The sequence below is a fragment of the Prochlorococcus marinus subsp. marinus str. CCMP1375 genome, assembly GCF_000007925.1.
In the GTDB taxonomy this organism is placed as follows: Bacteria; Cyanobacteriota; Cyanobacteriia; order PCC-6307; family Cyanobiaceae; genus Prochlorococcus_E; species Prochlorococcus_E marinus.
The window spans coordinates 964,777-1,022,447 of sequence record NC_005042.1; the positions used below are offsets into that span (position 1 = coordinate 964,777).

At 36.2% G+C, this 57,671-nt stretch carries 49 protein-coding genes (2 of these 49 only partly in view); 30 read left to right on the top strand and 19 right to left on the bottom strand.

Annotated features, from left to right (window positions below):
* The 3 genes in view from aroA to glmU are tightly spaced (at most 33 nt apart) and all read left to right on the top strand, a layout consistent with a single transcriptional unit that may run on beyond the window.
* Positions 1–595, top strand: partial view of a 3-phosphoshikimate 1-carboxyvinyltransferase gene (aroA, locus tag PRO_RS05160; RefSeq protein ID WP_011125200.1) — the 3' portion only. 740 nt of this gene lie to the left of the window's left edge; 595 of the gene's 1,335 nt are visible here — the last part of the coding sequence; its start codon lies off the left edge, out of view; its stop codon occupies positions 593–595.
* Positions 576–1,523 (top strand): MnmC family methyltransferase, encoded by a 948-nt coding sequence (locus PRO_RS05165; protein WP_011125201.1) that lies wholly within the window; start codon positions 576–578, stop codon positions 1,521–1,523. The genes aroA and PRO_RS05165 overlap by 20 nt, the downstream gene beginning before the upstream one ends.
* Positions 1,524–1,556: 33 nt before the next feature.
* On the top strand, positions 1,557–2,915 hold the full coding sequence (gene glmU, locus PRO_RS05170; protein WP_011125202.1) for a bifunctional UDP-N-acetylglucosamine diphosphorylase/glucosamine-1-phosphate N-acetyltransferase GlmU: 1,359 nt from the start codon (positions 1,557–1,559) through the stop codon (positions 2,913–2,915).
* Here the strand turns inward: glmU and PRO_RS05175 are convergent.
* From PRO_RS05175 to menD, 4 genes are read right to left on the bottom strand one after another with little or no spacing between them, the layout of a single operon-like run.
* Positions 2,912–4,312, bottom strand: coding sequence for a UDP-N-acetylmuramoyl-tripeptide--D-alanyl-D-alanine ligase (locus PRO_RS05175; RefSeq protein WP_011125203.1), 1,401 nt, complete (start codon positions 4,310–4,312; stop codon positions 2,912–2,914). The two genes, glmU and PRO_RS05175, sit on opposite strands and share 4 nt — an antisense overlap.
* Positions 4,313–4,356: 44 nt before the next feature.
* On the bottom strand, positions 4,357–5,862 hold the full coding sequence (gene glgA / locus PRO_RS05180) for a glycogen synthase GlgA (protein WP_011125204.1): 1,506 nt from the start codon (positions 5,860–5,862) through the stop codon (positions 4,357–4,359).
* Between the two features lie 48 nt (positions 5,863–5,910).
* On the bottom strand, positions 5,911–6,789 hold the full coding sequence (menB, locus tag PRO_RS05185; protein WP_011125205.1) for a 1,4-dihydroxy-2-naphthoyl-CoA synthase: 879 nt from the start codon (positions 6,787–6,789) through the stop codon (positions 5,911–5,913).
* A gap of 46 nt (positions 6,790–6,835) precedes the next feature.
* Positions 6,836–8,560 (bottom strand): 2-succinyl-5-enolpyruvyl-6-hydroxy-3-cyclohexene-1-carboxylic-acid synthase, encoded by a 1,725-nt coding sequence (gene menD, locus PRO_RS05190; protein ID WP_011125206.1) that lies wholly within the window; start codon positions 8,558–8,560, stop codon positions 6,836–6,838.
* A 111-nt stretch (positions 8,561–8,671) separates the two neighbouring features.
* On the opposite strand from menD, the gene lepB reads away from it, so the two are divergent.
* Positions 8,672–9,262: a signal peptidase I gene (lepB, locus tag PRO_RS05195; protein WP_011125207.1), complete on the top strand. Its 591-nt coding sequence runs from the start codon at positions 8,672–8,674 to the stop codon at positions 9,260–9,262.
* Between the two features lie 41 nt (positions 9,263–9,303).
* Positions 9,304–9,654, top strand: a complete 351-nt coding sequence (locus PRO_RS05200) for a DUF760 domain-containing protein (RefSeq protein WP_011125208.1) — start codon at positions 9,304–9,306, stop codon at positions 9,652–9,654.
* Here PRO_RS05200 and PRO_RS05205 read toward each other — a convergent pair.
* The 5 genes from PRO_RS05205 to PRO_RS05225 form a co-directional block, all read right to left on the bottom strand.
* A complete protein-coding gene (locus tag PRO_RS05205; RefSeq protein ID WP_011125209.1) occupies positions 9,644–10,840 on the bottom strand; it encodes a DUF4336 domain-containing protein in 1,197 nt (398 codons plus the stop codon). The two genes, PRO_RS05200 and PRO_RS05205, sit on opposite strands and share 11 nt — an antisense overlap.
* 2 nt (positions 10,841–10,842) lie before the next feature.
* Positions 10,843–11,718, bottom strand: coding sequence for a metal ABC transporter permease (locus tag PRO_RS05210; protein ID WP_011125210.1), 876 nt, complete (start codon positions 11,716–11,718; stop codon positions 10,843–10,845).
* Positions 11,715–12,500, bottom strand: coding sequence for a metal ABC transporter ATP-binding protein (locus tag PRO_RS05215; protein ID WP_011125211.1), 786 nt, complete (start codon positions 12,498–12,500; stop codon positions 11,715–11,717). Before PRO_RS05215 ends, PRO_RS05210 begins: the two co-directional genes overlap by 4 nt.
* Positions 12,501–12,512: 12 nt before the next feature.
* Positions 12,513–13,385, bottom strand: coding sequence for a metal ABC transporter substrate-binding protein (locus PRO_RS05220; RefSeq protein WP_011125212.1), 873 nt, complete (start codon positions 13,383–13,385; stop codon positions 12,513–12,515).
* Positions 13,386–13,519: 134 nt separating this feature from the next.
* A complete protein-coding gene (locus PRO_RS05225) occupies positions 13,520–14,866 on the bottom strand; it encodes a YcjF family protein (protein WP_011125213.1) in 1,347 nt (448 codons plus the stop codon).
* A gap of 248 nt (positions 14,867–15,114) precedes the next feature.
* On the opposite strand from PRO_RS05225, the gene PRO_RS05230 reads away from it, so the two are divergent.
* The 7 genes from PRO_RS05230 to PRO_RS05260 are packed head-to-tail and all read left to right on the top strand — an operon-like array spanning position 15,115 to position 24,434.
* Entirely contained in the window at positions 15,115–15,684 is a 570-nt protein-coding gene (locus tag PRO_RS05230; RefSeq protein WP_011125214.1) for a hypothetical protein, read from the top strand.
* 5 nt (positions 15,685–15,689) lie between these two features.
* On the top strand, positions 15,690–16,709 hold the full coding sequence (trpS, locus tag PRO_RS05235) for a tryptophan--tRNA ligase (RefSeq protein WP_011125215.1): 1,020 nt from the start codon (positions 15,690–15,692) through the stop codon (positions 16,707–16,709).
* Complete coding sequence (thrS, locus tag PRO_RS05240) at positions 16,709–18,640, top strand: threonine--tRNA ligase (RefSeq protein WP_011125216.1); 1,932 nt, start codon at positions 16,709–16,711, stop codon at positions 18,638–18,640. The genes trpS and thrS overlap by 1 nt, the downstream gene beginning before the upstream one ends.
* A gap of 21 nt (positions 18,641–18,661) precedes the next feature.
* Complete coding sequence (gene glk / locus PRO_RS05245) at positions 18,662–19,708, top strand: glucokinase (RefSeq protein WP_011125217.1); 1,047 nt, start codon at positions 18,662–18,664, stop codon at positions 19,706–19,708.
* 13 nt (positions 19,709–19,721) lie between these two features.
* Positions 19,722–20,669: a homoserine kinase gene (gene thrB / locus PRO_RS05250; RefSeq protein WP_011125218.1), complete on the top strand. Its 948-nt coding sequence runs from the start codon at positions 19,722–19,724 to the stop codon at positions 20,667–20,669.
* A gap of 57 nt (positions 20,670–20,726) precedes the next feature.
* Positions 20,727–22,298 (top strand): NAD(P)H-quinone oxidoreductase subunit 4, encoded by a 1,572-nt coding sequence (locus PRO_RS05255; RefSeq protein WP_011125219.1) that lies wholly within the window; start codon positions 20,727–20,729, stop codon positions 22,296–22,298.
* A 9-nt stretch (positions 22,299–22,307) separates the two neighbouring features.
* Entirely contained in the window at positions 22,308–24,434 is a 2,127-nt protein-coding gene (locus PRO_RS05260) for a M3 family metallopeptidase (RefSeq protein WP_011125220.1), read from the top strand.
* Here PRO_RS05260 and PRO_RS05265 read toward each other — a convergent pair.
* The 5 genes from PRO_RS05265 to PRO_RS05285 all read right to left on the bottom strand — a co-directional run bounded on the left by PRO_RS05265 (position 24,396) and on the right by PRO_RS05285 (position 31,200).
* A complete protein-coding gene (locus PRO_RS05265) occupies positions 24,396–25,019 on the bottom strand; it encodes an esterase/lipase family protein (protein WP_011125221.1) in 624 nt (207 codons plus the stop codon). The two genes, PRO_RS05260 and PRO_RS05265, sit on opposite strands and share 39 nt — an antisense overlap.
* 3 nt (positions 25,020–25,022) lie before the next feature.
* Positions 25,023–25,406, bottom strand: coding sequence for a dihydroneopterin aldolase (locus PRO_RS05270; RefSeq protein ID WP_011125222.1), 384 nt, complete (start codon positions 25,404–25,406; stop codon positions 25,023–25,025).
* Positions 25,407–25,411: 5 nt separating this feature from the next.
* On the bottom strand, positions 25,412–26,722 hold the full coding sequence (locus PRO_RS05275) for a glutamate-5-semialdehyde dehydrogenase (protein WP_011125223.1): 1,311 nt from the start codon (positions 26,720–26,722) through the stop codon (positions 25,412–25,414).
* A 75-nt stretch (positions 26,723–26,797) separates the two neighbouring features.
* Entirely contained in the window at positions 26,798–27,217 is a 420-nt protein-coding gene (locus tag PRO_RS05280; RefSeq protein WP_011125224.1) for an ROK family protein, read from the bottom strand.
* Positions 27,218–27,219: 2 nt separating this feature from the next.
* The gene (locus PRO_RS05285; RefSeq protein ID WP_036892267.1) at positions 27,220–31,200 is read right to left on the bottom strand and encodes a translocation/assembly module TamB; all 3,981 of its coding nucleotides are present in this window, start codon (positions 31,198–31,200) and stop codon (positions 27,220–27,222) included.
* Between the two features lie 71 nt (positions 31,201–31,271).
* Between PRO_RS05285 and PRO_RS05290 the strand changes: the two genes are divergently transcribed.
* The 9 genes from PRO_RS05290 to clpB all read left to right on the top strand — a co-directional run bounded on the left by PRO_RS05290 (position 31,272) and on the right by clpB (position 42,086).
* Positions 31,272–31,865: a Ycf51 family protein gene (locus PRO_RS05290; RefSeq protein ID WP_011125226.1), complete on the top strand. Its 594-nt coding sequence runs from the start codon at positions 31,272–31,274 to the stop codon at positions 31,863–31,865.
* On the top strand, positions 31,849–32,277 hold the full coding sequence (locus PRO_RS05295; RefSeq protein ID WP_052039722.1) for a DUF4332 domain-containing protein: 429 nt from the start codon (positions 31,849–31,851) through the stop codon (positions 32,275–32,277). Before PRO_RS05290 ends, PRO_RS05295 begins: the two co-directional genes overlap by 17 nt.
* Positions 32,278–32,341: 64 nt before the next feature.
* The gene (locus tag PRO_RS05300; RefSeq protein ID WP_011125228.1) at positions 32,342–32,608 is read left to right on the top strand and encodes a hypothetical protein; all 267 of its coding nucleotides are present in this window, start codon (positions 32,342–32,344) and stop codon (positions 32,606–32,608) included.
* 14 nt (positions 32,609–32,622) lie between these two features.
* Positions 32,623–34,230: a CocE/NonD family hydrolase gene (locus tag PRO_RS05305; RefSeq protein ID WP_011125229.1), complete on the top strand. Its 1,608-nt coding sequence runs from the start codon at positions 32,623–32,625 to the stop codon at positions 34,228–34,230.
* A 35-nt stretch (positions 34,231–34,265) separates the two neighbouring features.
* Positions 34,266–36,533, top strand: coding sequence for a 1,4-alpha-glucan branching protein GlgB (gene glgB, locus PRO_RS05310; RefSeq protein WP_011125230.1), 2,268 nt, complete (start codon positions 34,266–34,268; stop codon positions 36,531–36,533).
* A gap of 141 nt (positions 36,534–36,674) precedes the next feature.
* Positions 36,675–37,730, top strand: coding sequence for a uroporphyrinogen decarboxylase (hemE, locus tag PRO_RS05315; RefSeq protein WP_011125231.1), 1,056 nt, complete (start codon positions 36,675–36,677; stop codon positions 37,728–37,730).
* Entirely contained in the window at positions 37,727–38,749 is a 1,023-nt protein-coding gene (locus PRO_RS05320) for an NAD-dependent epimerase/dehydratase family protein (RefSeq protein WP_011125232.1), read from the top strand. Before hemE ends, PRO_RS05320 begins: the two co-directional genes overlap by 4 nt.
* A gap of 8 nt (positions 38,750–38,757) precedes the next feature.
* Positions 38,758–39,117 carry a plastocyanin gene (petE, locus tag PRO_RS05325; RefSeq protein ID WP_011125233.1) on the top strand — a complete coding sequence of 120 codons (360 nt, stop codon included), beginning with the start codon at positions 38,758–38,760 and terminating at the stop codon, positions 39,115–39,117.
* Between the two features lie 374 nt (positions 39,118–39,491).
* Positions 39,492–42,086 (top strand): ATP-dependent chaperone ClpB, encoded by a 2,595-nt coding sequence (gene clpB, locus PRO_RS05330; protein WP_011125234.1) that lies wholly within the window; start codon positions 39,492–39,494, stop codon positions 42,084–42,086.
* A 4-nt stretch (positions 42,087–42,090) separates the two neighbouring features.
* On the opposite strand, the gene PRO_RS05335 is transcribed toward clpB, so the two are convergent.
* The gene (locus PRO_RS05335; RefSeq protein WP_225866420.1) at positions 42,091–42,756 is read right to left on the bottom strand and encodes a response regulator transcription factor; all 666 of its coding nucleotides are present in this window, start codon (positions 42,754–42,756) and stop codon (positions 42,091–42,093) included.
* Between the two features lie 170 nt (positions 42,757–42,926).
* Here PRO_RS05335 and PRO_RS05340 point away from each other — a divergent pair, with 170 nt between their 5' ends.
* Positions 42,927–43,199 carry a DUF6761 family protein gene (locus tag PRO_RS05340; RefSeq protein ID WP_011125236.1) on the top strand — a complete coding sequence of 91 codons (273 nt, stop codon included), beginning with the start codon at positions 42,927–42,929 and terminating at the stop codon, positions 43,197–43,199.
* Between the two features lie 4 nt (positions 43,200–43,203).
* On the opposite strand, the gene grxD is transcribed toward PRO_RS05340, so the two are convergent.
* From grxD to PRO_RS05360, 4 genes are read right to left on the bottom strand one after another with little or no spacing between them, the layout of a single operon-like run.
* Positions 43,204–43,527, bottom strand: a complete 324-nt coding sequence (gene grxD, locus PRO_RS05345) for a Grx4 family monothiol glutaredoxin (protein ID WP_011125237.1) — start codon at positions 43,525–43,527, stop codon at positions 43,204–43,206.
* Positions 43,528–43,542: 15 nt separating this feature from the next.
* Positions 43,543–43,773, bottom strand: coding sequence for a BolA family protein (locus tag PRO_RS05350; RefSeq protein ID WP_011125238.1), 231 nt, complete (start codon positions 43,771–43,773; stop codon positions 43,543–43,545).
* A gap of 51 nt (positions 43,774–43,824) precedes the next feature.
* Positions 43,825–44,355: a hypothetical protein gene (locus tag PRO_RS05355; protein ID WP_011125239.1), complete on the bottom strand. Its 531-nt coding sequence runs from the start codon at positions 44,353–44,355 to the stop codon at positions 43,825–43,827.
* 36 nt (positions 44,356–44,391) lie between these two features.
* The gene (locus tag PRO_RS05360; RefSeq protein WP_011125240.1) at positions 44,392–45,075 is read right to left on the bottom strand and encodes a lysophospholipid acyltransferase family protein; all 684 of its coding nucleotides are present in this window, start codon (positions 45,073–45,075) and stop codon (positions 44,392–44,394) included.
* A gap of 153 nt (positions 45,076–45,228) precedes the next feature.
* Between PRO_RS05360 and PRO_RS05365 the strand changes: the two genes are divergently transcribed.
* The 8 genes from PRO_RS05365 to PRO_RS05400 form a co-directional block, all read left to right on the top strand.
* On the top strand, positions 45,229–45,969 hold the full coding sequence (locus tag PRO_RS05365; RefSeq protein ID WP_011125241.1) for a pyridoxine 5'-phosphate synthase: 741 nt from the start codon (positions 45,229–45,231) through the stop codon (positions 45,967–45,969).
* Between the two features lie 24 nt (positions 45,970–45,993).
* Positions 45,994–49,305, top strand: a complete 3,312-nt coding sequence (locus tag PRO_RS05370; RefSeq protein WP_011125242.1) for an exodeoxyribonuclease V subunit gamma — start codon at positions 45,994–45,996, stop codon at positions 49,303–49,305.
* Positions 49,306–49,316: 11 nt separating this feature from the next.
* The gene (locus tag PRO_RS05375; protein ID WP_036892272.1) at positions 49,317–49,838 is read left to right on the top strand and encodes a methyltransferase family protein; all 522 of its coding nucleotides are present in this window, start codon (positions 49,317–49,319) and stop codon (positions 49,836–49,838) included.
* Between the two features lie 43 nt (positions 49,839–49,881).
* Positions 49,882–53,652, top strand: coding sequence for a UvrD-helicase domain-containing protein (locus PRO_RS05380; RefSeq protein ID WP_011125244.1), 3,771 nt, complete (start codon positions 49,882–49,884; stop codon positions 53,650–53,652).
* A 2-nt stretch (positions 53,653–53,654) separates the two neighbouring features.
* Entirely contained in the window at positions 53,655–55,349 is a 1,695-nt protein-coding gene (locus PRO_RS05385; protein WP_011125245.1) for an AAA family ATPase, read from the top strand.
* Positions 55,350–55,507: 158 nt separating this feature from the next.
* Entirely contained in the window at positions 55,508–57,319 is a 1,812-nt protein-coding gene (locus PRO_RS05390; protein WP_011125246.1) for a DEAD/DEAH box helicase, read from the top strand.
* Between the two features lie 15 nt (positions 57,320–57,334).
* Positions 57,335–57,625: a hypothetical protein gene (locus tag PRO_RS05395; protein ID WP_052039723.1), complete on the top strand. Its 291-nt coding sequence runs from the start codon at positions 57,335–57,337 to the stop codon at positions 57,623–57,625.
* Between the two features lie 31 nt (positions 57,626–57,656).
* A protein-coding gene (locus PRO_RS05400) for an ABC transporter ATP-binding protein (protein WP_011125248.1) crosses the window boundary here: on the top strand, positions 57,657–57,671 show its 5' end (the start). It continues 1,767 nt past the right edge of the window; the window shows 15 of its 1,782 coding nt (coding positions 1–15); the start codon lies at positions 57,657–57,659; the stop codon falls past the right edge of the window.

Here is a 57,671-nt window from a genome sequence, read left to right on the forward strand (position 1 = left end):
AGATATCAGTTCCGCTGCTTTCTGGTTAATTGCAGGGTCAATAATACCTAAATCAGATATTACAATTGAGAACATTGGACTTAATCCAACTAGGACCGGAATACTTGAAGTGTTAGATAATATGGGTGCAAATATCCAGTTGTTAAACAAAAGAGAAGTTGCAGGCGAACCGGTTGGAGACATCAGAGTCACTTATTCTGAGCAACTTAAATCTTTTACTCTCGACAATGAAATCATGCCAAGACTAATTGATGAGGTGCCAATACTTATAGTTGCTGCATGTTTCTGCGATGGTATAAGCCAAATTACAGGTGCTAGTGAATTACGTATTAAAGAGACAGATCGTCTTCAAGTAATGACAAGGCAACTAAAAAAGATGGGGGCAAAAATTGAAGAAAAAGCAGATGGCTTGACAATTAATGGTAGCCAAAGCCTACATGGAGCCAACCTAGACAGTGAATCAGACCATCGGATTGCGATGAGTCTTGGAATAGCCTCTCTTTTAGCAGATAGTAATTCATCAATATTTCGAAGCGATGCTGCTTCAGTCTCATACCCAGAATTCTGGAGTGATCTTGAAAGACTTAGAAATTGAGTCAACAAACTTCTATGAAAAGTTGAATCACCTAGATATAATTAAAACGAAAGACGGAAGCATAAGTCTAAAAAGTTCCGAATTTAAAGAACCTTTTCATTGCTCATTGGGTGCCAAGAAAGAAGCTCTTGAAAAATTTATCTATCCATCTGACTTAAAAAACTATGAGAGAAGTAAAAATCTTTTTACTTTAGATGTTTGTTTTGGCATGGGGTATAACACAGCTTGTCTAATGGAAGAGTTACATAACCATAAAATATCACTAAATTGGTGGGGGCTAGAAAAAGATAAAAGTCCACTTACTATTGCTCTGAATAAAGATATATATACCTCTGGCTGGTCAAATGAAACTTTAAGCAATTTAAAAGCTATCCAATGCTTAAATCACTGGAAAACTAAATCAGGGGAAGGTCAGATGTTATGGGGAGATGCCCGACAGCAAATCCATTTAATTCCTCATGAAATAAAATTCGATCTAATATTCCTGGATCCATTTTCCCCTCAAAAATGTCCAGAGCTATGGACTGAAGAGTTTTTGAAAACCCTTTCAAGGAAGCTTTCTAAAAAAGGGCGGATAATCACTTATTGCACTGCAGCTGCTATAAGAGCAACTTTAAGAAGAACTGGATTGGAAATAAGATCAATTTTGCCCACTAACTTACATCTCAGAGATTGGAGCATAGGGACAATAGCCTCAAAAGATTTTGAGATAGAAAAGAACACAGCAAATAGTGTTAATTTATGGCAATCGCTCACTCAAATGGAGGAAGCACATTTAAAAACTAATGCTTCAATCCCCTATAGAGATCCACATGGGAAGTCGTCAAAAGAAGAAATCCTCAAAAGAAGAGCAATAGAACAGCAAAGCAGTAATTTTGAAGCTACTAGTTCCTGGAAAAAACGTTGGATAAATACAAAATCCAACTAAAGGAGTTAGATTCCTATTGAAAGAAAATTTCAAATGCTTGCTATTGCGATATTAGCTGCTGGTAAAGGCACAAGGATGCAAAGCACCCTCCCTAAAGTTCTGCAAGAACTATCAGGTTTGACTCTTTTAGAAAGAGTCCTAACAAGCTGCAAAGATTTAACCCCTGACAGGTCACTCATAATTGTGGGGCACGAATCTAACAAAGTAAAAGAAAGCGTCAATCACATTTCAGGGCTTGAATTTGTAAATCAACAACCTCAACGTGGAACTGGACATGCAGTACAACAATTAATACCAGTGCTAAAAGGATTCAAAGGAGATCTTCTGGTTCTAAATGGAGATGTCCCTTTATTGAAAGCAAAAACAATTAATGACCTTATTAATAAGCATCGTTCTTCTAAAGCAAATGTTTCGATACTATCTGCAAGACTTTCGAACCCAAGCGGCTATGGAAGGGTATTCAGTAATGAGCATGGACATATAGAAAAAATAATTGAAGACCGAGACTGTACAAAATTAGAAGCAAAAAACAATCTCACAAATGCAGGTATATACTGTTTTGATTGGGAGTCTCTAAGCAAGATACTTCCGTATATATCAAATAAAAACAACCAGAATGAACTTTATCTTACAGATACGATTCAAAAACTTCCTTTGGCGGTGCATTTAGAAATAGAAGATGCAGGTGAAGTAAGCGGAATCAACGATAAAAGGCAACTTGCAAAATGCGAGCAGTTACTTCAAGAACGACTACAAGACTTCTGGATGGAACAGGGAGTTACATTCATTAATCCCTCTAGTTGTACAATTAGTGAGCAATGCGAATTTGGGAAAGATGTAACTATTGAGCCAGAGACACATTTGAGAGGCAAGTGCATTATTGCTAACAACTGTCATTTAGGCCCTAATTGTTTTATTAGTAATGCAGTTATTGGTAAGAATTCATCTATTATCTATTCTGTTGTAAAGAATGCTCAAATAGGAGACAATGTAAAAGTTGGTCCTTTTGCAAACATAAGGCCAGATACAATGATTCAAAACAATTGCAAAATAGGTAATTTTGTAGAAATCAAAAAGAGCTATATCTCAGAGGATTCAAAAATAAATCACCTAAGCTACATAGGCGATTCAGAAATTGGTAAGGATGTCAATATTGGTGCAGGGACAATAACAGCTAACTATGACGGAACAAATAAACATAAAACAATTATAGGAGCACATAGCAAAACTGGTGCCAACTCTGTTCTAATTGCACCAATTGTAATTGGTGAAAATGTGACCATTGGAGCAGGCTCAGCAATATCCAAAGATGTATCAGACAATTCTCTTGCAATAGCTCGTTCCAAGCAGTCTATCAAAGACAACTGGTCTAAAAAGTTGAAAGGAACTTAATAAGCCTCTTTTAATAAAGGCAATATTCTTTCTAAGGAGACTTTCCTACTGGCTTTTAATAACAAATAATCTCCAGAGTTAAGCCAACTTTTTAGGATTAAAAATGCATCTTCAGGAGTAGAAACAACTTCTATATAACTTAAAGGTTGGCCTGCTAAGAGCATAGCCTCAGCTTCAGGTCCATTAACGCAGATAACCAAGCCAGTGAGTCCCGTCGCTATAGAATGTTGAACAATTTGTTCATGGTAATCAATGGTTTTTTCTCCTAATTCATACATGTTTCCCAACACAGCAAAATGTCTACCTGGTTTAGTTGCAAGTAAATCGAGTGATGCAATTACTGATTCAGGTGAAGCATTATAGGTTTCATCTAATACGTTAATATTCCCAAATGTCAATGAATGATTACGCCCAGGAGGAAGATTAACACTTAAGTTTCTAATCGAGTCCAGTGGAACATTTAGCTCATATGCTACTGCTAATGCAAACATGAAATTAATTGCGTTGTGCCTTCCTTGTAAAGGCATTTGAAAGATTATTCCGTCATATGTGATCTGCCAGTTATCAGAATCAAGAACTCCTAAGTAATCAACATTTTTCTTCGTTTGGTGTGAATCATATTCATTAGCGAAAAAGGGATTTGATTTGGATTCGATATCTACACGTACTATTCGTCCCTTCCAAACCTCTTGAAGAGTTTTCTCTAGCAACTGATCACCAGCTGGAATAATTACAAAACCATTCGGATTCATATGTGCCGCAATCTCACATTTTGCCGAAGCTATATTTTGTTTACTTCCAAGCAACCCAATATGAGAGCTACCAATATTAGTAATTACTGCAATATCAGGACAAGCACACTTAGACAACCTTTCAATTTGACCAAGACCACGCATTGCCATTTCCAATACAATTGCTGAATGGTTGACGTTTGCTTTAAGTAAAGTAAAAGGGACTCCTATATCATTGTTGTTATTATTAGATGTCGCTAAAACTTCACCTAAGGGCACTAAAGAAGAGTGTATCAGTTCCCTAGTTGTAGTCTTTCCTGCTGAACCAGTAACTGCGACAACGGGAATAGAAAATAACCTTCGATGAAGAAACGCTAATTTTTGATATGCCTCTTGAGTGTCATCAACTTGCCAATATAGAAGCTCTTCGGGAATTGCTAAATTACAATCCTTTGATATAAATGCTGCTTGTACTCCCTTCTCAAAAACTTCCTCAAGAAATAAGTGTCCATCAAATTTATTCCCAATTAAAGGAACAAAGAAATTGCCTTTTTTTATATTTCGACTATCTGTACAAACAGTTCCAAGAGGGGCATCAAGATTAACAAGCTTATTTTGATAAGGAGGGCCCCAAATATCATTGAGATTTAACAGGCGAAGCACCATAATATATATAGTGAATCAATTAACGCTTTATAGAGAAGATCAATTTAAATAAACCTCTCATTTTTCAAGGAAGAATCTTCATCTTGACCTACAGAAAGCTTCTCATTTTTCAAGGAAGGATCTGCATCTTGACCTACAGAAAATTTTTCAACTTCAATAGCATCTGGGGAAGGTTCCTTGTATCCACTAACTTCTTTATACATAGTTTCATATTCCATAGCAGAGCGCTCCCAACTGTACATCTGAGTCATAGCTCGTTTCTGTAACTCCTTCCAACTACGTCTATGACGAAATGCCTCCCAAGATCTAACCAAAGCTGTATAAAAGTCAATTGGTTCAAATCTATCAAAGCAAAAGCCTGTTCCTGATTTGTTAATAGGATCATGAGGAATAACAGTATCAACTAATCCACCTACATTTCTAACAATTGGTATGGAGCCATAGCGCATAGCAAGTAGCTGGCTAATACCACATGGCTCGAAACGACTAGGCATTAAGAAAGCATCACTCCCTGCATAAATTAAACGCGAAAGATAATCATCATAGGTAAGGAAAACTGCAAATCGACCAGGGTGATCAATAGCAAGCTCCCATAAAGCTGATTCGAGAATTTGATCTCCTGTACCAAGAACAACTATTTGAGAGTCAGTGTATGCCAAAAGTCTTCTAGAAACCTGAAGAAGTAAATCAACACCTTTCTGATCAACGAGTCTACCCACCATCCCAAGCAAGTATTTATCATTATTGACTTCAAGCCCCATTTGTCTCTGAAGGGCCTCTTTATTTTTCTTACGGGTAGACATCTTGCCAGAACTAAAATTTGCAGGCAAGGCCTTATCAGTAGCTGGATCCCATTCATCTAAATCGATTCCATTAAGTATGCCTCGTAGTTTCCCCGAAATATAATTTAAAAGACCTTCTAAACTTTCACCATATTCAGAAGTACGTATTTCCCTTGAATATGTTGGAGAAACTGCATTTACACGATCTGCAAAAAGCATTGCAGCCGCCATTGTGTGATCTCCACTCATGTACCACGGACACCATGTCATGCGTTCCAATTTCCACCGCCAAGGTCCTTGATACTTCAAATTATGGATGGTAAATACTGTACTAATTTCAGGGTCCTGATGCATCCAGACAGGGATCATTCCAGTGTGCCAATCATGGCAATGCAATACTTGTGGCTTCCATACATTCCAAGCAAATTCTGCTGTCGCACTTGCAAAAAAAGTAAATCGCCAATCTTCATCTTCACCTCCATAAATCCTCTCAGGATCAAAAACAGGATGTCCGACTAAATAAATAGGAAGATTAGAAGTTGGGTGCTTAGTTTCGTAAACGGAAAATTCTGCTCCCATTGTTTGGGCCGTATATATGGGATCCTTAGAAATATCAAGTAATCCCCAAAGTTTGCTATAGCCAGGAATTATCAAACGAACATCATGTCCAAGTTTTGCCAATGCTGATGGCAAAGAAGCTACAACATCTCCCATCCCACCGACCTTAACCATCGGTGCGCATTCAGCAGCAGCAAAAAGAACGCGCATTTAATCCTCTTTAAGTTTCTAAATTTATAGTTATCGAATCCTAGTAGGTCATGGCAACCAATCGAAGTCTGAAAAGTCTGGTTTCCTTTTTTGTAAAAAAGCATTTTTACCTTCTTTAGCTTCTGTTGTCCTGTAAAAAAGATGTGTTGCCTGACCTGCCAGTTCCTGAATTCCAGCCAGGCCATCCGTTTCTGCATTAAAAGCAGCCTTCATACATCGAATAGCTGTTGGACTATTTTCAAGAATTTCTTTTGCCCATTTAACCCCTTCAGCCTCTAATTGTTCAACAGGTGTAATTGAATTGATAAGGCCAAAATGCAAAGCTTCTTGTGCTCCATACTTTCTGCACAAAAACCAAATCTCTCTTGCTTTTCTTTGTCCAACAACTCTTGCTAAATACCCTGCCCCAAAACCTGCATCAAAACTACCTACTCTAGGTCCGGTTTGTCCAAATACAGCATTATCGGCAGCAAGACTTAAATCACATAAAAGATGTAAAACTTGGCCACCACCAATGGCATAGCCAGATACAAGTGCTATTACTACTTTAGGAATACTTCTTATAAGTCTTTGTAAGTCCAGAACATTTAGGCGAGGCAAGCCTTCTTCGTCTAAATAGCCCCCTTCACCTCTAACACTTTGATCCCCACCCGCACAAAAAGAAAAGACACCATCCTTTGCGGGTGAGACGCCTGTAAACAAAACAACTCCGATACTTGTGTCATCGCGAATCTTGATAAATGCGTCACAAAGTTCGGAAACTGTAAGTGGTCTAAATGCATTTCTTCTCTCAGGACGATTAATTGCCACACGAGCAATACCTTCTTCACTCCTATCAAGGAAAATATCTTCATATTTACCCCAGGTTTTCCAATTAACCGTAATGTCTCCTGGCAAAACTCTTCTTGATGATCTTATTGGGTCCAATTTATCTAAAATTGATTAGGCCATTTACTAAGCATCCTATAAAAAATTAATTAATATATTTCTTTAAACCATCAGTAATATTTTTTCGTAGCAATGTATCTTCTTCTGAATTCGTACAAGCTCTAATTATTACAGGTCCAGAAAGTTTCAGACTCCATTCTAAAGCTGAATTTAATTCATCAAAGCTTGAGATTGTCCTAAAGGGGATATTATGTGCTTTAGCCAGATCACCGATATTAATAGACTGGGGCATGGAAAATAGTTTGTCTACACTTCCTTTAAAAATAGGAGCAAGACTCAATTGCTTAAATATCCCACCTCCATTATTATCAATTAATAGGATAATTAATGGATACTTTTTAGGTTGGTTAAGTAAAAGAGCATTGCTGTCATGTAAGAATGCTAAATCTCCACATACAACCACAAGAGGTCCAAGAAAGATAGAAAGTCCAATAGCTAATGAAAGATTACCATCTATACCTGATGCTCCTCTAAAACTATAAAGTCTTCTTTTAAATGGTGAGAAACCAGAATAAGCTAAAAAATCCCTTACAGGACTACTTGCAGAAAGCATTATAGGTATATCTTCAGGTATTAAATCCAAAAGTTTTCTTGCTATAGAAGGTTCTGTTATTTTTGAGTCTTCCTTCAAATACTTATCCACCAAATCACCGACTAGTTGATTCTTATTTAGAAGATCTTCTAAAATATTTGTATCATCATTCACAAGATTATTGTTTAAATTAGGATAATTACTCTTGAAAATTTTAAGCCAAGATTGTAAGCCACCTGAATACTGCTTGGCAAGATGAAGCGGATCAAGGTATCGTTCTTCTCCTTCAGTTATCAGAACTTGTTTTTTATTTGTGTTTCGCAGAAATGATTCAAGAGCTCTACTGCAAGATAGTGGTCCTAATCTAAGAACTTGTAATTTATCATTTGACTCAAAGATTTGTGCTGAAATCAATAGTTCCCAAAAACTAATAAGGCCAGATTGTTTAATAGTTATTGCTGAAAGACAATCTGCAAATAAGGGCCATCCAGTAAAAGATTGAAATTCTTTCACTGCCTTCCTAAAACCTAACAATTGAGAAGGTTTGCCTCTCCATGGTCCTGCCAAAATAATTCCAGGTTGAGAAGGATCTAGTTCAGGTACCTCTTTAGTTTTTATTCTTGTATTTGTAGAAACTGTACTAATGGGTAGCTGAATTTCTTCAAAATTCAAAGGTTTCCATCCATTGCAAACTTCTTTTTGTTCCAAAAAAGAGGCGTGTAAAGGTTCCTCTATAGGAATATTTAAATGAACAGGTCCAGGATAAGCATGAGCCTTTTCCCAAGTTTTTTTTACAAGTGTAAAAAAAGAACGACCAGAAATCTCGTGAAGGCCAATAGAGGGACAATTGAAAACCTCACGACAAACTGGTACAAGGAAGTCTTCTTGATTTACTGTTTGATTTGAACCACATCCTTTTAATCTCAAAGGTCGGTCAGCAGTAATAAAAATGATTGGCAAACATGAACGATCTGCCTCTACGGCTGCAGGCAAAAGATTGCTTACTGCAGTTCCTGAAGTCGTTATGACTATAGTTGCTTTCCCTGAAGCAGCAGAAATCCCTATTGCCATAAAGGCAGCAGATCTTTCATCAATTGCTGTATAAGCATTAATCCCAGACTCTTCTATTAGAGCTCCTACAGCCAAAGCCAGAGGTGCTGAACGACTTCCTGGACATAAAACAATATGTTCTAATCCATAGCGCTGAAAAGCTCTCAATAATTTGAGACAAAGAAAATAATTAATTCGTGATAATGACAGTTCTCAAAAAGTAACTAACCTAATCTTCTCAAAAAGGAGAATTTTTTGGGGCTCTTAGCAAATTTCTAAATGGTATTACCAAGAAAAGACAAATCCACCACAAAGGGTTCTAGCTGGAAAAATCTTTTGATCTGGATTCTTCTTGCTTTATTAATTAGATGGCAAGTAATAGAACCCAGATGGATCCCTTCAGGTTCTATGTTGCCAACTCTGCAAATTCAAGAGAGATTATTAGTTGAAAAGATTTCTCCTAAATTTAATAGCGTATTAGGAACTCCTTATCATAGAAACTCTATAGTTGTATTTCTACCCCCGAAAGCTCTTACTGATGCTGGCTATGAAGGTAATCAAGCACTTATAAAAAGAATAGTGGGCATACCAGGAGACAAAATTGAAATTAAAAATGGTCGACTTTATAGAAATGATTTACTTATCAATGAACCTTGGGTAATTGAAAAAATTAAATATGAAATGAAAGATGTAATAGTCCCAATGCACTCACTTTGGGTCTTAGGTGATAATCGAAACAACAGTCTTGATTCACATCTCTGGGGAGCCTTACCAGAAGATAAGCTAGTAGGAAAGGCAGTTTTCAGATATTGGCCCCTAAAAAAACTAGGTCCTATTCGGTTCCCCGCCTCCAAAGAATTATCTTCTTAGACCGTATTGCGATAAAGTCTTTATATAAACGCATCGGTTGCATGTTTAACCCAGAGTTTATTGCTACTGATAACAACGATGGAAGTGAAGGAAATGCTCTTATCCAATATCTACAGGAACAATCTCCAGATGTTCTTCAACGAGTAGCAAAATCAGCCAGCCCAGAGATTCAAGACATTATTCGGCATAATGTTCAAGGTCTTCTAGGCATGCTTCCAGGTGATCAATTTGAAGTAAAAATCACTTCATCAAGAGACCATTTTGCAAATCTTCTAGCATCAGCAATGATGACTGGCTATTTCCTCAGGCAAATGGAACAAAGGAAAGAATTGGAAGAATCACTCATAACAGATGAAGAAATGTCCATAAAACCAGATGAGCTTAATCTCTAAAAGCCTTTAACGGATTTTTAGGGACAATATTTTTGTTCAATAAAATTTGATCAAGCTTTCCTAAGAAAGACCAGCTTTTCTCAGATGGAGCCCATTCTGAAAAATTTATTTTGTTCCTTAGAGCTTTGCAATCACTATCATTAAAGTTAATTGGGGCTGAATAATGAGCAGGAATAATTCTTTTCATTCCTTTAATAGCTTTTATTTCATCTAGCCATCTGAGGAACTCTGACTTAGCTCTAGGAAAAACAAGTCTTTCGATTACTGGAGCAACTTGCAAAAGAGGACTTTTTACACCGATTATTTCTTCAGTAGATAATTCCCAATTTTTTTCCCATTCAAAGGGATAAATGCCGAAATGAGATTTCCAATTACGAAGTCCTGGTTTAAAGCAATTTTTAATGATCGTTTTTATAGAAGGAATTTTCAATTGATCTGGTTTTAAATATGAAGCAAATAACACAAGCCTTTTCCATCCTTTTTTTCTTAAAGAAAAAGAATCCTTAAGAGGTTCATCCCCCTTTTCTCTTGCATGAAACAAAAGAGGCGTGGGATCTAAGTCAAATATTTCAGGAGGTTCAGATTCAATTCCAATCAGTGCATCGGTCACAAGCAAAGATTGTGATTCTTTATGGTAACAAGAAATTTCCTGGAATCTACCAAGGCCAATATCTATAGGCCCTAAAGAAATCCATCTACAGCTATCTTGATGTGGCAACCCATCTGCAAATAGTGTTCTGGTTCTATTTGGTGGGAAGCCTAACCAAGTTAACGGTAATGCTAAAGGGAAACTCCACTGACCTGGACAAAGCCAAAGAGTAGCTTTAGGAAATGCACGTGCCATAGCAGGCATAGGGATCTTGTGCTCTAATCCAGAAGCAGTTGGGAGTACTATTGTGCATATCGGACCATGCTTCTGTTGTAGAACTTTTAAACTGTCAATTAAAGCTTTAGTTGGAGGAAGAGGATTAAATAACATCAAACCTTTCGGAACTTTAACAACGGTCATTCTTATAGGGACAGCTACATAATAAAGTCCTTGTAATTGTTCAAAACACCAAACCTTTTCTGAGACTAATTCTTTAAATATAGTGTTCCTAGTACCATATGGGTAAAGAGGAAATAAGGGCCACCAAAACCAATTGCTATTTTGATTAAAATTATATGTTTGTAAATCAGACCCCATAGTTAATGTGGATTTGAATTGTTAATCTTTAAAATCCCATACCTAGGAGCAAAAAGAAATGCCAAAAGGAAAATGAAAGTCTGAACAAGTACAATAGAGCCACCAGTTTCAATATCCGACCAATAACTTATATATACTCCTAGCAAACTAGAGATCATGCTGCTAATAACAGCTAGTAAAGTCATTCTATCGAAACGATCAGTTAATAAATATGCTGTTGCTCCTGGGGTAATCAACATTGCTACTACCAATATAATGCCTACAGTCTGTAATCCTGCGACAGCTGCCAATGAAAGTACTGATAGTAATAGATAATGAAGAAATACTGTATTAATACCAATTGATCTAGCATGTTTTGCATCAAAACAATAAAGCATTAAATCTTTTCTAAATATTAGTAATATAGCAAGTACGATTATACAAATTAGGACAGTTTGATTGACATCAGAATTTGATATACCCAATGGACTACCAAATAAAATATGCATTAAGTCAATATTACTTTTTATCTTAGAAACTAAAACTAAACCCAAAGCAAAGAAACCAGTAAAAACTAAGCCAATTACAGTATCTTCTTTGACTCTAGATTTTTGTTTTACAAAACCAATTAAAGCTACTGAACCCACTCCAAAAACAAATGCTCCAACTGAAAAGGGAATACCAATAGCATAGGCAACTACAACCCCTGGCATGACGGCATGTGATACCGCATCACCCATTAAGGCCCAACCTTTAAGGGTCATATAACAAGAAAGTAATCCACAAACACCTCCAACCAAAGCACTAATAGCAAGTGCCCTTCTCATGAAATCATGCGCAAGTGGATCTACCAATAATGAATAAGGGTATGAAGTAATGAAGAGATTCAGCACATTCATTCATCCGAAGAGATTGGTCCTGAAATAGGATCTGATTTCATGCCTCCAAAAGTCATTGAAAGATTTTCAGAAGTAAAGACATCTGAAGTGTTTCCATATGCAAGAACAGTCTTGTTTATAAGAACAACAACATCACAAAAGTTTCGTACATGACTAAGATCATGAGTTGAAATCAAGATTGACCTGCCGTCCTGTCTTAATTGTAGAAATAGATCTGCCATCAGTTTCTCTGTCCGTATATCAACTCCAGCAAAGGGTTCATCTAACAATAGAACTGAAGCTCTTTGAGCAATTGCTCTGGCGACAAAAGCTCTTTTACGTTGTCCTCCAGAAAGAGCACCTATTGGTCTATTACGAAAATCTATTAAATCTACTCTCTCTAGAGCATCAAAAACAGCTATGTGATCTGATTCTCTAGGGACTCTTAAAAAATTCATTGAGCCATATCTACCCATCATTACAACATCCCAAACGCTTACAGGGAAAGAGCAATCAACTCCTTCGTTTTGAGGGACATAAGCTACAGCTTGATCTTTCTGAGCTGTGGAAACTGAACATCCATTTATAAGAATTCTTCCTCTAGAAGGACGTACAAAGCCCATCAATGCTTTAAAAAATGTCGTTTTTCCTGCTCCATTCATTCCGACCAGGCCACATATGCATCCAGGTTGAAGCTTTAAACTTGCATCATAAAGGGCAAGATTACCGTTGTAATCTACGCATACTTGATCTGCATCTATACGCAAAGGAACAAATGTATCTTTATTTGGAATAACTGCCATTATCAAATTTTGTTATTTAGAAAAACCTTCAAGAATTAACTGTACGTTATGTCGTTGAAGGTCAAGGAATGTTGAGGCTGGTCCGTCCGAATCTGACAATGAATCAACATAAAATTTACCACCAAAACTGGTGTTAGTGATTCTCGCAACTTCCTTTTGTGCTTTGGCACTCACAGTGGTTTCACAAAATATTACAGGGACTTTGGTTTCTCTTATTTTCGCTATGAGCCGCTCCATTCTTCTAGGGGTCACTTGACTCTCGGCATTAACTGGCCACAAATAAGCCTCTTCAAATCCATAGTCTTCAGCTAAATAAGATAAGGCTCCTTCGCAGCTAACTAATATTCTTTTTTTTGAAGGAATTGACTTCAGTGCAAATGACAATTCTTTATCTAATGCCAACAACTCCTGCTTATATGCTTGACCATTTTTTAAATAAATGGCTTTACCTTCTGGATCAATGAAAATAAATGCTTTGACGATCTTGTCTACGTAATGTAAGGCCCTATTTGGTGACATCCATGCATGTGGATTAGGCTTACCTTTATAAGCATCTCCTGCAATATTTAAGGGTTCCATTCCTTCTGATAAAACTACAGTCGGGATATCCTTATTTAATGAAGAAATGAATTTCTTAGCCCAAAGCTCAAGACCAAAGCCATTCTCTAGAATCAAGTCAGAATTTGCTGCATTAACTAAATCACTTGGTGTTGGCTTGTATCCATGAATCTCTGCACCTGGCTTAGTAATAGATTGAACATCTAATCGATCTCCAGCTATATTTTTAGCAATGTCTGCAAGTACAGTAAAAGTAGTTAAAACTTTAAGTCTGTCCGGATCCTTAGATGAGTAACTTCTTTCAACTGTCGCCTTACAAGAAAGCATCAATAAAGAGATTGTTAGAATTAATGAAAGCCTTGAGAAATATTTAGTGATGATAATATAAATCTATTAGTTAATATAATTTACCATAAACCTGGGTTGTATTATTACACATTAAGTAAATAGATTTAGATTAATTAAGTAATAACTGCTCTCTGATCCTTTAGCTGTTCTTTAATCCAATCCCTGGATTGATTTACAAAACTAGTCCAATCAACTTTTTCTTTTTCTGCAGCTTGAGCTATTAGAGCAGGAGCTTGGAGCTTGAGCAATTCTAAATCTGGCTTTGAAACTCCATTGTTCAATGCCATCCAATCTGCCATTGAAGTTCCAACAACTCTAGTTAGATAAGCAGCACTAATTGCTTGAATAGCACCTGCTGCCAACCAAGTGCTTCCATGAAGCTTGGCGACCCCAAGAAGGGCCTGTCCACTCCATTCAACAACCCCTTGAGATAATGCAGCTATAGCCAGTTGACGAGCGACAGCATTTAATAAATCAGGTTTAACATCACATGACCATAATTTGCCCATTTCCTGGATCATTAAACCATTTACAACTGCTACGGATAACAAATCAGTAGAAGGAACTGGAGAAGCAAAAACCGCTCCTGCTACAAGCCATTGAGAACGGTTTTGAATGTCACGGAATTTAGTTCTTCTCAAGCCCTCTAAATCAGCCTGCCATGAGGAATGAAGCCTTGAAAGTAATCTTCTACGAGTTTGATCAACATTCTTTTTAGGTTGTTCTAAACACCGCCTAACTGGGGTTAGAGCTTTCTTCATATTTTCTAGAGATTCATCGCATTTTAAAACTCGGTTTATCCATCTTTCTGGCAATTGAGATTGAAGTGCTTTTAATTGATCAGGCCAGTCATCTTGATCGTCAAAATTAACTGCTATCCACGACGGCAATTCTTGTGGAACTTTTTCAAGCCATAACAAATCAACTGCCCGAAGAGGGAGTGGCAAATAATAAAGAATTAAATCTTGTTCAAAAAGATGTGAAGGGAATTCCCATGATTGATTATCAATAGGAAGTGATGCGGAACAAGATAAATTTAAGGGGCTAGAACATTTTAGAGCTGACTGCAATAAATCATTTTGAGGCAAATCAATTCCTTTAGTGCTTAGTACAGAAAGAGATTGAGAAGCATCCCTAGTAAGAATCTCTTGAAGTGATTCCGCCCTTTGAGTAGCCTTTAAAAAATGTTCAGATGGCTCTTCCAGAAATTCAAATTGTTTTAAAACAGCATTGCAACGCTTAATCCATCCTTTTACAGTTGATGGTGAGTTAAAAGAAACCGAAGAAGGCTTAGACAAAAACAAAATACCTGCACCTGCAACAAATACAGCAATTCCTCCTGAAGGAATATGAATCAAGTCACTAACTACCCATTGACCAGCTATAAATGATCCAAGGAGAATTCCAACCTTACCCACTGGTAAAGAAGGAATTTTGAAAGATTCAAGAAAATTTTTCATGTAATTACATAACCCCCTTCTTAATTAGCTCAATAAAATTATTAAAGCAAATCCAACAACCTAAAAGGCATTGAGACTATAGGGTTTGCAATAAAACCTCTTACAAAGTTCAATTCAGTCATTCGTTAAAAATTTAAATCTCTTAAAACAAAAAGTGTGAATCTGCTCAACGAGTTCATCTAAACCTTCTCAATAAGGCCGATCATGCGCCAAAATTAATTATCTATACTCACTAGAGACTTGATGTAATGGGTGATTCCTACGGCGATCCTCAAAAAGGAAGAAGCTTTGATGGCAATCGAGATGGAGGAAGGGCTGGATTCAGGGGTGGTCGAGGTGGCGGAAACAGAGAAGGTGGGGGCTTCCGTATTCGACTAAGTGATAATGAAATGAAAGCTTCAAGAGCCATACAAGAGGCCTTTAACTTACGATCTACCGTTGCAGTTCTAGGATTTGCAATTCGAACCCTTGGTCAATTACTGGAAGAAGGGAAACTAGATGAATTTCTCAATGAATATAGATCCAATTCACCACGAGGAGCAGCTAACAATAATCAACCTGAGAGAAATGGTGGAAGTAATAATTATCAGTCGACTAAAAAAGCAAAGCCAAATCCATTTGCAAGACCATCCAAACCAGAATCACAATTAGCAGAGCCAATTCAAGATGGACATGAAGAATCTTCTAAAGAAAAAGAATTGAATACAGAATCTTCAATAGAGTCTAAAAAAGAAGACGAGCTCAATGATGCTAAATCTATAGAGACTGATAAAGACGTTACTAATGAAAAAGAAAAATCTATGCCAACTGAAGAATAAAGCTAGTGACTAAAAAAAGAGTTTTATCTGGTGTTCAACCAACTGGGGCAATTCATATTGGCAATTGGTTAGGAGCTATTCGTAACTGGGTATCTTTGCAAAATGAATATGATACGTATGTATGCGTCGTAGACCTTCATGCCATTACTGTTCCACATGATCCTCAACAACTAAAAGAAAACACATTGAGAACAGCAGCACTTTATGTCGCATGTGGAATGGATCCTAAAAAATGTTCGATTTTTGTTCAAAGTCATATTTCAGCCCATAGTGAACTTTGTTGGCTTCTCAATTGTGTAACTCCATTAAATTGGATGGAAAGAATGATCCAATTCAAAGAAAAAGCTATAAAGCAAGGAGACAATGTATCAATAGGATTGCTCGACTACCCTGTACTAATGGCAGCAGACATTCTTTTATATGATGCTGATTTAGTTCCTGTTGGTGAAGATCAAAAACAACATCTAGAACTTGCTAGAGATATTGCCCAACAAAGAGTTAATTCTCGTTTCAATAAAGAAAGTAAGTCTATACTAAAAATTCCTAAACCATTAATTATGAAAGAAGGAGGCAAAATAATGAGTTTAATTGATGGAAATATGAAAATGAGCAAAAGTGATCCAAATGAAAATAGTAGAATTGCACTATTAGATAGTCCGGAAATTATTAAGAAAAAAATAAAACGAGCAAAAACCGATTCATTTTTGGGTCTAGAGTTTGATAATAATCAAAGACCAGAAGCAAATAATCTTTTAGGTATTTATTCAATGGTATCGAATCAAAATAGAGAAGCTGTACAAAAAGAGTTCTCAAATATAGGTTGGGGTAAATTCAAACCAATACTTACTGATGCAATAATTGAATCACTTAATCCAATTCAACAAAAATATTATTCATTAATAAAAGATAAAACAGAGCTAAATAATATTCTCAATAAAGGTTATATAAAAGCAAATACCATATCTAACCAAACCTTAAAAAGAGTTAGAAATGCTCTTGGTTTTCTAGATAAACCTATAAGTTGATGCCAATAATTACATTACCTGATGGAGCACAGAGAACTTATTCTACTCCTGTAACTATTGCTGAAATTGCAGCAGAAATAGGGCCGGGGCTTGCAAAAGCTGCAATTGCTGGAGAAGTAAATGGTGAACTGGTCGATACATGTATTCCTATAAGTGTTAACGCAAATATAAATATTATTACATCTAAGAATAAGGAGGGAATTGATATTATACGTCATTCCTTTGCTCATCTATTAGGTCACGCAATTAAACAATTATATCCCGACGCAAAAATGGCAATTGGTCCAGTAATTGAAAATGGATTTTATTATGATATAGCCTATAAAGATACATTCTCGCTTGATGATCTAAATCAAATAGAGTTAAGAATTAAAGAGCTCATAAAGCAAGACTATGATGTAGTAGTAGAAGAAGTTTCTAAAGAGAAAGCTCGTAAAACATTCTTAGATAGAGATGAAGCATATAAAGTTCAAATAATAGATGAAATCCCAGACAACGAAACTATAAAACTCTACAAACATCAAGAATATATTGATATGTGTAGAGGTCCACATGTTCCTAATACAAAACATTTAAGAGCTTTTTCCTTAATGAAAGTCTCTGGTGCTTATTGGAGAGGAGACTCAAATAATGAAATGCTTCAAAGAATTTATGGCACTGCATGGGGAAGCACCAAAGAACTTGAAGCCTATCTACTCAAGATAGAAGAAGCTGAAAAAAGAGATCATAGGAAGATTGGTAAAAAACTTGATTTATTTCATACTCAAGAAGAAGCTCCTGGAATGATCTTCTGGCATCCTAAAGGCTGGTCAATTTATCAAGTATTGGAAAGTTTTATACGTGAAACTCTTATATTAAATGATTACAAAGAGATAAAAACACCTCAAACAGTAGACAGATCTCTTTGGGAAAAATCAGGTCATTGGGATAAGTTTAAGGAAGATATGTTTACTACAACTTCAGAAAATAGAGAATATGCAATTAAACCAATGAATTGTCCGTGTCATATTCAAGTTTTCAATGAAGGTCTAAAAAGTTATAGGGATCTTCCAATTAGACTTGCAGAATTTGGATCTTGCCATAGGAATGAACCATCAGGCGCACTCCATGGCTTAATGAGGGTTCGGAATTTCGTCCAAGATGATGCTCATATTTTTTGCACTGAAGCTCAAATTCAAGATGAAGTTTCTAAATTTATAGATCTAGTCTTTGATGTATATAAAGCTTTTGGATTTGAATCAATAATCATAAAATTATCTACAAGGCCAACAAAACGAGTAGGGAGCGATGAGATTTGGGACAAATCAGAAAAAGCACTAGCCGATGCATTGAATATAAAGAAGTTTGAATGGTCATACTTACCAGGTGAAGGAGCATTTTATGGCCCCAAAATAGAATTTTCATTAAAAGATTGTATAGACAGAGTTTGGCAATGTGGTACCATCCAAGTCGATTTTTCTATGCCACACAGACTTGGTGCTAGTTATATAGATGAAAATAGTCAAAAGAAAGTACCTGTAATGCTTCATAGAGCAATCCTAGGTTCTTTTGAAAGATTTATTGGCATATTAATTGAAGAATATGAAGGCAAGTTCCCTCCATGGCTTTCACCAATACAAGTAATAGTAATTGGAATAACTGATAGAAATTCTATTAAATGCAAAGAAATCTCTAATCTATTGATGTTAAGAGGTTACAGAGCAACTTACGATACAAGAAATGAAAAGGTAGGTCTAAAAATTCGAGAACATACTCTTCAGAGAATACCTTATTTATTAATAATTGGTGATAAGGAACAGGAGGAAGGAACTGTTTCCGTAAGAACTATGCATGGAATTGACATGGGTTCTATGAAATTAACTGAATTTCAAGAAATAATTAATGAAGCCATCTCTTTAAAAGGTAATTATAAGCCTGTTCCTAAAAGATAGTGTAGAATTTTTTATCAATTAATGAATTTATTAGCAGCTGATATAGGAGGAACAAAAACGTTACTTGGGGTTTTTAGATATGAGGGACAAATAAAACAATTGTATAAAGCAAAATATTCATCTGAAGATTGGGATAATTTTGATTTAATGCTAAAAGATTTTATAGCCAATCTTCCTTCAAACATAACTACACCAAAATATGCATGTATTGGTGTTGCGGGTGCAATTAATAATAAAATTGTTAAATTAACTAATTTAAATTGGCAAATAAGTCAAGAATCCCTTTGCAAGACACTTAATACTGATGAAGTTATCTTGTTAAATGATTTTTCTTGCTTGGTATATGCAATACCTTATCTGCAACAAAAACAATATAAGTACATTCAATCCTTAAAAACAAATTTAGATTATCAAAAGGAAGGTTCCATTTTTGCAATTCTTGGAGCTGGTACAGGTCTTGGTATGGCAAGAGGCATAATAACTAAATCAGGTCTTAAAGCAATCCCTAGTGAAGGCGGACATAGAGAATTCTCCCCTCGAAATAATAAGGAATGGGAACTATGCCAATGGCTTAAAAAAGATCTAAAACTAACCAGATTGTCCATAGAAAGAGTAGTAAGTGGAACTGGTCTTGCAAATATTGCTCGTTGGAGATTAAGCCAAGAGGATACTAAGTCTCATCCAATATTAAGCATTATAGAAGCCAACAATTCTCATAATTTCAACAACAAGTTACTCCCTGAAAGAGTATCAATCGCAGCCAAAGGAGGCGATCCAATTATGCGAGAAGTTCTAGAAATGTGGCTTAGTGCTTACGGATCTGCAGCTGGAGACCTTGCATTACAAGAACTATCTACAGAAGGGCTTTGGATTGGAGGTGGAACGGCGATAAAGCATTTAGATGGCCTTTCATCAGAAATATTTCTAAACTCCTTGAAAAACAAAGGTCGTTTTTCAGAATATCTTGAGAAACTACCAATAATGGTCTTAATAGACCCAGAGGCTGGGCTATTTGGAGCTGCATGTAAAGCTCATCTAATGACCAAGTCTAATGTCAAAATAAACTGAATAGTTCAAAATAATGATTCAGCCGCCAATAGGTAAAAAAGTATTAGTGGAAGTGCCATCCACAACAGCGAATCTAGGTCCAGGATTTGACTGTTTAGGAGCAGCTCTAAGTCTTACAAACTTTTTTACCATCAAAAGAATTGATGGAGATAGCGAGAGATTTGAATTAATAATGGAAAGTACTGAAGGAAATCATTTAAGAGGAGGACCAGAAAATCTCTTTTATAGAGCAGCTCAAAGGGTTTGGAAAGCAGCTGAAGTAGAGCCCTTTGCTCTAGAAGCAAGAGTAAAATTAGCAGTTCCACCTGCAAGGGGACTTGGAAGTAGTGCTACAGCTATCGTCGCAGGACTTGTAGGAGCAAATGCACTAATAAATGATCCATTAAGCAAAGAGAAGCTTCTTGAACTTGCTATTGATATTGAGGGTCATCCAGACAATGTAGTCCCATCACTTCTAGGCGGTTTATGTTTTACTGCAAAAGCTGCCTCTCAGAGATGGAGAGTTGTTAAATGTGATTGGGACGATTCTATAAAAGCTGTTGTTGCTATTCCTTCCTTACGTTTAAGCACGAGTGAAGCAAGAAGAGTCATGCCTAAGACAGTACCTTTAGGGGATGCTGTTATGAACTTAGGTTCTTTAACACTCTTGCTTAATGGTCTTAGAACAGGTCGACAAGACCTTATTACTGATGGAATGCATGATCGTTTGCACGAGCCTTATAGATGGAAATTAATTAAAGGAGGTGCTCAGGTTTGCGAAGCAGCTATTAATGCTGGAGCCTTTGGATGCGCCATTAGTGGTGCAGGTCCAAGCATTCTCGCCTTATGTAAGGAAGATAAAGGTAGAAATATAAGTCAAGCTATGGTGAAAGCCTGGGAAAGTGAAGGTGTTGCAAGTCGAGCTCCATTACTTAACCTACAAACCAAAGGCTCCACTTGGTATTCTAATCAAAGTAAGTAGTTCTACTTACTAAATAGCACAAGTGCTGATAAGGTTCATTCTCATGTCTTCAAGATTATGGACGCAAATACAATAACTACAGCTGCGTCCAGCTCATCCTTCCCTTGGCTATCTTTAATTGTTCTGCTTCCTGCAGTTAGTGCGTTAATAATTCAATTCTTGCCTCAAAAACAAGACGAAAGTCCTGATCTCTTTAGGAATATTGCTATTGGTGTACTTGCATTCGACTTTTTAATAATACTATTTGTTCTTAGTCAATTATTTACAAGTCAATCAAGTGATCTGCAATTAATTGAAAGAACAACTTGGTTGCCTTCAATAGGACTTGAATGGTCCTTAGGAGTTGATGGCATATCAGCACCACTTGTTGCTTTAAGTGGCCTAATAACACTTCTCTCAGCTACAGCTAGTTGGAAAATTACTAACAAACCAAAACTTTATTTCTCACTATTACTAATTCAGGCATCAGCGCAAGCTTTGGTTTTCCTATCTCAAGACTTTCTGCTTTTCTTTCTTGCTTGGGAATTAGAACTTGTCCCTGTATATTTATTAATTGCAATATGGGGAGGTAGAAAAAGATTATATGCAGCAACTAAATTTATACTTTATACAGCACTTGCCTCATTGTTAATACTTGTTAGTGGTCTTGCATTGGCATTATCAGGGGATTCTTTTACTTTAAATCTTAGTGAACTAACAGCAAGATCAACCTCTGGCACTTTTGGATTACTTTGTTATTTGGGGTTCTTAATTGGTTTTGGTGTGAAACTACCTATTTTCCCTCTGCATACATGGTTGCCTGATGCACATGGCGAGGCAAATGCTCCAGTTTCAATGTTATTAGCAGGAATACTTCTAAAAATGGGTGGATATGCATTGATTAGATTTAATGTACAAATGTTCCCTGAAATTCATATTCAATTATCACCAGCATTAATAGTAATAGGCATAGTAAATATAATTTATGGAGCATTAAATGCTTTTGCTCAAGACAATGTAAAACGAAGAATTGCTTGCAGTTCAGTAAGTCACATGGGTTTTGTTCTATTAGGTATAGGAGCTATAAACACTTTAGGTATTAATGGGGCAATGCTTCAGATGATCAGTCATGGACTAATTGCTGCAGCAATGTTCTTTATAACAGGTTCATTTTACGAAAGAACAAATACTCTTTCAATACCAAATATGGGAGGACTAGCAAAGGCTCTTCCGATAACATTTGCTCTTTTTCTCACCAGTTCGTTAGCCTCCTTAGCTCTTCCAGGCATGAGTGGATTTGTTAGTGAAATAACAATCTTCCTTGGTATAACTAGTCAAGATGCCTTTACTTCGATTTTCAGATCTATCTCAATACTAATTGCTGCAATAGGACTTGTACTTACTCCTGTTTACCTTTTATCAATGTGCAGACGAGTGTTTTTTGGGCCTAGGATACCAGCCTTAGCAATGGTTGAAGAAATGAACTCCAGAGAGCTGTTAATAGCTTTAAGTCTTCTAGTACCAACATTATTCATAGGTTTTTGGCCTAGAATCGCTACAGATTTATTTGAAACATCTACTGATGCGATTGCAAGTAACTTGCTTGCTAGCAATTTAATAACTATTGCACCAATAGTATATTTAAATTAAAAGAAAGAAATGCAAAAACTTCCAGCACTATTGATTGGTAAAGGATTACCACTCTTTGAAGAGATTACTAGTCTAGAAATTGAGCAATGTATTCCAACTCTATTAAATATACTTCACAAGGAATTTGATGTTTTAGAAAATGAGTTAAAAGAGAAGTTGATCTCAGAAAAAGCTTTAACTTGGGAAGATCTAATAAACCCTTTGTACAAAATTGAAGAGAAGCTTCGCTGGAGCTGGGGAATTGTCTCACATTTAAATGGAGTATCTAATTCTCCTGAACTAAGAAAAGTCTATGCTGATCAACAGCCTGAAGTAATTCGATTTGGCAATCGATTGGGTCAAAGCAAGGTACTATTTAATGCACTCTTAAACCTTTTCAATAAAAACAAACAATCTCTAGATAACACACAGCTAAGAATTCTTGAATCAGAATTACTATCAATGAAGAATAGAGGTGTAGGTTTAACAGGTGAAGACAAAAAAATATTTAATTCTAACAGTGAACGTCTTGCGGAACTTTCTAATATCTTTAGTAATAACGTATTAGATGCAACAAAAGAATGGAAACTTCTACTAACAAAACCTGAACAGATAGAAGGGCTACCAAAACGTAGCCTAGAAGCAATGGCAAAAGCTGCAAAAGAAGCTGATGATATTTTTCAAGAAAATAGGGGGGAAGGACCTTCAGCAGAAAAAGGTCCATGGCTACTAGGTCTAGACATGCCAAGCTATACCACTTTTATTACATACTCAAAGAATAGGCACTTGCGTGAAATTATTTATAAAGCCTACATAAGTAGAGCCAGTAGTGGAAAGCTAAATAATCAAAAGTTAATTGAACAAATTCTTTCAATTAGAAAACACCAAGCTCAACTTCTTGGCTACAAAAACTGGGCTGAAATAAGCTTGTCAAGCAAAATGGCCAGTAATGTATCTCAAGTAGAAGAATTGCTTGAAGAACTCAGATCCGCAGCAATGCCAGCTGCCAAGGAAGAAATAAAAAGATTAGAGTTATTTGCTGCCGATGAAACTGGTACTGACTTCTATAAATTAGCTCCTTGGGATGTCAATTATTGGTCAGAAAAGTTAAGGCAAAAGCTATTTGATCTCAATCAAGAAAATCTAAGAGCTTGGTTCCCACTTCCTCAAGTACTTAATGGTTTATTTAGGTTATGTGAAAGACTATTCGAGATCTCTATAAAACCATGTAGCGCAAAGTATCCTGTATGGCACAAAGATGTTGAATTATATGATGTGTTAGATAAAGATGATACACACATTGCTTCCTTTTACTTAGATCCATTCTCAAGACCTGCTAGTAAACGAGGAGGTGCATGGATGGACGAATGCCTAACAAAAGAAAGATTAGATAATGGAGACGTCGTAATACCAGTGGCATATTTAGTTTGTAATCAAACACCGCCAACTGAAAGACTCCCCAGTCTGATGAGTTTTGAAGAAGTGAAAACCCTATTTCATGAGTTCGGACATGGCCTACAGCACATGCTTACAAAAGTTGAATATCCAAAAGCAGCAGGGATCAATAATGTGGAATGGGATGCAGTTGAACTCCCTAGCCAATTTATGGAAAATTGGTGCCTAGAAGAGAAAACAATCAACGACATTGCAAAGCATTGGGAGACTAAGCAACCACTTCCTAATGAAGAATTTCAAAAATTAAGACTAAATCAAACCTTCAATTCAGGACTTAATACGTTAAGACAAATTCACTTTGCTTTAACTGATATACGTCTACATAATCTTTGGAACGATAATCTAGGGATTACTCCAGATGAACTTAGAAGGAATCTAGCTAAGACAACATGTGTAATAGAGCCTATTCCAGAAGATCAATTCTTATGCGCATTTAGTCATATTTTTGCTGGTGGATATTCAGCAGGTTATTACTCTTATAAGTGGGCTGAAGTACTAAGTGCAGATGCATTTTCGGCGTTCGAAGAAGCTGGATTAGACAATGAATCAAATATTAGATTAATTGGGAAACGATTCAGGGATACAATACTCAGCCTTGGAGGAAGCAAATCACCAAATGAAATCTTCCAATCATTCAGAGGAAGACCTGCAACTAGCGAAGCATTAATCAAACATTGTGGACTTAGAACAGCTATCAAATAAATCTGAGGTTATCTTTTCAATAGCTACTGATTTTTTTATTAGCGCTTTATGAGTAAATACAGGCAATGATATAGAAGGTCCTATCGGCAAAACTGCTCTAAACCCAGGGAAAACCATTAAATCAAATTTACAGAAATAACTTCTACAATTAAGTTTCTGAAGGTTAGTTAAATCATTATTTAATGATTTAATCAACTTGCTGCCTACTTTCATTTCTGCGATTCCGGCAAAAATATTGGCAGGTACAAGTTGAGCCGTTAATGTTCCGTAGTGCGGACTACCTACACTAAAAAATCGCCTAGTTCTTTGATAGCCTCCCATCTCTTGAAGCCAGACTCTACTTATCAAACCACCCATAGAGAACCCAAGTAGATCTATTAATACATCAGGACCTAATGTTCGAGTAATTTGAGAATCAAGTTCTACTGCCAATTTACGTATATTTATTCTCCCACAATCATGCGGTAAATGGGGTGCTAATACAAAAGATTGTGGTTGATTTAATCTATCCTCTAAGCGTTTAAAAAGTTGAGGAGTATTCCAGAGCCCATGAACTAAGACTAATGGGCGATCTAAAATAGGCATAGGTTACTTAAAGGGAGGATTGTTCCTATTTCTTTGAATAGAAACACTTCCAGTAAAGCCATCAATTGGCGGATAACATTTTTCAAGTGAAATTCGAATGGGAACAGTTCCATATAACATTTCAAGTCGATCTAAAATTTGTTCACTGAAATATTCAATAGTTTTACACCTGATCTGAAATGACAGTTGTTGGAGACTTTTGATAGCAAGACTATAATCTGCAGATAAAGACAGATCGTCACTCTTACAAGCTGTTTCTAAATCCAGCCAAAGAGTAAAGTCTAAAAGGAATAATTGTCCTAACAAACGTTCTTTCTCTAATACACCTACATGTGCCCAGAGATTGATACCTTCAACATGTATTGAACTAAAGGTAGGAGGTTTCATTAGAGTTACAAATCAATATGAGAAAAAGTCTTCTTACCATTAGAAAAATCTTCTGCAATATGCCCATCTCCTTCTAAGAAATATCTATAGGTAACCAATCCATCTAAGCCGACTGGGCCTCTAGGTGGAAGTGTTTGCGTGCTAATACCAACTTCTGCTCCAAAACCATAACGAAATCCATCTGCAAAGCGAGTAGAACAATTATGGTAAACTCCTGAACTGTCAACTGTGCGCAGAAACCTCCTGGCTATTTCCTTATTTGTAGTCGCAATAGCATCAGTATGCCTAGATCCATAGCGACGTATATGAAGCATCGCCTCATCTACTGATGAAACGACTTTTACCGAAAGTTTTAAGTCAAGGTATTCAGTAGACCAATCACTTTCTTCTGCCTTTGTAATAATTCCAAAAGACTGAGACAATTCATCTCCTAAAAGAGTGACTCCCAATTTTTCAAACGCTGGAATAGCTAATTTAAGAAAAGAAGCAGCGATATCTTTATGTAATAGCAAAGTTTCAATAGCATTACATGCTGCCGGATATTGACATTTGCTATCTATCGCAATATCTAGGGCCTGATTTAGATTAACTGCAGAGTCAATATATAAATGACAAATTCCATCAGCATGGCCCAAAACAGGTATGCGAGTATTGTCTTGAATAAAGCGTACTAATTCATTGCTTCCTCGAGGAATAATTAGATCAACAATTCCATCTAAACCAAGCAAGCCTAAACTCTCTTGTCTCGTTTTTAACAAGCATATTGATTCAGGCTGAATATCCGATTTGCTCAGTCCTTCTTTCATTGCTTTTACTATTTCAATATTTGTCAAACTAGCTTCACTACCACCCTTCAGGATTGCTCCATTACCAGAACGTATTGCTAGAGAAGCAATTTGCATAACAGCATCAGGCCTAGATTCAAAAATCACTCCGATAACCCCTAATGGAACTGTAACTCGTTGTAAATAAAGGTTTGTATTAAGTTCACGGTGGAGTTGACGTATCCCTATCGGATCAGACAACGACGCCACTTGTCTAATGCCTTCAATGCTAATGCGTAATTTTTCTTCAGTTAGTTTTAGTCTTGAAAGAAGAGCTTGATTAAGCCCTTCTTGTTCGGCTCGATGGACATCATCTGAATTTGCTTTCAAAATTTCGCTAGATCTCAAACTCAAAGCCTCAGTCATTAAAATCAATGCGCTTTGACGCTGATCATTTGAACATTGCGACAATGAAACTGAAGCACTCTTCACTTCGAGGGCCCTGTTCACTAATTCATCTGTTGGAGATGGGACCAAAATTTGTTTTTCCATTAGAGAATTAGTTCATTCACATCATCCTCCCTCATAAATAGCAATTTTTTTAGAATTTAGTAAATCATTGCATGGTTAAGAAGAGGACGATTGATAAAACAATGAAAAGCTGTTTTTTAAATGATAAGAAAATACAGATAAATCCTTTATAAATGAAAAGGAATTTTTTCCTGCAAGCACTACCTTGATTTTCAATCTTATTTCCAACCAATCTGCTAAAGGTATATCAACCCAAAGTGGGTTACCAATCCAAGACTCAACAAATCGTCCTGTTTTATCGATTACTCCAGGGATAATAACTACAATAGAATTTACAGCTCCATCATCTAATAAATCTATAGCCTCACAAAGCAAAACAGTAATAGCTCCGGGCGTCAAATAACTATCAACCGTTAAATTCCTCTTATGGCAAAGATGCTGATCATTAAAACAATGCATTTTTATATATGAAGATCCAACATCAAAGCCAATAAAATCATAAATTATTTTCTTCATATTTAATAACGTACAAAAATTTGAACTTGACTCTGCCAATTACCATTTTTATCTAAAGCACCAAGTACTCCAACACTAGGGTTAATTTGGAATGTGATTGTACCTTGAGGAGGAATATCTTTACGATTAGGTGTTGTCTGAATTGAAAAGTTAACTCTCTGAGATAAGTCAAAACCAACTTCCGCTATCCAAGCTTGCTGCGGTGATAAATCATCCGCACTAGCCTCAGAATCAGTTAATTCATTTACCTCACTATTTTCGCTTTCATCATTAGCTATATCATTAGCAGTGACAAATGCAGGATATAAAGAGACTTGTATTCTTTCACTAAAAGCACCACTTAAATTACCTAAAGCAGGGGAAAGGAACGACCTATTCAAAAAATCCACAAGAACTTCTCTCTCACTACCACTCATTAACATTGTCAAAGAGTTTCCACCAATAAGATCAAGCAGTTGACTCTTTGGCAACGCAGGCGTACTTCTTAGTTGAAAAGTCTCAGAGACTCGGTCAGCAGGTCCAGTTGCTACTAACTCGACCTTGACGAATCTAGAGCCCCCTATGCCAACAGCTCCAGAGCCATTAGAAGCAAAATCACTAGTAGAGTCTAATTTAGTTGGGTCCTGAATAACATCTGGAACACGAGTGGTCATTGTTATATCCAAATAAGGAATTAATCCCATAGAGGGTGCAAATAAAGCAATATTCGGTTCTCGTGTATCGAGAGCAAAAGTTGTTGTAAAGAGATTCACTCTCCCTTTCCTAAGACGAATTAGTCCTCGTAAATCAAGAGTGTCATCTAATGCTCCGTCCAAGATTAAAGTTCCAGCAGCATCAAAACTTGCAATTGGTTGTGACACTATTCTTAAATCAGGGCCTAATCGAAGCTTTAAGGAATCAAAGCCTATAAAAGACAAACCTTTGGGGAGTCCAGAACGTAGTAATTTGTTAGCAGGAGAATTCTTATCCTCTATAAAAAGTACAAGAGGGTCTTTATAATCCCAATTTTGTTCTGGGAGCTGATTAAAGTAACGCTGAGTGGAATTAGTAGATATCTTTTGAGTTGATGTGGAATTTTTCTTATCTACACGCGATCTTTTTGTAGAGATAGACCCTTGCTCAATAGTTATATCACCACCTAACAAAGGCTGAAGAATTGAACCTTTAACATTGAGGTTTGAAGAAACTTTAAAATCAAAATTATTTTGATCAAATTCAATAGATTTAATTACTAAGTTTAGCTCTTTTGATATTTCTTTATCATCTCTAAATATATACATTCCTCCATTTGCTTTAACAACACCTTTATCACCAATACGAGCTGTTAATGTCTGAAAATCTATCTGATTAAAATCAAAGATTATTTTAGTATCGAAATCCTTTACAGGGTTTTGTTTCAATAAAAATTCTCCATTGCTAACAACAAAATAACCATTAGCTACTGGTTTAGAACGTGTCCCACTAATTATCAGTTTTAAGTCCGCTGTACCGGATTTCCAATTGACAAAATCCTTAGACAAACCGTCTAAAAAGGTAAGGCCATCTCCATGGCTTTCTACTTTGACATCAAAAGGAAGATCATTTGATAAAGGTACTTTTCCAACAATTTTTACTGGTTGAAGAGAAGAAACTTCACGAATGGATATATCTGTGTTTAAAATTGAATTAGATAAAACAATATTTGCTTTATCTAATACAAATTCTTTTTCAGATATTTTAGCTTTATTTAATACAAGATCCGCTGACAATTCTGGCAAATTATCATTATATTTGTATCTACCAACAACACCAAACATACCTGTTAGAGAAGAAGGTGACGTGAAAAATAATGACAAAATTGAAAAAGGTAAATTTAAAATTTTGAACTCTCCTTTATCAGTTAGAGATAATGATTTAAATGATGCTGTAAAAGGCTCTATCTTCTCCTCACTTTGTTTATCGCCCTTTATCCATATCTTGCCAGAAGCTTTAACCTCTAGATTCAATTTGGAGATTTTAGAGCCCTCTAAGTTAGCCTCTGCATTTAGGTTTCCTTGCAGATCAGATGGATTTATAATTTCCTTGCTTGAAATTTTTCTTTTATATCTTTCCACAAAAACTCGCGAAATATCCCAATTAATCAATTGACTATCAAGCGAATCCTTAGGAGAAGCAAGAAAAAGTCCATTTAGATTTTTAGCAGTGCCTAAAGCAACTTCTGGAGACAAATTAAATTTGGAAATTGTCAAACTACTATCTGTTAACCAAGTAGGACTTATACCTTTTGCAATTGCATTAGCCTTAATAGGTCCGCCTATTTTTCCATTAGCATTAATTGATATCTTGCCTGTATCTGGTGGTATTAATTCGCCTGATAAAGAATACTTCGCCTCTGAATAAGTACCTTTAAGAACTGCTTCTTTTAAACGAACACCCAGAAGCCTGGGATAACGATATTTTATTTCGCCATCTACAAAAAGAGGTGCCGTTTTAAGAGTTCCTTCACCAATCAGGGTGCCAAAAACACGGTTAAAGCTCCTTACAGGAGGTATTGCAACTTCTAAACGATCTAATCTAAAGTTTTTTGCTTGCCAACTATAAATATCCTTTTTATTTTCAAGTGAAATTACTCCCCCCAAGCGTTTGAGAACAAGTTGATCTAGCGACCAATTTTCTTTAAGTTTCGCCTTAAGTGTGCCAGGGACTGCAGCTCCTACAGAAGTCATTGATAGCTCACCTCCACCTCCAGGTGATCCTTTGAAATTACCTTGCCATTTCTCTTGAAGTCTTACTGAACTTATCTGAGGCTTATCAAGTTCTACAGAGAGATTACTTGTCAAAGAAGAAATAGGTCCGCTAATCGTACCGCTAGTCGAAAGACTTCCAGACATAGAGGTTCCTATTAAAGAGGTTAAAGAAGATAACGAGAAGCCATTTAGATCTAATTGAGCAAAGAGCTCACCATAAGAAAGTCCGCTCTTATTAAAGCCAATAGGTAAAGTTGCTTCTATATTTAATGGAGAATTAATATCACTCTCAGAGTGAATTGAAGAAAGCAAATTCAACTTATATGCAGCTTTTTTCTTAATAGGCATATAAGCCCTTAAATCAGCAGACCAAAGCCCGTATTTAAATTTACTATTAGGCATTTCTATAGTTTTATTCCTACATCTAATAGAAGTAGATTTAGAGACAAGAGTCCTAGAGTCTAATGATGCAAATCTCAGGTTGAGGCCATCAAATCTGATGCCCCCAGCACAATTAATGTCTTCCTCTTTTACTCCAACTCGAATATTTGCGTTTACTCTTCCACGAGCTAAAAAGTTATACCTATTAAAAATAGTAGATTGAAAACTCTCTAAATTAAAATTTTTGAATCGAGCCTTTCCTCTAAAACTTAAAGTGTTCAAATATCCACCTCCTTTAAGAAACAATTCTCCTTTATCCGGGAAAGAAAGGGAAACTGATCCTTTAATCTTTTTATCAACAAGTTTTATGAAAGCATTTGCTTTGGTTTTAATTTCTTCTTTCGAAGAATCAAGCAAGATTCCTGAAGATTGATCTAGTCTGATTATCAAATCAAAATTATTAGCTTTACCTCCTTTCGTTTTCCCTAAAACAAAATGAGCTCCATTTTCATTTGTCTTCAGAAAAATCTTCGCTTTTGAAGGACTAAAAATAACGACTGGTTTCCAATTTAAAAGGCTAGCAACTGGAGCAATTTGAATTTTCAAGCTTGAAATGTCAACTGAAGAATCATCTTCAACTCCTTGCAAGAGTTTAGAAGGACCAACAGCAAACCCCCACGGTCTAAGACCTTTATAAGGGCCAATTATTAAAGTTCGTCCCCATTGATCTGAAAGTTTATTTTCTAGATCTGGTCTTACTTTTAAAATAAATTTCGATAAAGCCTTATCTGCATAAGAAAAAATTGAGTAGCCGCCAAAAATCAACAAAGCCCCTAAAAAGCTCCATTTCTTAACTTTTATGAGTTTAATCTTCACTCCTTTAGAACTTTCTGTGTCTTTTAGGGAGCAGACGAACTATAAGGAGTGAATGTAGTCTTAACCAGCTTATGTCAATTTCTCAATTCTTACAGGAGGCAACTATCTGGCTAGCTTGGGCTGGCATAGGGCTAGGTATATGTACATTATTGGCCTTTTTACTCAGATGGGGAATAAGGTTTCGACTCGTTGGGGCATCTATCTTTACTCTTCTACTATCCGGAAGCTGCTTTGCTTTTCAAACAAGCTATTCACCACCTGTAAATATAGAAGGAGCTCTTTATGTACCTGTCGTGTATGACAACGGCGCTGACCTTGTCGTAGCTCAGGCTCCAGAAGGATTTCCAGATGAATCCATCCAACCATCCCTAGAACAAATTGCGGGGAATCTAAAAGGAAGTGGGAGAAATGGAGCAAAGGTAAATATTCGTATTCGTAAAATTGAATCTGCAGGAGATGGAATCAGTCGCCCAATAATCCTTGGAGAAGTAATTAGTGACCCTACACAGAAAACAACTATTCCTATTGAAACAAACAATTTTTATTCTGTAAAAAAAGTAGATGCTGAAGAAATATCAGAACCTGCTCTAGACGAAGAAAATTCTACAAATAAAATTTCAGGATCGTCTCAACAAGGTCTCAATGATAATGAAGAATTCTTATAAAAACTTTAAAAAGATTCAAAAGCCCTTAGAAAAACTTCTCCCAACTTTTAAGAAAGAAGAGAAAGAACTTACTTTAAGAGGTTTTGACTCATGGCATTCAATTGCAACTCTTGGTGACTTAGATATTACTAAACTTATAGAGCAAGGTTGTGGAACTAGTAGAAATCTAAACTGCCTACGATGCATAGCTATATTTATCTGTGAACTAGACCTTTTACAGGAAGAAGCAGCATTATTAATGCACTCCGGTATTTCATCAGTAAGGGCATTAGCAAATTCCTCTCCTCAAGATTTACTTACAAAGATAAGCCGACTAGAAATACAGCTAATGGCAAATCGGTCATCAAATACTGATTTAATCAAAATAAACAAATGGATAGAAAAAGCAAAAGAAAATCAAAAAATTATTTAACAATAGTCAACTAATTTTTAAAGTAATCCTAAATCCAATACAATTAAAAAACAAACTATATAAAATGCCTTACTTAACAACATTATTAATAGCTTTAATTTCTTCAACATCTTTTGCATACGGACAATCTAAGCTTTTGGAAAATGTTAAAAGAAATCCTGAAGAGGCAAAATTGCTATGCAATAAGTTTAGAAATTTAAATGCCAATGGAATTTCATCTAACTCTAAAGAAGTAATTGAAGAAATTAGTAGAGATAAAAATCTAACCTTTAAAGATGCAGAAATCCTATCTATTTATATCGTTGGTATGTATTGTCATGAAATCTATTAATACTTAAATCAACTGTGAATCAAGCTATTTCATATAAAGATCAAAGCCTAAGTCTTATTGACGGGATAAAACTTCGCTCAAGATTATGGATGCCAAAAGATGATGGACCTTGGCCAGCACTTTTAATGAGACAACCTTATGGTCGAAAAATAGCTTCTACAGTTACATACGCCCATCCTTCTTGGTGGGCAAGTCATGGATATTTAGTAATCGTTCAAGATGTTCGAGGGCAAGGAGCATCTGAGGGAGAATTTATTGGATTTGATCAAGAATCATCCGATACTACTCAAACTCATCAATGGGTTAGATCCTTACCAGAATGCAATGGTCTTTTAGGAACCTATGGTTTTTCATATCAAGGCCTGACTCAGCTACTAGGCGAGGAAGGAAGTCAGCCACCTGATTGCCTTGCCCCTGCAATGACTGGTACTTACGAGGATGAGCATTGGAGCTGCGAAGGAGGAGCTTATTGGTGGCACATAGGACTGTCTTGGGGACTTCAATTAGCTGCACAAAAACAAAAGAGATTGAAAGAATTAAAGGGATGGGAAGAAATACGTAAAAGTCTTCAAACAGGAAGCTATCTATGTAATGGTCCTGAGCTTCTTAAGAAATATGATCCCAACGGCATGGCCTACAAATGGCTAGCACAGTCTGAAAGTAAAACTAATCAATGGAAAATTCATAAACCATTAACAACATGGACAAAACAGCCCATGCTTCTAATAGCCGGTTGGTGGGATCCACATCTAAAAGGTATTTTGGACATTTACCAAAAATCAATTAGCAATGGAGGCCAACCTGAAATACATATTGGTCCAGCTTCTCATCTTGAATGGTGGAAAGGAACAAATCAAATTCAACTTGATTTTTTCAATTTTCATCTAAAAGATAAAAAGTCAAAAGTTAAAAAAACACCTTCCAAAAAACTTTGGAATCTTACAATTCACTCTTGGGAAACCCCTGGGAAGACAAAAAGCTCAATCAAGCAAAATACGTGGTTTTTATCTAGCGAAGGCTTAGCTTGTGGAGATACTGATGAAGGACTTTTAAGATCTCATCCCCCAGGGAAGGGGTACATAGACCTTGTACATGATCCATGGCGACCAGTTCCTGCAATTGGTGGGCATCTAAGTCCTACCCCTGGAGAAGCAAATAGAAAGAAGATCGATGAAAGAGGAGATGTGGCGACTTTTACAAGCACTCCCTTTAAAGAAGATGCAATATTGGAAGGAATTCCAAAATTATGTATTCATGCAACATCAGATCAAAAAGGCTTTGATCTCTTCATTGCTTTATCGATAATTTTAAAAAATCAATCAAACGTTCAACAACTTTCAACAGGTGTACTAAGAATTAGGGATAACGACCCTCACATTTTTCTTAAAAGGGAAGTAACTCTTCAACCATTTCTTGCTACTTTCCATAAAGGATCTCAACTGCGTATATCCGTTTCAGGTGCCTCATGGCCAGCTATTGCTGTTAATCCAGGCACAGATAAATATCCATGTGTTGGTCCAAGTCCAAATTGTTTAATCACAACAATTGCTATGGACCTCAACCAATCAAGACTTCAAATCCAACCTCTTTTTACTAACATAGATTCCCAAGAATACCTTTAATCAGATAAGGTCAATTCTCTATTGGTTATTTTGTCATGTCTACCAGCATTAATATTGACTGGCTGGCAAATGAAGGGCAAAAGCTTGCAGAATGTAGACATGACAATCCTTTAGGGGTACTAGGTCCACAACAAATTGAAAATAAATGGGCATTAAGAGTGTGGATGCCAGAAGCTGATGCAGTCAATCTTCTTTTAAAAGATGGAAAAAAGAAATTAACAAATCCAAATCATCCCTGGATTTTTGAAACATCACTAGAAGAAAATCCAGGGTCTAGTTACCAGATAAGTGTTGAAAGGGCTGGCATATCACATACCCAGAATGATCCTTGGGCATTTCGACACGAATGGATGGGGGAAATAGATAGACACCTTTTTGCAGAAGGAAATCATCACCATATATGGCGACGCATGGGTGCTCATCAAACAAAGCTTGATTTAGTTGAAGGAGTAATGTTCTGCCTCTGGGCTCCTAATGCCAGAAGTGTTTCAGTAATTGGGGACATGAATTCATGGGATGGAAGACATCATCCCATGCAAAAACGACTTGGTGGAATTTGGGAACTTTTTATTCCACATATAAAAAAAGGAGACCTTTACAAATACGAAATTAGATCTCAAGAAGGTCATTGTTATGAGAAAGCAGACCCTTATGGATTTCAACATGAAGTGAGGCCAGCCCAAAGTTCTATAGTTTCGACTCTTGATTCATATAAATGGAAAGATCAAAAATGGATGACTCAGAGAGATAAAACCGATCAACTGAATAAACCTATTTCTGTATATGAAATGCATTTAGGAAGCTGGATGCATTCCTCTAACAAAACCCCTTATATAGAAAAAGATGGATCTACTAGAGAACCTGTCCCTGCTGCAGACTTAAAACCAGAAACAAGGTTCCTTACATATCCTGAATTAACTGAAAAACTTATTCCTTACGTAAAAGCTAGAGGCTTTACTCATATTGAATTAATGCCTATATCTGAACATCCTTTCGATGGATCATGGGGATATCAAGTTACAGGATGGTATGCCCCTACAAGCAGATACGGTACCCCAGATGAATTTCGAGCTTTTGTTGATACCTGTCATTCAGAAGGAATAGGCGTAATTCTTGATTGGGTGCCAGGGCATTTCCCTAAGGATGAACACGGTCTTGCTTTTTTTGATGGGAAGCACCTATATGAGCATGCAGATCCTCGAATAGGTGAACACAAAGAATGGGGTACCTTGATCTTCAATTACAGCAGAAATGAAGTTCGCAATTTTCTAGTAGCTAATCTCGTTTATTGGTTCGAGCAATTTCATATAGATGGCATTAGAGTTGATGCTGTTGCTTCGATGCTTTATAAAGATTATTTGCGCCCAGAAGGTGAATGGATACCAAACGAAGACGGTGGTAATGAAAATTTTGAAGCGGTTAATTTTCTTCAACAAGCCAATCATGTGCTATTTCAACATTTTCCAGGGGCACTTTCCATAGCGGAGGAATCAACTACATGGTCAGGAGTCACAAAACCAACTGATATGGGAGGACTTGGCTTCAATCTAAAATGGAATATGGGCTGGATGCACGATATGCTCGATTATTTTGAAATAGATCCTTGGTTTAGACAATTTCATCAGAACAATGTAACTTTTTCTATTTGTTATAACTACACAGAAAACTTCATGCTTTCTCTTAGTCATGACGAGGTAGTCCATGGCAAGAGTCATCTTCTTCATAAGATGCCAGGTGACGACTGGAAAAAATACGCTAACACTAGGGCTTTACTTGCATATATGTGGACACATCCTGGTAAAAAAACATTATTTATGGGGATGGAGTTTGGACAGAGGCAAGAATGGAATGTTTGGGATGATCTCCAATGGGAACTGTTAGAACATGATCCTCACAAGGGTATTCAATTACTTATTGACGACCTCAATTGCCTATATAAGTCACAGCCCGCATTATGGAAAGATGATTTTAATGAGTATGGATTTCAATGGATTGATTGTAAAGACAATACAAACTCTGTAATTAGTTTTATGAGGAGAGAAAGCTCAACAGGTGAATGGCTTGTTGTTGTAGCAAACTTTACTCCAGAGACACATGCAAATTATAAAGTCGGTGTTCCAGTATCTGGATATTACGCAGAAATATTCAACACAGATGCTAAGAAATATGGGGGGTCAAATACTGGTAATTTAGGTGGGAAGTATTCGACAGAATGGAATATTCATGAATATGAAAATGCGCTTGAACTTTCTCTTCCTCCTCTAAGTGTCCTTATTCTAAAATATCGCAAAAACAAAAAATAATACATATTTAGGAAAGCAGTTTATTCTGAATACTACAAATTCAGTAAATACAAAAAGGTGTGAAGAAGATACACCCTAATCAGATTTATCCTACTTTTGGAGTTACTTGTCCAGTAAGTTTCTAATTCAACCTCTTCACGCATGACCGACTCACTTCCATTGTTGCTCCGTGCTGCTCGCGGTGAATCTGTAAATAGACCTCCAGTTTGGATGATGCGTCAAGCAGGAAGGTATATGAAGGTATATAGAGAATTAAGAGATAACCATCCTAGTTTTCGAGAAAGATCTGAGAACCCAGATCTTTCATATGAAATATCAATGCAGCCTTTTAGAGAGTTTAAACCAGATGGAGTAATTCTTTTTTCAGATATTTTGACACCTCTCCCAGGGATGGGAATTGATTTCGACATTGTTGAAAGCAAAGGTCCTTTGATCAACGACCCAATTCGCACCCTAGAGCAAGTAAAGACACTTAGGCCTCTTGAACCTCAAGTTAGTCTTCCCTTTGTAGGAGAAGTATTAGGAAGGTTAAGAGAAAGTGTTAAAAATGAAGCAGCAGTCTTAGGTTTTGTAGGGGCGCCTTGGACCCTAGCTGCATATGTAGTAGAGGGTAAAAGTAGTAAAAACTATTCAGTTATAAAAGCAATGGCATTTCAGCAGCCAGATTTACTTCATAAGCTTCTAAATCATTTCGCAGAATCAATTGCTAATTACTTAAAATATCAAATAGAATCTGGAGCTCAAGTTGTTCAAATGTTTGATTCATGGGCTGGACAATTAAGTCCCATAGACTATGACAACTATGCTGCTCCATATCAAAAAAAGGTTGTAGACCTTGTAAAACAATCACATCCAGATACTCCAATGATTCTTTACATTTCTGGCAGTGCAGGTGTTATTGAAAGAATGGCTAAAACTGGTGTAGATATAGTCTCACTAGACTGGACTGTAGATATGGCCGAAGGGTGTGCAAGACTGCCGAACAATATTGGGATTCAAGGCAACGTTGATCCTGGAATACTTTTTGGCACACCTAAAATGATACAAGAAAGAATCATTGACACCGTCAAAAAAGCAAAAGGCAGAAAACATATCCTTAATCTTGGACATGGAATACTTCCTGGCACTCCAGAAGAGAACGCAAAGGTTTTCTTTGAGACTGGAAAAAACATTAACAATCTTATTTCTAACATTTGAAAGAAGCTCGCATACTTATTACTGGAGCAAGTGGTTGTGTCGGCCAATACACCTGTAATTGGCTTTTAAAAAACACTGAAGCCAAGTTACTTTTGTGGATTAGAGATCCCAAAAAACTATCATCAATAAATCATGATGATCAAAGAGTAAAATTGTTAGTTGGTGATATAAGAAATCCTGAAGTCTTCTCTAATGAAATAGCTAATGCTACGCATGTTATTCATACTGCTACTGCATGGGGTGGAGTTGAAAGAGCAACTCAAGTAAATGTTATTGCTGTTAAAAAACTCCTATCATTATTAAAGCCAAATACTCTTCAACGATTCATATACTTTTCTACCGCAAGCATTCTCGACAAAGATCTTAATCCACTACCAGAAGCATTGAGATATGGAACTGAATACATACAAACAAAAGCAAAATGTCTACAAGATCTTGAGAATCATCCGTTGTCAAACAAAATAATCGCCGTTTTCCCAACACTTGTATTTGGCGGGCAATTTGATAGTTCAGGAATGTTTCCTTCAAGTTATTTAACTCAAGGGCTGAAAGAAGCAACTAAATGGCTATGGCTTGCAAGATGGTTTAAAGGTTTATCTAAGTTCCATTTCATACATGCAGAAGATATAGCTTTTGTATGCGGCCAATTACTAATAAGTGAGCTTAAGCCTCGTTCCTCTAAAGCTGTGAACAAAATTCCTAAATTTGTCCTTGGGCAACCCTCCCTATCAATAGATCAAGCTATTAATGCTTTATTAAAATGGAAAACCATGAATAGGTACATATCTTTGCCTTTATGGGGATGGATAATTGAGTGCTTAGTTACCATTCTCCCAATCAAAATTACTCAATGGGACCGATTCAGTATTAAGCAAAGACATTTTGTTCATGATCCAATAACAAACCCTAAAGACTTTGGTGGAACTAGCTATGCACAATCAATAAATGAAATTCTTCTTTATTCAGGATTGCCAAAAGGTAAAAAGTCCTATAAACAGGTAATATATCCAAAGAAATAAAGAAACAAATGATTTCCTCGCTTCGCTCAGCGCTATCTGCATGTTTTGCATTGCTTTTGGTGCTTGCCTTTGGAGTTGCATCCGCACAAGCTAAAACAGTTGAAGTAAAACTAGGAACTGATGCTGGAATGCTTGCATTCGAACCCAGCTCTGTAACCATAAGTACTGGCGACTCTGTGAAGTTTGTCAACAACAAACTTGCTCCTCACAATGCAGTTTTTGAAGGTCATGAAGAATTAAGTCATCCTGACCTTGCTTTTGCTCCTGGCGAAAGCTGGCAAGAAACTTTTACAGAAGCAGGTACATATGACTATTACTGCGAGCCTCATAGAGGAGCAGGGATGGTCGGGAAAGTAGTTGTTAACTAACGATAAATAAAAAAAATAAAAAAGCCGACTGAGTTCTCACTCAGTCGGCTTTTTTATTTTTACAATGAACTATCTTAGTATTGTTGAAAGTAAACGATCAGAATCTCAAGTAATTATAATCACAACAAGAACCTACACGTTTAATTTAAACTTAAAATTCTTCAATATTCCTAATATTATATATTACTTTGTATAAAAGCTATCTAACAGAGCTACTAGTTATAAATGGCTTTCATTCAAAAACATTCATGATATTTCCATTTAAAGAGATAACCGAACAAAGACAAGTTTACCGATCTGATGAATTCGGTTTACCCTCTTAATGCTAAAGGTATTTTTAGAGATAATTAATACACTTATTATTAAATATAATTATGGATATAAAAACTGACAATTTCACTGAAGAATCATGGTCTTCAATACTTCAAGCACAATCAAATGCAAAAGGATTTCACCATCAATACATAGAAACTGAGCATCTTTTAAAATCCTTAATTCAAGAGAATGATCTTGCAAAAAGCATTATTAAAAAATGCAATGGATCAATAGATCAAATTAAAATGCATTTAAATGATTTTATAAAGAATCAGCCTAAATTAAAAGAACGTCCTGAAAATTTATTCATTGGTAAACATCTTCAGAAGACAATAAATGAATCAGATCAAATAAAGCAGTCTTTTGACGATGACTTTATTTCTATTGAACACTTGTTAATTGCTCTCTCAAAAGATCAAAGATGCTGCAATAAAATACTTATTCATGAAAAAATAGACCCTGAAATACTTTTAAAATCAATAGCAGAAATCAGAGGGAATCAAAAGGTGACCGATCAAAATCCGGAATCAAAATATGAATCTCTTAAGAAGTATGGCAGAGATCTTACTTCTGCAGCCCGAGAAGGAATTCTAGATCCAGTAATAGGAAGAGATGACGAAATTAGAAGAACTATTCAAATCCTTAGTCGCAGAACTAAAAATAACCCTGTATTAATAGGTGAGCCTGGCGTTGGGAAAACTGCAATAGTGGAAGGCCTCGCACAAAGAATTATCAATGGTGATGTACCGTCGGCTCTACAAAATCGTCAATTAATCGCTCTGGATATGGGAGCTCTTATTGCAGGTGCAAAGTATCGAGGAGAGTTTGAAGAAAGATTAAAGGCAGTCCTAAAAGAAGTGACATCATCACAAGGACAAATTGTCCTTTTTATAGATGAAATTCATACAGTTGTTGGAGCTGGTGCTACAGGGGGCGCAATGGATGCAAGCAATCTGCTTAAGCCAATGCTCGCAAGAGGGGAATTGCGCTGCATAGGTGCAACAACAATAAATGAACATCGCCAACATATTGAGAAAGATCCAGCATTAGAAAGACGTTTCCAACAAGTCTTAATAAGCGAACCATCCATTGAAGATACAATATCAATTCTTAGGGGATTAAAAGAAAAATATGAAGTTCACCATGGAGTAAGAATATCGGATAGTGCTTTAGTTGCAGCAGCTGTGCTAAGCAATAGATATATATCAGAGCGTTATCTGCCTGATAAAGCAATAGACCTAATAGATGAATCTGCTTCTAAATTAAAAATGGAAATCACATCAAAGCCAGAAGAGTTAGATGAGATAGACCGTAAAATAATTCAATTGCAAATGGAAAAGCTTTCATTAAAAAGAGAATCAAATTTAGCAAGTCAAGAAAAATTAAATGCAATAGACAATGGATTGAACGAACTGAAGAGTAAGCAAAGTTCTTTAAATAAGCAATGGCAAGAAGAAAAAGAGTCTATAAATACTCTTTCGTTCTTAAAAGAAGAAATCGAAAAAGTTCAACTTCAAATTGAACAGGCCAAGAGAGATTATGATTTAAACAGAGCAGCAGAACTTGAATATGGAACTTTAAACTCCTTACAAAATAAATTAAAGCAAAAAGAGGATTTAATTATGGTCAATAATAATAATGATCAAAAAAGTCTACTTTTAAGAGAGGAAGTAACTGAAAATGATATAACCGAAGTGATCGCAAAATGGACATCAATACCCTTAACAAAACTTTTAAAATCAGATATAGAAAAGCTATTAGATCTTGAAGACAAATTAAACTCAAAAGTAATTGGTCAAAAGCAAGCAGTTCAAGCTGTAGCAGATTCAATACAGCGCTCAAGGACTGGTCTTAGTGATCCAAGTAGGCCTATGGGAAGCTTTTTACTTCTAGGGCCTACGGGTGTAGGCAAGACTGAGTTATCTAAATCTCTAGCTAAAGAATTATTTGATAGTGAAAAAGCAATGATTAGAATTGATATGTCTGAATACATGGAAAAACATTCTATTAGTCGACTAATAGGAGCACCCCCTGGATATGTGGGATATGAGTCAGGAGGACAATTGTCAGAGGCTGTTAGAAGAAACCCTTATTCAGTAATTCTTTTTGATGAAGTAGAAAAAGCAAATTCTGATGTATTAAACATAATGCTTCAAATACTTGACGAAGGAAGATTAACTGATGGTAAAGGTAAAAATATAAACTTTAAAAATACAATTATTATTCTTACAAGCAATGTGGGTAGTGAATCAATAATAGAAATGACCAATAAGAAAAACGAATACGAACTGATAGAAGAAGTTGTGAGGAATCAATTAAAAAATTATTTTAAGCCTGAATTTCTAAATAGATTAGATGAACAAATTATCTTTAAAAGTCTTAAGAAAGAAGATTTAAAAAAAATTGTTAAATTACAAATAGACAAAGTAAAAGCGAGATTGAAAGACAAGGGATTAGAAATCGAATTAAATGAAAAAGTAATAGATTGGATTGCCGATAAAGGATATAATCCTATATATGGTGCCAGGCCAATTAAAAGAATAATTCAGACAAAATTAGAAACTAAACTGGCTAAAATGATACTTAAAAGCAAATCAGAGGAACGCTCACATTATCAATTAGATATTATTGACGATCAAATAGTCTTTAACTAAGTATTTAAGAAGGAAGACTATCTAAGCTAAAGCGATACCCCTGCTGACGCACTGTTGTAATACCACCTCCATCTCCTAGCCCTGCTTGCTCTAGTTTTCTTCTTAAAGTAAGAACTTGGGTGTCAACAGATCTAGGACCGCCACTAAAAGGAGGCCAAGCCATTCTTAACAACTCATGCCTGCTACGGACCATGCCTGGCGGCATCAGAAGGGCACAAAGCAGAGCAAATTCTCTTGGACTTAATTCGACAGGTTTTTCTCTTAGTGTTACTTGACGGAGTAGCAAATGTACTTCAAGAGGACCGACTGTAACCCTTTCTTGTAGGCCTATTCGTCCTCTTTTTAAGAGAGTTCTGCATCGTGCTGCAAGCTCTTCTAAGCCAAAGGGTTTACGCAAAACATCATCTGCTCCATCATCTAAAAGGCCCACCAAGGTCTCCACTCCGGATCTTGCAGTTAGAACCATTACAGGACACCCTAGTTGTTGGCCCAAATTCAAAGCAGAGCTTTGTTCTAACAACTCAGCACTTACTAAAAGATCTGGTGCTTGATCCCTGCATAAATCAATTGCCTCTACAACAGACCCAACTGCAGCAGCCAAATGACCATCTTGCCTAAGCCTCTGAACTAGAACTGTCCTTAAAGTCGGATGAGGCTCTACTACAAGTATTCTTGAAGGACTTTGACTGGTTGGATGATGAGAGCCACCACCTAGTGAGGGCTGCGCACTTGGCTCATCAGAAAGTAGATCTGGAGTTAATGTCACAAGCCAAAATCAAGTTGCTTTAAAATAACTAATTAAATGTCCAACTGTAAGAAATACCTACACATCATCGCAAAATGACATCACAAGCATTTCAGGACCCTAAATCTATAAGACATTTTCAGTCAATATGTGATGCATGTCAGCAACTTATTCATACTTTTCATACTCCAGCAGAATTAAAAATTTATGCAGATGGATATTTACATGCACTTAGGAAAGAAAGGAGTCTTAGTCCCAAAGATCAAGAAAAGCTAGAAAAGCTTGTTGAAACTTGGATTCTTGATCCATCAAGCTTCATTGGTCCGGATGGAGATATAAATAATCTTTACTTTCAAAAGCAGAAGTAAGGCATCAAGAAGCAAGAGCAATCTCAAGTTTCTCCAGTAATTCGCCAGAGTTATACATTTCTATCAAAATATCGGATCCCCCCAAAAATTCTCCTTTTAGATATACCTGAGGGATTGTGGGCCAATTTGAATATTCTTTAATAGCTTCCCTGATATCCATATCAGAAAGGACATCGAAGGTCTCGAAATGCTTTCCTAGAGCATTAAGTATTTGAACAACATTATTTGAGAAGCCGCACTGAGGCATCAATTTTGTTCCTTTCATGAAAACCATTATTGAATGAGAATTGATTAAATCTTCAATCCTTGCTCGAGTTTCTAAATTCATAATCAAAAAGGAGCTTTAGGGAGTAGATGTTTTTAATGCCAATGCATGAATAGATTCACTGGCCAGCTCTTTAGCAAGAGCGCGATAAATCAATTGATGTTGCTGCACACGTGAAAGACCTGCAAATGTCGATGAAACCACATTTACATTCAAATGGTCTCCACCACCATTGATATCCTCAACATTAACCATCGCATCGGGAAGAGAACTTTTTATTAATGCTTTTACTTCTTCAGGATGAACCATAGGAATCAGGAAAGAATAAATTTAAGGAACCAGATGTTAGTACATACTAAATTAAAGTCTTTTTCTAGCTCCTCTATAAGTAGTGTTAACAAATCCCAATTCAACCAATGTCTGATACGCTTCTTGACCTTCTAAATTTGCTGGGCTACTAATTCTTACCACTTCTACTAATAGAGGTACCGCCAGTTCTGGTCTGTTAGTCTTTCTAAAAAGGATTGCTAGTTTTAAGTTTGCTCTTGAAATCAAGGAAAGAACTTTTCGGCTATTAGAATCCATTTCTCTAGGGATACGCGCATCAATTCCCTTAAACGAATTGCCTAAATCTCTATAAAAGCCTAATAAAAGCTTAGACATTTCTCTTGCTTTATCAAATTTTTTCCTTGCTTTATCAAAATCTCCTCTTGCAAAAAATTCATCTCCATCTGATAAATATTTTTCAACCGAGTTGAGGCTTAACCCAATTTCATCCTTTGCTAAAACTCTGAATTCCTCGGAACTTGATGTCTCTGAAATAGATGGAATACTTGAAAAAAAGAATCCTGCTCCGAGTGCAAATGCTGCAATAGGAATTCTCAAACTCATCGAACAAATAAAACATATACCTTGACTTTATATCTATTAGGAAAATCGGCCAACAGCTTTAAGAGCACATTCCTCAGCAGTATGCATCCTAGATGCAAGCTCTAAGTCAAATTCATTAGCAGCTTTTCTTCCTGTTTTAAGGATTGACATAGGCTCACCAAAGCATATAGCAGCCTTGCTAAAGGGCTTAGGTATGACCTCGCTATATCCTAAGCCTATAGGTAAAACCTTAACTTTTACTCCTTTCCTAAAAGCAAGTTGAGAAAGTCTAATCAAACCACTTTCGATTTTTATTGATTTCCCTCTTCGATTAATTTGTCCTTCTGGGAAAACGACTAATTGCATTCCAGCACTCAGAAGATCAATAGAATATCTCAAAGAAAGTAATGAAGGATTCTTTTTGTCAACTGGATAGCATCCCAATCGATTCAAGAACCAACCTTGTATTCCTTGCATCTCAGATAAAGTAACCATGAATCGACAATCTCTCTTTGTCACCCTCCTGCCTGCTGCCATTGTCAACATGAGAGCATCCCATCTAGAGCGATGAGTAGGTGCAAGAACTACTGCTCCTTCTAACGGCAGATTTTCTTGACCTAAAACAATACTACTTTTGAAATAATTTTTTAGGACGATGTCCTGTGTAGCAATCATTGCAAGTTTTCCCCACAAGGGGTTTACTCCTTTGCATAAATCTGATTCTCGTTGAACGAATGCCAAGAAATTATTGATGGCTTCAATATAAGAACTTAACGGTGAAAAGAATCTTTTATCTAATGGTATTGGGCAGTTAAGTCAGCGGCTAATGGTTTTGAGCAAACAAATTTGCTATTTGGTCAATAAACTTAGATTGAATTGGATAAGCATTTCCATATGACAAGTCTTGGAGTAAACATCGATCACATTGCAAACATACGTCAAGCTCGGCTTGCAAATGAACCTGATCCAGTGCAAATGGCGCTTCTAGCAGAACTTGGAGGGGCTGATGGAATAACAATTCATCTAAGAGAAGACAGGAGGCATATTCAAGATAGAGATTTAAAACTTTTAAGAGAAACAATTAAGTCTCGTCTCAACCTAGAGATGGCAGCTACAACAGAAATGATTGAAATTGCCTTAGATTTAAAGCCAGACATGATCACTCTGGTACCTGAAAGAAGAGAAGAAATTACTACCGAAGGCGGCTTAGATGTTGCATCAAATGCAAAAAGCCTTAAGGAAATCGTAACCAAAATGGAATCATGTTGTATTCCAACAAGCCTTTTTGTAGATGCAAATTCAAAGCAATTGGAAGCCTCTTCAAAGATTGGTGCTACATGGGTAGAGCTTCACACGGGTCCTTATGCAAGAGCTTCATGGAAAAATCAACCTCTAGAATTTGCCAAAATAAGTGAAGGTGTCGCGAGAGCTAGAAATCTTGGTTTACGTGTAAATGCTGGACATGGTCTGACATATCAAAATGTAGAGCCAATTGCATCAATAACAGAAATGGAAGAACTAAATATTGGTCATACAATTATTGCAAGAGCAATTGCAATTGGTCTTAAAGAAGCAGTTAAAGAAATGAAAGAACTAATAAAAAATCCTCGTCATGAACCCTTCTTTGGTTCATAGCAAAGCACCTCTAGATCATTGACCTTGTTAACTGTCTACCGAAGTAACAGAGCTGAATGGTTAGCAGAAGTGCTGGCAGCTCAATTACGTCTAAACAAGCCAAAGCCATTTCAATCAGTAGAAATAATGGTTAACACATGGCCAACAAGCAGATGGTTATCCGAACAAATTGCCACATTCAATGGCATCAGTGCGTTAATTGAGTTTCCTTTCCCTAATTCTCATTTACGAAAGTTTGTTCAACTTTTCTTAGGTTTAGAAGTTACATCAAAGGACCCATGGAACACCAATCAATTGACTTGGGAAATTATTGACGTACTGCCAAAACTACTTAAGGAAGAAGAATCCAAGCATCTGCATGAATGGATTCAAAAAGGAAGCAATAACAATAAAGAACTTGACAAAAGAATATGGACACTAGCCAAAAGTATTGCAAATACAATCAATGAATATATTTTGTACAGACCTGATGTGATCGCGCAATGGTGGAATTTAGATAGTAAACCGACAAAATCATTAAGAGATTTACCACCTCACATTAAATGGCAACCTTTATTATTGAGACTGTTAAAAACGAAAATAAAATCAGAGCCAATATGCCTACAAATAAATGAAGTTGTAACCAGGCTTAAAAGAAAGGAGCATTCCTCAAAGGAACTCCCCCGTGATCTTCTGATATTTGGTGTTAGCAGTCTTGCTCCTATTCAAATTGAACTCATTCAAGCCTTGTCCTCCGTGGTTAATGTCCAAATATTTCTACTAACTCCGGGACAAGATCTATGGAAACGTTGTAAAAGCAGAAGAGAGGAACTTGGCAATGATTGGAAAGTTCCTATGGATGGAATGTGGATGCTAAAAACACCTCGAATAGAAGCAAGCTTGGGCCGAATGGGATCCGAGTTTCAACAATTATTGGAAGGAAGTGGCGAGTATCAATTAGGCGAATGGCAAGAAAAAGACCTCTTTTCAATGCCAGTAAAAATAGCTACATACAACTCAAAAGAACCAACTTTTTTGGAACAATTACAAGAAAGTCTAGTAGTAAATAAGGCATCAATTCAACTTCATAGAAAGCATAAAGACAATTCATTAATCTTTTTAGAGTCTCCAGGTCAAAGAAGACAAGTTCAATTAATTCGCGATCAAATTATTCAGTGGTTAGCAACCGACGATACGCTCCAACCCAGAGACATAATAATTATGACACCTCAGGTAAAGAGATTAGCTCCTTTAATATCGTCCGTATTTAATGATATTTCTGCGACTAATGTTAATCTCCCATGGAAGATAACTGATCGTTCCCAAATTGAGAAACCAGGTTTAATTCAATTTATCTTAGAGTTTATAGATATTGCCTCTAGTCGTTTAACCGCATTAAATCTTGACCGTCTATTAACAAATCCAGCTCTACAAAACCAATTTAAGCTTGATCAAGATGAAGTCGATAGAATCACATATTGCCTATATGAGACAGGCTTTAGGTGGGGCATCGACGAAAAAGATCGCAATGGTAATAGTACTCATAGCTTAGAGTGGTGCTTAGAACGCTGGTTACTTGGAATTGTGCTTCCAAATGAACCAAATTTCGTAGAAGGAGATATAGCTCCATTTTCTTCAACTTTTACTGTTAACGAGATCACAAAATGGTGGAATTTACTATCTTTATTATGCAAGCATCTAAAAGCGCTGAGGAATTCAAGGAAATCTAATCAATGGGTTTTTCAATTAAAGTCAATAGTTACAGATCTTTTAGAGAATGAAAGCAATAGAACATGGGAAGGTGAATTGTTCAATATAACGATCGAAAACTGGTCACAAGATTCAAATGATTGCATCTTAAATATACAACCACTTGTAATAAAGGAAATACTTACAGAATTATTTTCTCTTGAGAACGGTCGGTTCGGTCATAGAAGTGGAAAAATAACCATTAGTGCTCTAGAGCCTATGAGAGCAATACCCCATCGAGTAATTGTTCTCATGGGACTAGATGAATTAGTTTTTCCTCGTAGCGAGGAACGTCCAAGTTTTAATCTGCTAGAACAAAAACGCCTACTTGGTGATCCCAATAATTGTGATAAAGATCGCTATGTGCTTCTAGAAGCAATAATGTCCTGTCGACAACATCTTTTGATCACTTGGAATAGTAGAGATGAAAAAACAGGAGAGAAGCTTGAGGCGCCAGCACCAATTAATCAATGCATAGATTATCTTAAGAATGAATTAAGTGAGAGTGATCAATTAGGTTTAGTCCAATCACCTCCACCTAATCCGCTAAGTAATGAAAATTTCATTGCTACTGAATATCAACAACCAATTAGTTGTGATAGGCGTAATCTAGAAGCAAGAATATTTCTTGATAACTTTACTAAGCCAAAACAAACTGCTTTAGGAATTCCATTTAGATGGGAAATAAATTATAAATTCAAAGAAAGTATTTTAACGAATGATATAGTTAAAAGTTGGTTGAGAGCACCTCAAATTACGTGGCTTGAGCATTTGCAGCTTAGGTCCAGAGAAAAGAAAATCTCAATCGAAACTATAGATACATTTAATCTAAATGAGCTCCAAAGGTACCAATTACTAAATGAAGAATTATTCACACAAAACAACCTTGAAAGTGATAACAACGTTTTGCCTATCTTATTAGGTGCAGATGATTGGCAAAAAAAGCTTAGAGGGCAAGGTATACTTCCTCCAAAATCAGCAGCAGAATTAGAGTGCGAGATACTTGAAGCACGAATAGCAAGTCTCTCATCACTAATAAGGGACTTGGGGGAATTAGAGGAAAAGAATCTCCAAATAAACAATGAAAATATAACCTATCTGATAATTCAAGAGGATATTTTAGTCGTAGAAATCGGTAAGTTAAAGTCAGCTACAATTATGAGTGCATGGCTACAACATCTCCAGGTTTGCCTATATGACGATAAACCAAGAAAGACATTAATAATTTCCAGAAGCACTACTAAATCTTCACAACATCAATATAAGCTCTCAGCAGAATTCACTCCTATTTTAAAAAAAGATGCAATGGAAATGCTTCAAACTATTTATATGCTTGTTGAGCAAGGCTTAACCGAATGTTGGCCAGTGCCTCCTCAAAGTGGGTGGGAACTATTTAAGGCTAGGTATATGAAAAAAACTAATTCTAATAATTACTTTAAAAAAAAATGGAAAGGTAGCTTCAATCAACATGGTGAGAACCACAATTCGGAAATGATATTATGTTTTGGATATGATTGTGACGCTGAGCTATTTCTAGGTAACAAAATATTTGAAAATTGCTTAAATATTCTCTACCAACCAATACTTAACAACTTCACTGCAAGATGATCTACAGAAAAATGTCATATAAATTTTTAAAATCTTTTGGTATAACAAAGGATGGAATACTGCATAATAAGAAAGGTGAGTGGTATTTATATGCACAAATAGTAGTGATTATGACACAACTACTTACTCCACCAAGGCACCAGCTAGAATATTTGCCCATCTCAATCAAAATAATTGCTTTATTAATATTGATCCTAGGTGCTTATCGAGCAATCCTAAGTATAAGATATCTTGGGCCAAATTTTTCTCCACTTCCTGAGCCAAGAGAGTCTACAGTTTTTGTAACTGAAGGCCCCTACAAATATTGTAGACATCCAATATATCAAAGCATAATACTAATGTCTATTGGCTTGACTTTGTTTAGAGCAAGTCTAACTCACCTAATATTATTTATAATATTAGGTATTATTTTAGTTAGCAAAGCTAAACTAGAAGAGAAAAAGTTAAAATTAATTTGTTCCCAATACTCAAAATATTTATTAAAAACACCAGCTATTTTTAAAGGGATTAGTTTCTTTGATTGGCGTCACTAATACCAGATTCTTCATATGTATTATCAACTGAAGAAAGAATAAAATGACCACTATTCCATTCCAACCAAATCAGTACCCCCTTGAACCAGGCATGAGGCTTTTAGAAGCCAGTGCAGGTACTGGTAAAACATATTCATTGGCTCATTTAGTTCTTCGCCTTCTGACAGAAAAAGGATGTCCTATAAATAAAATTTTAGTCATAAGCTTCACAAAGGCTACTGCATCGGAGATAAAAGCAAGAATAAGTTCTCGACTCGTATTAGCCCTAAAAGGATTAGAAAGTTATACGCCTAAATCTCTGGCAAGTTGCACTGATCAGGTAATGAATGAATGGTTAGAGTCAAAAGTAATAGATGAATCTACTAGGCTTCAATGGGCCAGTCTTTTAATTAAAGCATTAGAAAATATTGATTCTGCGGATATCACAACTATTCATGGTTTCTGTAGTAGAAACCTTAAAAGGGAAGCTATCGATGTTGGTAATAATATAGAAACTGAAGCACTTTCAGAAGAAGATAATAAAGAGCTAATCTTGGAAATAATTCATGAATATTGGAGAGAAGAGGTTCTTTCATTAGCTCCTTCGCAGGTGAAAGGACTACAAAATGCAGGAATATCAATAGATTGTTTAGTCAATAGTCTAATAAAAATCGACAATAACCCTAGTATCGAACTAAAAAAGATCCATCAGGAAATTAAACACAACGAATCCTTGTCTCGTCAATTTAATGGCTGGATTCAAAATTGTTGGGATGATTTTGTCCTTGAATGGGGAGAAGGCGGAATGCAATTAGAAGAAGATTTTAGACTTCAATCACTTTCCTGGAAAAAAATGGGGATTGAAAATATCAGGCCTTTCTCTATCAAACCTAGAAGAAAGAGAGCTATAGAACTAACCGCCTGGATTAATGAACAAACAAACAAGAATGAAAAAACAAGCTCTGATAGAAGTCCTGACTATTTCTCTATTCGAAGTAATCTTTTAATAAAAGATTACTTTCATCCAATAAAAATTTATGAAATAGAACGGCGAAACAAATTACCAATATCCTCTTTACTAAAACCAAAACTACAAACTTCAATAGCAGACTTATGTGATAAGCCTTCTGAAATGGTTTTAGAACATGCCCTTATTTGGTCACACGAAAAGTTAATTCAGAGAAGAAATCAAAAAGGAGTAGTTAGCTATGCAGATCAACTTAAAGCATTAGATCCTGGTAAAACTTCAAACTTTAAAGCATCTTCAGAATTCCTACTTGAACGACTAAGGGAAAAATATAAAGTCGTTCTAGTTGATGAGTTTCAAGATACTGATCCTGTTCAATGGAGAATTATCAATCAAGCATTTAGTAAAAGCAAAGAACATTTTCTTTTAATGGTAGGAGATCCAAAGCAATCTATTTATAAGTTTCGAGGGGGTGACTTAACTACATACTTGATAGCAAGAAAAAAAGCAGAACGAATCGACTCATTGTTGACAAACTATCGATCAGCTCCCAAGCTCATGAAAGGCCTTAATACTCTATTAAATGCCGGCTTGAAATATTCAAAGCTTGAGGCTCCCCCATTAATTTCTGCATCAAAGGAAAATATACTTTTTTCAAAATCAGGCACAGCTCCTATTGAAATTATAGATATTAAAGGCGTCACGCCTACGCCAACCTCATTTAATGATGATTTGCCATCGAAAGCATTGGTTGAAGAAAATATTCCTGTAATAGTAACTAATACAATTCTAGATCTACTCCAGAATCATAGTGATGAATTAAATCCCCATGACATTTGCGTACTAGTAAGTCGGCATGAACAAGCTGAAAATATCAGAAAATCTCTAGAAAAAGCTAATCTTCCAAGTCGACTGGTTAGCAAAGGGGATGTGCTTGATAGTCAAACAGCTAAAAATGTACAACTCTTTTTGGAATGCCTTGCCCATCCAACCAACACCAGCATTATTAAACTGTTAGCCTGCTCATCCTTAATGCAGTGGGATATAAATAAAATCAATGCCTGCGAACAAAATGGTGAAATTGATGAGGTTATTATTAGATGTGTAGATTGGGCCAATAGGCTACAAAACATAGGTCTTATAGGCTGCCTATCTGAGCTGTTAGGAAGTAAGAACCTGGCTATGCTTTCAAAACAGGGAAGGATGCTTGGGGATCTCCAACAATGTGCAGACCTTGTACAAGAGGCAATACATATCAAAGGGCTTGATGCTTTAGGAGCTGCCAGATGGCTTTCTCAACAACGTAGTTTTTCAAGAGATCCAACACCAGAAAGTCGTCGTCCTAACAGTGATATAGCAGAAAAGGCTATTAATGTAATTACAATCCACAGAAGTAAAGGGCTTCAATATAAAGTCGTTATTTGCCCATATCTTTGGCAATCTCCACCTCTCCCAAACGGTCCCTTATGGTGTATCAAAAACTCAAATGAATGGCTAATTTCACTTAACACAGGATGGGGGGGTAGTCGTAATATATTAGAAGCAGCAATCAATGAATCTATAGAGGAATCAGAACGACTTGCATATGTAGCTCTTACTCGTGCTCAAAAGAAATTAATAATCATATGGAGTATGGCTTCGAGGCAAGAAAATAATCCTTTATTAAATTTATTATTTGGGAAAGAATCACATGAATACAACCGACAAGAACTAACACAAGAAACGATGATTAAATGGCTAAACAGCACTAATGGAACTATTAAAATACATACTATAGAAGCCTTAGAAGAGCTTAGAGTCTGGAAGAGAAGTGGTAAAAATATTCCTCTTAAGATTGGGCCGAGCCCCAAGCGCTTATTGGATAAAAGCTGGGGGAGACATAGCTATTCAGCATGGCTAGCAACAAAGAATGGTCATCATGATTTCTTGCAGAACCCAAAAGCAATAGAAGAAGGGAAGGATACAGCACAAGATGAAGTTAGTAGTAAAGAATCCTCTCTTAACATTCATACAGGGCTATCAATTGATCCATACGAGCAAAGTCCCTTAGCAATCTTCCCAAGAGGACCTCTTGCTGGTGATTGTCTACATAGAATCCTTCAGAGAATCGACTTTAAGATCCCAGCTAATAGCCTCGAAACCACAGGTTTAATTGATGAAGAACTTAAGAAGAGCGGTATAGATGAAAGCTTGAACAACAATATACAAGAAGCTTTGGGAAGACTTCTAAGTATTCCTTTGGGTAGTTCGCTAGGGAACTTTCAATTAAATCAACTCAATACAAACCAACGAATAAGCGAACTTAGTTTTGACTTGTCGTTATCAATAAATGGTCAACCCATTACTTCTAGTGATATAGCTGAAATCTTTAAAATTAACCCTGATCATCGTTTTGGGGGAGAGTATTCAGAATTGCTTCAAGAGCTTAATATCTCAAGCAGAGGTTTTCTAACAGGATCTATAGACCTTGTTTTTATTGATAAAGATGATCCCGAAGATGCACGATGGTGGGTAACTGATTGGAAAAGCAATTGGATTGGAGACCGTTATCAAGAAAGGCAAATCTTTAATTGCAGCCCAATTCACTATGTCGACAAGGCAATGGAGTGTCAAATGAAAATGCATCATTATCCTCTTCAGGCTCATTTGTACTTAGTTGCTTTACATAGATATCTAAGCTGGAGATTGGATAACTACGATCCCTTGAGACATTTAGGAGGTTATGCCTACATTTTTATTAGAGGTATTCCAAGTCTTAAAGAAAATAAAGAACAATATTATCAACATGGAACGCCAGGTTTATTTATTGAAGAAGCACCACTAGATCGTGTACTTGCGTTAGATAAACTACTTAAAGGAGGGACTTGAAGATGAATAATGAACCTAAATCTCTTGAAAACCTTGTAAGTGCTTTAAATAAGCTCCTAATAAAAACAACTTCTCAAAACGATTCATCACCTCATCTAGAAGATCTGGTTAAATTGCTTATGGAATCCTTATCAAGAGGTGAAATATATTTAAAGATAGACGAAGTTGAAGCACAGATAAATCTAAAAGGGAGTGGATGGCCTAATAAACATATGAAAGTGCTTTTGGATAGTGGGTGGATAAATAAATATAATTCTCCAATGGTTCTTCAAGGCAATTATCTCAGTTGGAGACGTTGGAGTGAGGAAATGCAAAATGTTATTGATCAATTAACTTATAAGTCATTTCAACAAAGGATTAAAAAAGATCAAAATTGTGAGACCCTCACTAGACAAGGATTCTCAGCCCTTAACTTAGAACAATTGTCTGCAGTTGAAGCAATTTCTAACCACAATCTGATTCTATTAAGTGGCGGACCTGGTACAGGTAAAACGCATACAATTGTCAATATGCTAATTAAAGCATTATCAATCCATCCAAATCTAAAGATCGGCCTTGGTGCTCCTACAGGGAAAGCTACTAGACGACTAGAAGAAACAATCCAACAATCAAGCCTGAACTTGGATGAAGAATACAAAATTAAATTAGCAAAAATTCCCTGTTTAACTCTTCATCGTTGGCTACAAGCTGTTGAAGGTAAGTTTCTCAAAGGTAAAAAAAACAAACTACAACTTGACATTCTTGTAATAGATGAAATGTCTATGGTTGACCTTTCATTAATGCAAGCTGTTCTAAATGCACTGCCAAAAGAAAGTCAATTAATATTAGTGGGTGACCCAGACCAACTAGCACCAGTGGGGAATGGTGCTGTTTGGCATAAATTACAAGAAGAAAGCACCCGCGAAATATTTAAACACTGTGCAATTCATCTAAGCAAGCTATATCGAACGAGAGGAGAAGTTGCTTCATTAGCAAAAGTAATTCGAAACAAAGGACTAAGTTGCTTCTTTATGGAGCTTAAAAACATTCCTTCTTCATCAAATGTAAACGTACTTTCATCAACTAAAGAAGTAATCCCTATTCAAATTGTAAACAAAATAAAGGAGCACCAAAATAAATTAAGGTCACATACCAAAGAAGCAAGAGTCTATTTACGATCTAATCCAACAGGAAACCTACATTCTTATAACCAAAAGTTAACAAGTAGAGTTCTAGATTGCCTTGAAGAGTTAATTGTTTTATGTCCTAGAAGACATGGCTTATGGGGTATTGAACATATACATCAAACCATATTAGGGAATCAATCAGATGAAGGTGTCTCAAGTTGGCCTGAAGGGACTCCTGTCATATGTGGTGCAAATCAATCTGAAATACATCTAGCAAATGGTGATATTGGGGTAGTAATAGGTGAAGATCAAAACAAAAAACTATTGTTTAGAGTCAATTCACTAGAAAAAGGAATCACTACTCAACTAATTCATCCAGCAAGAGTAAAAAGTCTTGAACCTGCATTTGCTACAACAATCCATAAAGCTCAAGGGAGTGAAGCAGAACATGTTATTTGTCTTTGGCCTGATCCAATTAATACAAAAGAATCAGCAAATAATGAATTGATAAGAAATGAAAATTACGAAAGAAGATTAATCTACACAGCAATAACAAGAGCAAGAACTAAATTAGATCTAGTCATCTCTTAAGGAAATAAACAAATAGACCCAAAATTATGATCTAATCCGACTCACAAAATGATAGATTTAAAAGACCCCTTTTAAAAGGCGCGTCAACAAAGCACGGTTATTGCCGATTGGAGGTTGTCTGCCTGATTTTAAGGGTTATCAGGTGTTTAATCTCTTAAATGGCAAAAACGAAGTCCAACGAAGACATAAGTACTTCTAATGTTTCTTCAAATTCAGATCCATCTATCTCTATTGAAAGTGAAACTGAAGAACATATTTCCATAACAGAAGTTGATGCTTCTCAGCTTGAAAATGTAGAGAAGGCAAGTAATGGTTTCGAAGGTTTCGGTTTTAGTGAAGCCTTACTAAAAACCCTTAAGAACAAAGGGTATGAAGAGCCTACACCAATTCAAAAAGCTTCTATCCCAGAATTAATGCTGGGGAGAGATCTGCTTGGACAAGCTCAAACTGGTACAGGTAAAACAGCAGCATTTGCTCTACCTTTACTTGAAAGAATAAATAGCAAAGAGCGTAACCCACAAGTACTTGTCTTAACACCTACTCGTGAACTTGCAATGCAAGTTGCAGAGTCCTTTAAAGCATACTCAGAAGGTCATGCAAATATAAATATTTTAGCTGTATATGGAGGATCTGATTTTCGATCACAAATATATTCCTTAAAAAGAGGTGTTGAAATCATAGTTGGAACTCCAGGACGAGTAATGGACCATATACGCCAAGGGACATTAAATCAAGATTCTCTCCAGTGCCTAGTCCTGGATGAAGCTGATGAGATGTTGCGTATGGGCTTTATAGATGATATCGAATGGATACTTGAGCAATTACCGAATGAGCGTCAAATGGTCCTCTTCTCTGCCACAATGCCTCCGGAGATAAGAAAACTTTCAAAAAGATACCTTAGAGATCCCGCTGAAATAACCATTAAGGCGAAAAAGAAAGAAGCTCAACTAATTAGACAGCATTATATAACTGTTCAGAATAGCTATAAGCTAGAAGTATTGAGACGTGTTCTTGAACTTAACTATGGTGAAGGAGTTATAATATTTGCAAGAACAAAAGCTATTACACTAAAGCTGGCAGAAAGCCTGGAAGCATCAAACCACAATGTGGCTGTGCTAAATGGAGATGTTCCTCAAAATCTAAGAGAGAGAACTGTCGAAAGATTACGCCAAGGCGGCATAAATATTCTTGTTGCAACTGACGTTGCCGCTAGGGGATTAGATGTAGAGCGCATAGGACTAGTGATTAATTACGATATGCCCTTTGATTCTGAAGCATATGTTCATCGGATAGGTAGAACTGGTAGAGCTGGGCGCAGCGGTGAAGCAATCCTTTTTATCAGTCCAAGAGAAAGGTCCTACCTAAACAATCTAGAAAGAGCTGTTGGACAAAGTATTGAGCGGATGGAAATACCTAATAATGAAAGTATAAATAACCATAGAATACAAAAAATCAAGAGAGATCTTCTAACAACCGCTTCTCAAAAGCGAAAAGATCAAGAGGAAACAAACCTGATCAAAGAAGTTATAAATGAAATAGAGAGTGAACTGGAAATCACTCCTAAAGAAATTGCTTTAGCTGCAATAAACCTGTCTATAGGTGAATCACCGTTATTAATTAATACTGATGAAAGCTGGATCAACCAAGCAGAAAGGTTTCGTAAAAGCAATGATCGACGTGATAATCGTGGAAGAAGTCGTCGTAGAAATGATTTAGATATAGGGACTACAGAAAAAGACAAAGAGCGTTTTAGAGTAGATGTTGGTCATCGAGACAGAGTAAAGCCAGGGAACATAGTTGGTGCAATAGCTAACGAATCAGGTTTAAATGGTCGAATGATCGGAAGGATACAGATTTTTGAAAGTTATAGCTTGGTCGATCTACCCAAAGGGATGCCAACTAAAATTTTTCAAAGTCTCAAAAGAGTAAAAGTTATGAATAAAGAGTTAAATATCAACCGTTATACATAAGCTAGGATTTTGAGAATGAATATTTTCTTTCATAGAAAATTTGGAACACGTCTTCTACTTGTTTCTATAGGTCTATTAGCTTCTCTATCGTTTGAAGATGCACACTCTGGAAGTCTAGACAGAATCATCAAATCTTTTTGTCTAGATGGATTTAAGAAAGAGATGGTTAATGCTAGTAATAAAATCCCAAAAGAGATGGGAGAATTCACATGCAATTGCTTTCTTCAAAGAATTAACGACGGTGACAACCTAGATTCTGCTCGTGAAGTATGCAAAAAAGCTGCAACTCAGGAATTCAGACTTTAATCAAAACAGTAATGCACATGAAACCATTAGCATGACATTTCTGAAA

Excerpts from the sequence above, each read along its gene's own strand:
- glmU (WP_011125202.1), top strand. The coding sequence starts at position 1,557 with ATGCTTGCTATTGCGATATTAGCTGCTGGTAAAGGCACAAGGATGCAA.
- PRO_RS05175 (WP_011125203.1), bottom strand. The coding sequence starts at position 4,312 with ATGGTGCTTCGCCTGTTAAATCTCAATGATATTTGGGGCCCTCCTTAT.
- glgA (WP_011125204.1), bottom strand. The coding sequence starts at position 5,862 with ATGCGCGTTCTTTTTGCTGCTGCTGAATGCGCACCGATGGTTAAGGTC.
- lepB (WP_011125207.1), top strand. The coding sequence starts at position 8,672 with ATGGTATTACCAAGAAAAGACAAATCCACCACAAAGGGTTCTAGCTGG.
- PRO_RS05200 (WP_011125208.1), top strand. The coding sequence starts at position 9,304 with ATGTTTAACCCAGAGTTTATTGCTACTGATAACAACGATGGAAGTGAA.
- PRO_RS05205 (WP_011125209.1), bottom strand. The coding sequence starts at position 10,840 with ATGGGGTCTGATTTACAAACATATAATTTTAATCAAAATAGCAATTGG.
- PRO_RS05210 (WP_011125210.1), bottom strand. The coding sequence starts at position 11,718 with ATGAATGTGCTGAATCTCTTCATTACTTCATACCCTTATTCATTATTG.
- PRO_RS05215 (WP_011125211.1), bottom strand. The coding sequence starts at position 12,500 with ATGGCAGTTATTCCAAATAAAGATACATTTGTTCCTTTGCGTATAGAT.
- PRO_RS05220 (WP_011125212.1), bottom strand. The coding sequence starts at position 13,385 with ATGCTTTCTTGTAAGGCGACAGTTGAAAGAAGTTACTCATCTAAGGAT.
- PRO_RS05225 (WP_011125213.1), bottom strand. The coding sequence starts at position 14,866 with ATGAAAAATTTTCTTGAATCTTTCAAAATTCCTTCTTTACCAGTGGGT.
- PRO_RS05230 (WP_011125214.1), top strand. The coding sequence starts at position 15,115 with ATGGGTGATTCCTACGGCGATCCTCAAAAAGGAAGAAGCTTTGATGGC.
- thrS (WP_011125216.1), top strand. The coding sequence starts at position 16,709 with ATGCCAATAATTACATTACCTGATGGAGCACAGAGAACTTATTCTACT.
- glk (WP_011125217.1), top strand. The coding sequence starts at position 18,662 with ATGAATTTATTAGCAGCTGATATAGGAGGAACAAAAACGTTACTTGGG.
- thrB (WP_011125218.1), top strand. The coding sequence starts at position 19,722 with ATGATTCAGCCGCCAATAGGTAAAAAAGTATTAGTGGAAGTGCCATCC.
- PRO_RS05255 (WP_011125219.1), top strand. The coding sequence starts at position 20,727 with ATGGACGCAAATACAATAACTACAGCTGCGTCCAGCTCATCCTTCCCT.
- PRO_RS05260 (WP_011125220.1), top strand. The coding sequence starts at position 22,308 with ATGCAAAAACTTCCAGCACTATTGATTGGTAAAGGATTACCACTCTTT.
- PRO_RS05265 (WP_011125221.1), bottom strand. The coding sequence starts at position 25,019 with ATGCCTATTTTAGATCGCCCATTAGTCTTAGTTCATGGGCTCTGGAAT.
- PRO_RS05270 (WP_011125222.1), bottom strand. The coding sequence starts at position 25,406 with ATGAAACCTCCTACCTTTAGTTCAATACATGTTGAAGGTATCAATCTC.
- PRO_RS05275 (WP_011125223.1), bottom strand. The coding sequence starts at position 26,722 with ATGGAAAAACAAATTTTGGTCCCATCTCCAACAGATGAATTAGTGAAC.
- PRO_RS05280 (WP_011125224.1), bottom strand. The coding sequence starts at position 27,217 with ATGAAGAAAATAATTTATGATTTTATTGGCTTTGATGTTGGATCTTCA.
- PRO_RS05290 (WP_011125226.1), top strand. The coding sequence starts at position 31,272 with ATGTCAATTTCTCAATTCTTACAGGAGGCAACTATCTGGCTAGCTTGG.
- PRO_RS05295 (WP_052039722.1), top strand. The coding sequence starts at position 31,849 with ATGAAGAATTCTTATAAAAACTTTAAAAAGATTCAAAAGCCCTTAGAA.
- PRO_RS05300 (WP_011125228.1), top strand. The coding sequence starts at position 32,342 with ATGCCTTACTTAACAACATTATTAATAGCTTTAATTTCTTCAACATCT.
- glgB (WP_011125230.1), top strand. The coding sequence starts at position 34,266 with ATGTCTACCAGCATTAATATTGACTGGCTGGCAAATGAAGGGCAAAAG.
- hemE (WP_011125231.1), top strand. The coding sequence starts at position 36,675 with ATGACCGACTCACTTCCATTGTTGCTCCGTGCTGCTCGCGGTGAATCT.
- petE (WP_011125233.1), top strand. The coding sequence starts at position 38,758 with ATGATTTCCTCGCTTCGCTCAGCGCTATCTGCATGTTTTGCATTGCTT.
- clpB (WP_011125234.1), top strand. The coding sequence starts at position 39,492 with ATGGATATAAAAACTGACAATTTCACTGAAGAATCATGGTCTTCAATA.
- PRO_RS05340 (WP_011125236.1), top strand. The coding sequence starts at position 42,927 with ATGACATCACAAGCATTTCAGGACCCTAAATCTATAAGACATTTTCAG.
- grxD (WP_011125237.1), bottom strand. The coding sequence starts at position 43,527 with ATGAATTTAGAAACTCGAGCAAGGATTGAAGATTTAATCAATTCTCAT.
- PRO_RS05350 (WP_011125238.1), bottom strand. The coding sequence starts at position 43,773 with ATGGTTCATCCTGAAGAAGTAAAAGCATTAATAAAAAGTTCTCTTCCC.
- PRO_RS05355 (WP_011125239.1), bottom strand. The coding sequence starts at position 44,355 with ATGAGTTTGAGAATTCCTATTGCAGCATTTGCACTCGGAGCAGGATTC.
- PRO_RS05365 (WP_011125241.1), top strand. The coding sequence starts at position 45,229 with ATGACAAGTCTTGGAGTAAACATCGATCACATTGCAAACATACGTCAA.
- PRO_RS05375 (WP_036892272.1), top strand. The coding sequence starts at position 49,317 with ATGTCATATAAATTTTTAAAATCTTTTGGTATAACAAAGGATGGAATA.
- PRO_RS05380 (WP_011125244.1), top strand. The coding sequence starts at position 49,882 with ATGACCACTATTCCATTCCAACCAAATCAGTACCCCCTTGAACCAGGC.
- PRO_RS05385 (WP_011125245.1), top strand. The coding sequence starts at position 53,655 with ATGAATAATGAACCTAAATCTCTTGAAAACCTTGTAAGTGCTTTAAAT.
- PRO_RS05390 (WP_011125246.1), top strand. The coding sequence starts at position 55,508 with ATGGCAAAAACGAAGTCCAACGAAGACATAAGTACTTCTAATGTTTCT.
- PRO_RS05395 (WP_052039723.1), top strand. The coding sequence starts at position 57,335 with ATGAATATTTTCTTTCATAGAAAATTTGGAACACGTCTTCTACTTGTT.